The organism is Mesorhizobium sp. B3-1-8, from assembly GCF_006439495.1.
Lineage (GTDB): Bacteria > Pseudomonadota > Alphaproteobacteria > Rhizobiales > Rhizobiaceae > Mesorhizobium.
Genome location: NZ_VFTK01000021.1, coordinates 56,226 through 113,896 on the forward strand (window position 1 = coordinate 56,226; position 57,671 = coordinate 113,896).

Annotated in this window: 49 protein-coding genes (2 of these 49 cut by a window edge); 31 read left to right on the forward strand and 18 right to left on the reverse strand. The window is 64.6% G+C overall.

The genetic code is table 11. From position 1 onward, the window contains the following. From FJ424_RS20055 to FJ424_RS20080, 6 genes are all read right to left on the reverse strand, one after another. Positions 1-783 carry the 5' portion of an ABC transporter ATP-binding protein gene (locus FJ424_RS20055; protein ID WP_140644641.1) on the reverse strand. Its footprint begins 321 nt before the window's first position, so 783 of the gene's 1,104 nt are visible here — the first part of the coding sequence; it begins with the start codon at positions 781-783; the stop codon falls past the left edge of the window. Further along, positions 780-1,016 (reverse strand): hypothetical protein, encoded by a 237-nt coding sequence (locus tag FJ424_RS20060; RefSeq protein ID WP_140644642.1) that lies wholly within the window; start codon positions 1,014-1,016, stop codon positions 780-782. Before FJ424_RS20060 ends, FJ424_RS20055 begins: the two co-directional genes overlap by 4 nt. Beyond that, entirely contained in the window at positions 1,013-1,972 is a 960-nt protein-coding gene (locus tag FJ424_RS20065) for a carbohydrate ABC transporter permease (protein ID WP_140644643.1), read from the reverse strand. The genes FJ424_RS20060 and FJ424_RS20065 overlap by 4 nt, the downstream gene beginning before the upstream one ends. 3 nt (positions 1,973-1,975) lie before the next feature. After that, positions 1,976-2,881 (reverse strand): sugar ABC transporter permease, encoded by a 906-nt coding sequence (locus tag FJ424_RS20070; protein ID WP_140644644.1) that lies wholly within the window; start codon positions 2,879-2,881, stop codon positions 1,976-1,978. 69 nt (positions 2,882-2,950) lie between these two features. After that, positions 2,951-4,267, reverse strand: coding sequence for an ABC transporter substrate-binding protein (locus tag FJ424_RS20075; protein WP_140644645.1), 1,317 nt, complete (start codon positions 4,265-4,267; stop codon positions 2,951-2,953). Between the two features lie 354 nt (positions 4,268-4,621). Next, on the reverse strand, positions 4,622-5,305 hold the full coding sequence (locus FJ424_RS20080; RefSeq protein ID WP_140654393.1) for a TetR/AcrR family transcriptional regulator: 684 nt from the start codon (positions 5,303-5,305) through the stop codon (positions 4,622-4,624). Between the two features lie 153 nt (positions 5,306-5,458). Between FJ424_RS20080 and FJ424_RS20085 the strand changes: the two genes are divergently transcribed. From FJ424_RS20085 to FJ424_RS20095, 3 genes are read left to right on the forward strand one after another with little or no spacing between them, the layout of a single operon-like run. Beyond that, positions 5,459-6,655 carry a Tm-1-like ATP-binding domain-containing protein gene (locus FJ424_RS20085; RefSeq protein ID WP_140654391.1) on the forward strand — a complete coding sequence of 399 codons (1,197 nt, stop codon included), beginning with the start codon at positions 5,459-5,461 and terminating at the stop codon, positions 6,653-6,655. 12 nt (positions 6,656-6,667) lie between these two features. Next, positions 6,668-7,570 (forward strand): phosphoenolpyruvate hydrolase family protein, encoded by a 903-nt coding sequence (locus FJ424_RS20090; RefSeq protein ID WP_246677307.1) that lies wholly within the window; start codon positions 6,668-6,670, stop codon positions 7,568-7,570. Positions 7,571-7,574: 4 nt separating this feature from the next. After that, positions 7,575-7,991 (forward strand): cupin domain-containing protein, encoded by a 417-nt coding sequence (locus FJ424_RS20095; protein WP_140644648.1) that lies wholly within the window; start codon positions 7,575-7,577, stop codon positions 7,989-7,991. 73 nt (positions 7,992-8,064) lie between these two features. Here FJ424_RS20095 and FJ424_RS20100 read toward each other — a convergent pair whose 3' ends face one another. Next, a complete protein-coding gene (locus FJ424_RS20100) occupies positions 8,065-9,255 on the reverse strand; it encodes a Xaa-Pro peptidase family protein (protein ID WP_140654389.1) in 1,191 nt (396 codons plus the stop codon). A 332-nt stretch (positions 9,256-9,587) separates the two neighbouring features. On the opposite strand from FJ424_RS20100, the gene FJ424_RS20105 reads away from it, so the two are divergent. The 6 genes from FJ424_RS20105 to FJ424_RS20135 all read left to right on the forward strand — a co-directional run bounded on the left by FJ424_RS20105 (position 9,588) and on the right by FJ424_RS20135 (position 15,574). Beyond that, the gene (locus tag FJ424_RS20105; RefSeq protein WP_140654387.1) at positions 9,588-11,198 is read left to right on the forward strand and encodes an ABC transporter substrate-binding protein; all 1,611 of its coding nucleotides are present in this window, start codon (positions 9,588-9,590) and stop codon (positions 11,196-11,198) included. A gap of 273 nt (positions 11,199-11,471) precedes the next feature. Next, complete coding sequence (locus FJ424_RS20115; protein ID WP_140654385.1) at positions 11,472-12,458, forward strand: ABC transporter permease; 987 nt, start codon at positions 11,472-11,474, stop codon at positions 12,456-12,458. Then, positions 12,455-13,285 (forward strand): ABC transporter permease, encoded by an 831-nt coding sequence (locus FJ424_RS20120; RefSeq protein ID WP_140654384.1) that lies wholly within the window; start codon positions 12,455-12,457, stop codon positions 13,283-13,285. Before FJ424_RS20115 ends, FJ424_RS20120 begins: the two co-directional genes overlap by 4 nt. After that, positions 13,282-14,289, forward strand: coding sequence for an ABC transporter ATP-binding protein (locus FJ424_RS20125; RefSeq protein WP_181182054.1), 1,008 nt, complete (start codon positions 13,282-13,284; stop codon positions 14,287-14,289). Before FJ424_RS20120 ends, FJ424_RS20125 begins: the two co-directional genes overlap by 4 nt. Beyond that, complete coding sequence (locus FJ424_RS20130) at positions 14,286-15,071, forward strand: ATP-binding cassette domain-containing protein (RefSeq protein WP_140654382.1); 786 nt, start codon at positions 14,286-14,288, stop codon at positions 15,069-15,071. The genes FJ424_RS20125 and FJ424_RS20130 overlap by 4 nt, the downstream gene beginning before the upstream one ends. Continuing rightward, positions 15,068-15,574: an L-2-amino-thiazoline-4-carboxylic acid hydrolase gene (locus FJ424_RS20135; RefSeq protein ID WP_140654380.1), complete on the forward strand. Its 507-nt coding sequence runs from the start codon at positions 15,068-15,070 to the stop codon at positions 15,572-15,574. The genes FJ424_RS20130 and FJ424_RS20135 overlap by 4 nt, the downstream gene beginning before the upstream one ends. A 111-nt stretch (positions 15,575-15,685) precedes the next feature. Here the strand turns inward: FJ424_RS20135 and FJ424_RS20140 are convergent, their stop codons facing one another. The 8 genes from FJ424_RS20140 to FJ424_RS20175 form a co-directional block, all read right to left on the reverse strand. Then, entirely contained in the window at positions 15,686-16,474 is a 789-nt protein-coding gene (locus FJ424_RS20140; protein ID WP_226892118.1) for a DeoR/GlpR family DNA-binding transcription regulator, read from the reverse strand. A gap of 65 nt (positions 16,475-16,539) precedes the next feature. Beyond that, the gene (locus FJ424_RS20145; RefSeq protein ID WP_140654378.1) at positions 16,540-17,838 is read right to left on the reverse strand and encodes an FAD-binding oxidoreductase; all 1,299 of its coding nucleotides are present in this window, start codon (positions 17,836-17,838) and stop codon (positions 16,540-16,542) included. A gap of 2 nt (positions 17,839-17,840) precedes the next feature. Continuing rightward, positions 17,841-19,211 carry a glutamine synthetase family protein gene (locus FJ424_RS20150; RefSeq protein ID WP_140654376.1) on the reverse strand — a complete coding sequence of 457 codons (1,371 nt, stop codon included), beginning with the start codon at positions 19,209-19,211 and terminating at the stop codon, positions 17,841-17,843. A gap of 384 nt (positions 19,212-19,595) precedes the next feature. After that, on the reverse strand, positions 19,596-20,357 hold the full coding sequence (locus FJ424_RS20155) for a glucose 1-dehydrogenase (protein WP_140654375.1): 762 nt from the start codon (positions 20,355-20,357) through the stop codon (positions 19,596-19,598). An 11-nt stretch (positions 20,358-20,368) separates the two neighbouring features. Continuing rightward, complete coding sequence (locus tag FJ424_RS20160) at positions 20,369-21,181, reverse strand: ABC transporter permease (RefSeq protein ID WP_140654373.1); 813 nt, start codon at positions 21,179-21,181, stop codon at positions 20,369-20,371. Beyond that, positions 21,181-22,074: an ABC transporter permease gene (locus FJ424_RS20165; protein ID WP_181182053.1), complete on the reverse strand. Its 894-nt coding sequence runs from the start codon at positions 22,072-22,074 to the stop codon at positions 21,181-21,183. Before FJ424_RS20165 ends, FJ424_RS20160 begins: the two co-directional genes overlap by 1 nt. A 47-nt stretch (positions 22,075-22,121) precedes the next feature. Next, complete coding sequence (locus FJ424_RS20170) at positions 22,122-23,285, reverse strand: spermidine/putrescine ABC transporter substrate-binding protein (protein WP_140654369.1); 1,164 nt, start codon at positions 23,283-23,285, stop codon at positions 22,122-22,124. Then, complete coding sequence (locus FJ424_RS20175) at positions 23,266-24,402, reverse strand: ABC transporter ATP-binding protein (RefSeq protein WP_140654367.1); 1,137 nt, start codon at positions 24,400-24,402, stop codon at positions 23,266-23,268. The genes FJ424_RS20170 and FJ424_RS20175 overlap by 20 nt, the downstream gene beginning before the upstream one ends. 118 nt (positions 24,403-24,520) lie before the next feature. Here FJ424_RS20175 and FJ424_RS20180 point away from each other — a divergent pair, with 118 nt between their 5' ends. From FJ424_RS20180 to FJ424_RS20190, 3 genes are all read left to right on the forward strand, one after another. Next, a complete protein-coding gene (locus FJ424_RS20180) occupies positions 24,521-25,333 on the forward strand; it encodes a LuxR C-terminal-related transcriptional regulator (RefSeq protein WP_226892117.1) in 813 nt (270 codons plus the stop codon). A 129-nt stretch (positions 25,334-25,462) separates the two neighbouring features. Next, complete coding sequence (locus FJ424_RS20185) at positions 25,463-26,161, forward strand: GntR family transcriptional regulator (RefSeq protein ID WP_140654363.1); 699 nt, start codon at positions 25,463-25,465, stop codon at positions 26,159-26,161. Positions 26,162-26,389: 228 nt separating this feature from the next. Then, entirely contained in the window at positions 26,390-27,745 is a 1,356-nt protein-coding gene (locus FJ424_RS20190) for a glutamine synthetase family protein (protein WP_140654361.1), read from the forward strand. Positions 27,746-27,926: 181 nt separating this feature from the next. On the opposite strand, the gene FJ424_RS20195 is transcribed toward FJ424_RS20190, so the two are convergent. Both FJ424_RS20195 and FJ424_RS20200 read right to left on the reverse strand, forming a co-directional pair. Then, positions 27,927-29,144, reverse strand: a complete 1,218-nt coding sequence (locus FJ424_RS20195) for an FAD-dependent oxidoreductase (RefSeq protein WP_140654359.1) — start codon at positions 29,142-29,144, stop codon at positions 27,927-27,929. 8 nt (positions 29,145-29,152) lie between these two features. Then, positions 29,153-29,917 carry an aldolase/citrate lyase family protein gene (locus FJ424_RS20200; RefSeq protein WP_140654357.1) on the reverse strand — a complete coding sequence of 255 codons (765 nt, stop codon included), beginning with the start codon at positions 29,915-29,917 and terminating at the stop codon, positions 29,153-29,155. A 110-nt stretch (positions 29,918-30,027) separates the two neighbouring features. On the opposite strand from FJ424_RS20200, the gene FJ424_RS20205 reads away from it, so the two are divergent. The 18 genes from FJ424_RS20205 (at position 30,028) to FJ424_RS20290 (ending at position 49,834) form a co-directional block, all read left to right on the forward strand. After that, positions 30,028-30,918: a 2-hydroxy-3-oxopropionate reductase gene (locus FJ424_RS20205; protein ID WP_140654355.1), complete on the forward strand. Its 891-nt coding sequence runs from the start codon at positions 30,028-30,030 to the stop codon at positions 30,916-30,918. Beyond that, complete coding sequence (locus FJ424_RS20210; protein ID WP_246672376.1) at positions 30,918-31,733, forward strand: shikimate dehydrogenase; 816 nt, start codon at positions 30,918-30,920, stop codon at positions 31,731-31,733. Before FJ424_RS20205 ends, FJ424_RS20210 begins: the two co-directional genes overlap by 1 nt. Further along, positions 31,726-32,532, forward strand: coding sequence for an SDR family oxidoreductase (locus tag FJ424_RS20215; protein WP_140644668.1), 807 nt, complete (start codon positions 31,726-31,728; stop codon positions 32,530-32,532). The genes FJ424_RS20210 and FJ424_RS20215 overlap by 8 nt, the downstream gene beginning before the upstream one ends. A 10-nt stretch (positions 32,533-32,542) precedes the next feature. After that, the gene (locus tag FJ424_RS20220) at positions 32,543-32,890 is read left to right on the forward strand and encodes a RidA family protein (RefSeq protein WP_140644669.1); all 348 of its coding nucleotides are present in this window, start codon (positions 32,543-32,545) and stop codon (positions 32,888-32,890) included. 151 nt (positions 32,891-33,041) lie between these two features. Next, entirely contained in the window at positions 33,042-33,830 is a 789-nt protein-coding gene (locus FJ424_RS20225) for a FadR/GntR family transcriptional regulator (protein ID WP_140654353.1), read from the forward strand. 295 nt (positions 33,831-34,125) lie between these two features. Continuing rightward, positions 34,126-34,836, forward strand: a complete 711-nt coding sequence (locus FJ424_RS20230) for an SDR family oxidoreductase (protein WP_140654351.1) — start codon at positions 34,126-34,128, stop codon at positions 34,834-34,836. 11 nt (positions 34,837-34,847) lie between these two features. Beyond that, entirely contained in the window at positions 34,848-35,597 is a 750-nt protein-coding gene (locus tag FJ424_RS20235) for an SDR family oxidoreductase (RefSeq protein WP_140654349.1), read from the forward strand. 77 nt (positions 35,598-35,674) lie between these two features. Continuing rightward, positions 35,675-36,622: a LysR substrate-binding domain-containing protein gene (locus FJ424_RS20240; RefSeq protein ID WP_140654347.1), complete on the forward strand. Its 948-nt coding sequence runs from the start codon at positions 35,675-35,677 to the stop codon at positions 36,620-36,622. Between the two features lie 88 nt (positions 36,623-36,710). Then, positions 36,711-37,745: an amino acid ABC transporter substrate-binding protein gene (locus FJ424_RS20245; protein WP_140654345.1), complete on the forward strand. Its 1,035-nt coding sequence runs from the start codon at positions 36,711-36,713 to the stop codon at positions 37,743-37,745. Positions 37,746-37,847: 102 nt separating this feature from the next. Continuing rightward, positions 37,848-39,011 carry an ABC transporter permease subunit gene (locus tag FJ424_RS20250; protein WP_140654343.1) on the forward strand — a complete coding sequence of 388 codons (1,164 nt, stop codon included), beginning with the start codon at positions 37,848-37,850 and terminating at the stop codon, positions 39,009-39,011. Positions 39,012-39,014: 3 nt separating this feature from the next. Beyond that, the gene (locus tag FJ424_RS20255; protein ID WP_140654341.1) at positions 39,015-40,094 is read left to right on the forward strand and encodes an amino acid ABC transporter permease; all 1,080 of its coding nucleotides are present in this window, start codon (positions 39,015-39,017) and stop codon (positions 40,092-40,094) included. 13 nt (positions 40,095-40,107) lie between these two features. Further along, a complete protein-coding gene (locus FJ424_RS20260) occupies positions 40,108-40,863 on the forward strand; it encodes an amino acid ABC transporter ATP-binding protein (protein ID WP_140654339.1) in 756 nt (251 codons plus the stop codon). 52 nt (positions 40,864-40,915) lie between these two features. After that, positions 40,916-42,319, forward strand: coding sequence for an FAD-binding oxidoreductase (locus tag FJ424_RS20265; protein ID WP_140654337.1), 1,404 nt, complete (start codon positions 40,916-40,918; stop codon positions 42,317-42,319). Positions 42,320-42,439: 120 nt separating this feature from the next. Continuing rightward, entirely contained in the window at positions 42,440-44,110 is a 1,671-nt protein-coding gene (locus tag FJ424_RS20270) for a thiamine pyrophosphate-binding protein (RefSeq protein ID WP_140654335.1), read from the forward strand. Beyond that, positions 44,107-46,203, forward strand: coding sequence for a hydantoinase/oxoprolinase family protein (locus FJ424_RS20275; RefSeq protein WP_140654333.1), 2,097 nt, complete (start codon positions 44,107-44,109; stop codon positions 46,201-46,203). Before FJ424_RS20270 ends, FJ424_RS20275 begins: the two co-directional genes overlap by 4 nt. Next, positions 46,200-47,819, forward strand: coding sequence for a hydantoinase B/oxoprolinase family protein (locus FJ424_RS20280; protein ID WP_140654331.1), 1,620 nt, complete (start codon positions 46,200-46,202; stop codon positions 47,817-47,819). Before FJ424_RS20275 ends, FJ424_RS20280 begins: the two co-directional genes overlap by 4 nt. Beyond that, on the forward strand, positions 47,816-49,018 hold the full coding sequence (locus FJ424_RS20285; protein WP_140654329.1) for a pyridoxal phosphate-dependent aminotransferase: 1,203 nt from the start codon (positions 47,816-47,818) through the stop codon (positions 49,016-49,018). Before FJ424_RS20280 ends, FJ424_RS20285 begins: the two co-directional genes overlap by 4 nt. A gap of 3 nt (positions 49,019-49,021) precedes the next feature. Continuing rightward, positions 49,022-49,834, forward strand: coding sequence for an NAD(P)-dependent oxidoreductase (locus tag FJ424_RS20290; protein ID WP_140654327.1), 813 nt, complete (start codon positions 49,022-49,024; stop codon positions 49,832-49,834). A 671-nt stretch (positions 49,835-50,505) separates the two neighbouring features. On the opposite strand, the gene FJ424_RS20295 is transcribed toward FJ424_RS20290, so the two are convergent. Then, complete coding sequence (locus FJ424_RS20295; protein ID WP_246677308.1) at positions 50,506-51,042, reverse strand: invasion associated locus B family protein; 537 nt, start codon at positions 51,040-51,042, stop codon at positions 50,506-50,508. Positions 51,043-51,328: 286 nt separating this feature from the next. Between FJ424_RS20295 and FJ424_RS20300 the strand changes: the two genes are divergently transcribed. Further along, positions 51,329-57,671, forward strand: partial view of a hypothetical protein gene (locus FJ424_RS20300; protein WP_246677309.1) — the 5' portion only. Its footprint extends 5,090 nt past the window's final position; only the first 6,343 of its 11,433 coding nucleotides appear in the window; its start codon is at positions 51,329-51,331; the stop codon falls past the right edge of the window.

Below are 57,671 nucleotides of genomic sequence, written 5' to 3' on the forward strand. Positions count from 1 at the left end.
GGCCGCGCCGCCGACGGAGACGGAAGCAGCCGACGCATTCTCGGCGACCGTCGCCTCAGCCACGTTCATCACCGGGCTGCCGACGAACTGCGCGACGAACAGATTGGCCGGATGCGAATAGACCTCGTCCGGCGTGCCGACCTGCTGCAGCACGCCCTCATGCATGATGACGATGCGGTCGGCGAGGCTCATCGCCTCGATCTGGTCGTGCGTGACATAGATGCTGGTCGAGCCTTGCTTGATATGCAGCCGCTTGATCTCGGCGCGCATTTCCTCGCGCAGCTTGGCATCGAGCGCGCCGATCGGCTCGTCCATCAGCATCGCCTTCGGGCGCCGCACCAGCGCCCGGCCGATGGCCACGCGCTGCATGTCGCCGCCCGACAGCGCCGAGGGCTTCTTGTTGAGAAGATCGCTGATCTGCAGCGTCTTGGCCACCGAGCGCACCTCGGTGTCGATCTCGCTCCTGCTCTTGCGCGTCGCGCGCAGCGGAAAGGCGATGTTCTCGTAGACGTTCATATGCGGATAGAGCGAGAACGACTGGAACACCATGGCGATGTCGCGGTCGGCAGCCTTGAGGTGCTGCACCGGTTTGCCGTCGATCAATATGTCGCCCTGGTCGATGGTCTCCAGCCCGGCAATGGCGCGCAGCGTCGTCGTCTTGCCGCAGCCCGACTGTCCGAGCAGCACGATGAACTCGTTGTCGTCGATCTTGAGGTTCAGGTCCTTGATGACCTGGACGGCGCCGAAGAATTTCTGGACGCCGCGAAGCTCGATCTGGGTCAATGCTGTGCCCCCGCGTTGCGCGCCTGCTGGTCGGCTCCGTGTCCCGTGCCGGCCTGCTCCTCGCGTGGGATCTTGGAGGTGACGTTGAAGCCGATCAGGCCGATCAGGATGATCGTCACGCCGTAGGTGTGGAGCGGCATGTTCCAGGGCTGGCAGAGCGCGACGATGCCCAGCACCATCAGGATCTGCGATCCAGGCTCCAGATACTTCTCGTTGATCGCGCGAAAGCTCATTTGCGGATCGCTCCGAAGGACATGCCGCGCAACAGATGGTTGCGGAGCAGGAAGGTGAAGATCGCGACCGGCAGCAGGAACAGGAACGTGCCGGCGGCGATCACCGTCCAGTCGGGCAGGCCGGAGCCGACCTGGCTCGGGATGAAGGGCGGCGCGGTCTGGGCGCGGCGGTTGGTCATGATCAGCGCGAAGGCATATTCGTTCCACGCCGTGATGAAGCAGAACACGGCGGTGGCGGCGATGCCGGTGGCGGCCTCCGGCAGCACGATCTTGAAGAAGGCTTCCATGCGCGTGTAGCCGTCGACGAGTGCCGCCTCCTCATATTCCTTCGGGATCTCGTCGATGAAGCCTTTCATCAGCCAGACCGAGAAGGACAGGTTGAAGGCGGTGTAGAGAATGATCAGCCCGAGATGGGAATCGTTCAGCCCCACGGCCCGGTACATCAGGAACATCGGGATCGCGACCACCACCGGCGGCAGCATGCGCGTCGACAAGATGAAGAAGAGCAGGTCCGCCTCTCCCTTCACCTTGAAGCGCGAGAAGCCGTAGGCGGTGAACGTGCCCATGCCGACTGCGAGCACGGTCGAGGTGATCGCCACGATCAGCGAGTTCAGGAAGCGGCTCGGATAGCCCGACCACTGCACCTCACCCTTGCCGTCGCGCACGATCTTTTCGCCGCCGTCGAAGACGACGCGCTCCCACCATGGGGCGGCCGCATATTCTTCCGGCGTCGGCGGATTGCGCATCTGGGACCGCTTGGTGAACAGCTTCACGAAGGGCGATATCTCCGGCTGGAAGATGACCGTCGGCGGGATGGTGGTGGCGAGGGCGCGCGGCTTGAATGCCGTCGAGGCGATCCAGTAGATTGGCGCCAGGAAAATGATCGTCACCAGCAGAACGATGACGATGGCGATGCGGTTGAAGGTGATTTCTGAAGAAGTGCGGACGGCGGCCATCTGTCAGCGCTCCTTCACTTTATTGAGGTATTTGACGTAGATGTTGGTGATCGCCAGCACCATGATCAGCACGATGTAGGCCATGGCGCAGGAGCGCCCCGTCTGCCATTCCTGGAAAGCCATCTTGTAGAGCCGGATCGAGATAAGTTCGGCCGTCGGCTGGCTGGTCAGGATGTAGGCGAGATCGAAGGTTTTGAACGCTTCCATGGTGCGGAAAATGACCGCGATCATCAGGATCGGCGCGACCAGCGGCAGGGTGATGCGGAAGAAGGTGTAGAACGGGCCGGCGCGGTCGATCGCCGCGGCCTCGTAGAGATGTTTCGGCACCGCCGAGAGGCCGGCCAGCGACAGCAGCATGACGAAGGGCGACCACATCCAGATATCGGTCAAGGCGACCGCATAGAGCGCCATCTTCGGGTCTGCCAGCCACTCGAAATTGCCGAGCCCGAGCGCATAGTTGATGACGCCCCATGAAGGGTCGTAAAGCAGTTTCCAGAACAGGCCGACGACGGCCATCGAAAGCATCATCGGCAGTAACAGCAGCGTAGTGATAAGGCCCTTGAGCGGAATATCCCGGTTGAGCAGCATCGCCACGCCAAAGCCGACAAGCAGTTGTCCGACGACCGAGACAATCACATATTTCGCGGTGATGGCGAAGTTCGACCAGACATAGGGGTCGTTGAGCAGATCGCGATAGTTCTGCAGCCCGACGAAATTAGCCGGCGCGTTGGTCGACGCGCGGAAATCGGTGAAGGAATAGCCGAGCGAATAGATCAACGGAAAGATGTTGAAGACGATCAGGAACAGGATCGTCGGGATGATGAAGAGATTGCGGATCGAAATGTCGCTGAGGCCGCGCGCTGCGGCCCGCGAGGACCTGTCCAGCGTAGTGATCATCGTGCTCGCCAAAACCCTGCTCCGGATTCTCAAAAAGCAAACGGAGGAGGCATGAGAAGCCTCCTCCGTGAGGCATGTCGGTTACTTCACGCGGCCGTATTTCTTGAAGGTCGCGTTCCAGTCGGCGGCAAGCGCGTCCAGCGTTTCCTTGGCGGTGCCCGAGCCGCCGATCATGTAGGGATAGACGCGCTGGTTGAGCTGCTGCAGCAGTTCGGCATATTCCGGCACAGCCCAGAAGTCCTTCACCTTGAACATGGTCTCGTAGAAGGCCTTGTTATACGGCGTTGCACTCTGGAATTCCGGCGATTTCAGCACCGCGGCGCTGCAGGTATAGCCGCCGAGAGCCGCCCATTTCTTCTGGGTGTCGTCCTTGATGAACCATTCCAGGAACTTCATCGCCTCGTCCTGCTTCTGCGAATAGGAGACGATGGAGATGCCCTGGCCGCCGAGAGCCGCGAACTGGTCGCCATTCGGTCCCGGAGGATTGGCGAAGAAACCGGTGTTCTTGGCGTTCGGATTTGACGACTCGTTGATCAGCGAGGGGAAGAAGGCGAAGTAGTTCATGCTCATCGCCGCGAGGTTCTCGGTGATCGCCTGGTTGTCCTCGACGAAGAACGACTTGGCCCAGCCCGGAGGCGTGAACTTGTAGAGTTCCTTGTAGGCATCCAGTGCCGCGACGGCCTTGTCGGAGTTGACGATACCGTCGACCTTGTACGTGGAGTAGTCGCCGAGCTCGCCGCCGTAGGAGAACAGGGCGTTCTCGAAGCCCATCGCCATCGCGTCATAGGAATTGTCGGTGTAGATGGCGATGCCGTATTTCTTCTGGTCCGGCCGGTAGAAGAATTCAGCGATGTCGCGCAGCGCCTTGAAATCCTTCGGCACGTCGAGGTCGTAGCCATACTTGGCCTTGAAGGCTTCCTTTTCCTTCGGGTCCTCGAACCAGTCCTTGCGGTAGGACCAGCCGACGGCGTCGCCCTCGAGCGGGATTGCCCAGTACTTGCCGCTGTTGCCGGGATATTCAGCGTAGTATTTGACCGTCGCCGGCGCCATGACTTCTTTGAGGTTGTACTTGTTGAAGAAGTCGGTCAGGTCGACATAGTGGCCGCCGGTCGAGCCCGCGCCGAGCCACTGCGAGTCGCCCACCACGAGGTCATAGGCGTCGCCATGGGCGTTGAACTCGGTGAAAGCCTTGGTCTGGAAGTCGGACCACGGCGTGGTTTCAACCGTGATCTTGACGCCGGTTTCCTTCTCATACTCGTTGCCGAGTTCCTGCAGGTAGTTGGCCGGATCCCATTCCGCCCAGAAGATGGTGAGCGACTTTTCCTGCGCGTGCACGGATGTCCCGCAGGCAAGCGCCAGGCCGACACCAGCAAGCACGCTGGTCACTAACTTGCGCATAGTTTTCCTCCCTTGTGCGCATTCTACCGTCTCATGCGGGCTGGCAGCGAAAGCCGGCCCTGGTAGTTCCTCCTGTGATGGCGCCCCTCCGGTTCCAGGCCTCGTCGCCCTGCCGGAAATGGATCGCAGCCTTCACTTTTTGATCCGCTTTATCTGTCTTGATCTGGTATTACCAATTCCGGCTTGGCGTCAAGCGCTTTCTTAAGTGGCCAGCAGTAGCCGAAAAAGCGAAACATTACGATATCCGCCTGTTTTCCTTTGCTTTTCCTACTCCTTGATATGCAGAGCCCTTGCCACAGGCTGCCCATCACAATTAGCATTCCAAACTGTCCCCTTAATCTGGTCGAACCAGATTTAGGCCGTTGTTGCCTTGGACATCGCCGATTTCGCCTCCGATTCCATCATCGCGGCACGCACCAGCGCGCCCGCCGCCCATTGCGCGACCGACATCATCTCGGCGCTGTCCAGCCCCCATATATCCTTCAACACCGTGACCACCTCGACGCCGAACACCAGCGACAGCGCCTGGGCAAGGCGCTTGAGCTGGCGCGGCTTCAAGCGCCCCTTGAGCGGCGCGATCGCATCCTTCAGCAAGTCGACGCGATGGCCGCGCTTTAAGGCCGGTTCCGATCCGAGCGTGCCCGCCTCGCGCCGTGCCCATTGATCGAGGGACAGTTTCAGCGCCGCCTTGAAGGTCGCCTCGAAGGCTTCGATGCGCGGCATCGCGGTGGCGAAGAGATCCGCCACGCGCCGCTCGGCATCGTCGGACGCCGACTTCCAGGTCAGGATCGGGCCGAGCCCTTCGTCGACCACGGCCTGCACCAGCGCCGCCTGGCTCGGGAAATAACGGTAGGCGGTCGCGCGCGACACCTCCGCCGCCTCCGCGACCTCGCTGACCGACGGGGTCATGCCGGACTGCATCAGCCTCGTCGCCGTCTCCAGCATCAGTCGCCTTGTGCGGGCGCGCGGCCCCTTCTCGATGGCCGGCGCCTGGGCGGCATCATCGTTGGCGGCGGCTTGTTGACGTGAGACATCCATATCAATACGATACGCGCGTCTCAAAAATTTGCAATGGCAACGCCAGGCGATATGGGGTCCCACCAGCGACGAGGCTTGTGCCGAGGAGCTTAAGGGTGGGGCAAAAAAAGGCGGACGGCGATGCCGGACATGCCGGATGACGGGGAACCACCGATGGGGCGCATCTATGTGGTCGGCACCGCCGACACCAAGGGTGAGGAACTCGCCTTCCTGGCCGATGCCGTCGCCAAGGCCGGCGGCGCGGTCATGCGTGTCGATATCGGCACGCGCGGCGCGACTGTCCCGGTCGACATCCCCGCAAGCGAGGTCGCCGCGCATCATGCCAAGGGAGCCGGCGCGGTTCTCGGCCTCGATGACCGCGGCGGCGCCGTCGCCGGCATGGGCGCCGCCTTCGTCAATTTCATCCGGTCGCGCAACGACATCGCCGGCATCATCGGCATCGGCGGCGGCGGCGGCACGTCGATCGTCACCGCCGGCATGCGCGCGCTGCCGCTCGGCCTGCCGAAGCTCATGGTTTCGACGCTGGCCTCCGGCGATACCGCGCCTTACGTCGACGTCTCCGACATCGTCATGATGCCGTCGGTGACCGACATGGCGGGACTGAACAGGCTCTCCCGCACGGTACTGCACAATGCCGCCCAGGCTATCGCCGGCATGGCCGCGAAGCCCGCCCCGGCCGCCGCCGGCAAGCCGGCGCTGGGGCTCACCATGTTCGGCGTCACCACGCCCTGTGTGACCGCGATCGTCGACCGATTGCGCGCCGACTATGACTGCATGGTCTTCCACGCCACCGGCACCGGCGGCCGCTCGATGGAGAAGCTCGCCGACAGCGGTCTGCTGGCCGGCGTCCTCGATATCACCACGACCGAAGTCTGTGACTTCCTGTTCGGCGGCGTGCTGCCCGCGACCGAGGATCGCTTCGGCGCGATTGCCCGCGCGAAGCTGCCCTATGTCGGCTCGGTCGGCGCCCTCGACATGGTGAATTTCTGGGCGCCGGCCACGATCCCCGATCGTTATCGCGGACGCTTGTTCTACGAGCACAACCCCAACGTCACGCTGATGCGCACCACGGCCGAGGAATGCCGCAGGATCGGTGAATGGATCGGCGGCCGCCTCGCCCGGTGCGGCGGCCCGGTCCGTTTCCTGATCCCGGAAAACGGCGTGTCGGCGCTGGATATGGAAGGCGGCGCCTTCTTCGATCCGGACGCCGACGCGGCACTGTTCGACGCCATCGAGCGCACGATCGAGCCGACCACGGACCGCACCGTGACGCGCCTGCCGCTGCACATCAACGACCCCGCATTCGCCAAGGCCGCCGCCGAGGCGTTCCTCGACATCGCCAAAAACTGAGAGACGACAAGCATGGCCGCCATTCCCCGCAAAACGATCCTGGAAAAATTCCGCAACATGATCGCCGATGGCGTGCCGATCGTCGGAGGCGGCGCCGGCACCGGCCTGTCGGCCAAGGCCGAGGAAGCCGGCGGCATCGACCTTATCATCATCTACAATTCCGGTCGCTACCGCATGGCCGGGCGCGGCTCGGCCGCCGGCCTGCTTGCCTATGGTAACGCCAACGAGATCGTCAAGGAGATGGCCTATGAAGTGCTGCCGGTGGTGAAGAAGACGCCGGTGCTGGCCGGAGTCAACGGCACTGACCCCTTCGTCATCATGCCGCTGCTTTTGGCCGAACTGAAGACGATGGGTTTTTCCGGCGTGCAGAATTTTCCGACCGTAGGCCTGTTCGACGGCACCATGCGCCAAAGCTTCGAGGAGACCGGCATGGGCTTCGGCCTCGAGGTCGACATGATCGCCGAGGCGCACAAGCTCGATCTCCTGACCACGCCCTACGTCTTCAATCCGGACGAAGCGCGCGCCATGACGCGAGCCGGCGCCGACATCGTCGTCGCCCATATGGGCGTCACGACCGGCGGCTCGATCGGCGCCACCTCGGCGAAAACGCTCGACGCCTGCGTCAAGGAGATCGACGCCATCGCCGACGCCGCGCGCTCGGTGCGCAAGGACGTCATCCTGCTTTGCCATGGTGGGCCGATCTCGATGCCCGACGACGCGCGCTATATCCTCGAGCGCTGCGGGGGGCTGCACGGCTTCTATGGCGCAAGCTCGATGGAGCGGCTGCCGGCCGAGGCAGCAATCGCCAGGCAGACGGCGGACTTCAAGGCGGTCGCGCTGGGGCATCGGACCCAAAAGTGGAAGCCGGTTTTGGGGAAATCCGATGCCCCGACAAAAACGAAAAGGAAGGGATGAGGCAATGGCCGACAAGAGCAAGGTGTTCGTCTACCCGAAGGATGTCAGCGCCTTCGGCTTCGACTGGGGCAAGCTGTCGCTGACCGTGGCGCCGGAAGTGAACGGCGCCGCTCGCTTTTCCGGCGGCGTCGTCGACCTGCCGCCGGGCAAGGGCCACACCCGCCACAACCATCCGGGCGCCGAAGAGATCATCTTCGTCATCTCCGGCAATGGCGAGCAGATGGTCGAGGACGAGAACGGCAATCCGGTGGTGGCGAAAGTCGGCCCCGGCTGCACCATCTACGTGCCGGAAAGCCGCTTCCACTCGACACTCAACACCGGCGACCAGCCGATGCAGCTTTTCGTCGTCTATTCGCCCGCGGGGCCCGAGCTGGCGCTGCGCGACCTGCCTGATTTCAGGCTGCTGCCGGCGGGGGAGTGACGAACTTTCCTTCTCCCCGTTCCACGGGGAGAAGGTGCCCGAAGGGCGGATGAGGGGCAGCGCCGATCTTTGGCTACGAAGCCCCGCCCCGGTTCCATCCGCGCCCGCGGTCGCCGAACATCACATAACCGCTGTCGGTCACCGCAACCGTATCCTCCAGCTTGATGAAGCCGCGCGACGGATGGAGCATGGTGGTCTCGACCGACAGCACCATGTTCCTTTCCAGCGGCTTCGCCGCATAGGTGCCTTCATAAGCGACCGGATGGTTGGTCATCAGGAACGGCGCCTCATGGGTGATCAGCCCCATGCCGTGGGCGAAGAAATCCGTGTAGGTCGCGACCTTGGAGGCCTTCAGCACGCTCTCCGCATGCGCGATCATGTCGCCGCCCAGTATACCCGCCTTGACCTTGGAAAAGGCCGCCTGCTGCACCGCTTCGACTTCGGTCAGAAGATCCTCAAGCTCGGCATCCGGCTCGCCGAGCACACCCATGCGGCACAGGTCGCCGATATAGCCGTGATAGTTGCCGCCGGAATCGATCGACATCACCTCGCCTTTCTTCCACGCTTGGCTGGACGCGGCGCGGTTGTGGCTGGAGCCCAGCGTCAGCAGGCAATATTCGAAATGCGCGCCGCGATTGGTCTCCTCGCGCCTGAGCTGCTCGATGATGTCGGTCTTGCTCGTGCCTTCCCGCGCCCAGGCAATCGTTGCCAGCATGGAATCGGTGATCAGCTCGGAGGCGATGCGCAGTTGCTCCAGCTCCGCCTCGGTCTTGATGGCGCGCATGCGTTCCAGCATGTCGGTCGCATCGACCAGCTTGGCATCCGGCAACGCCTTGCGGATCAGCATATAAGCGTCGGAGGGCAGGAAACCCGGTTCGATGCCGATGCGGGCCGCCGACCTGCCGATCTGGCGCAGATGCTCCACCGCCAGATTGGCGGCATCGAGCGTGCCCCAGCAGGCCGCGTGCAAGGTCGGAGTCCAAAACGGATGGTTCTGGTGCTCGCCGCCCTCCATCTTGTTGCCGATATAGGCCGCATGTTCCGGCCCGCCCTTCTCGTAGAGGACGATCGGCAAATAGCGGCTGTGGCCGATCGCATCCATCGCCGCGAAGAAGATGAACTTGTAGCCGCCGAGCAGATATTGGGTGTTGTGCTTGGAGGTGGCGAAGAGCACGTCGATGCCGGCCTCGTCCATCAGCCGGTCCACCCGCGCCTGGTCGAACGGAACGCTGCTGACCTCGGCTTTGCCCGGAGCGATGTTCATCTGCCTCTCCCTGTTTTTCATCGGCCGCAGGAGCGCCGAACGTCATGATTTATGGCTGTCAGCCAAATCTGCATCATTTTGACCACTCTGGTCCAGCCAGAATTGATCACTTTCGCGCTAAAGGCGGTTTCTGCTCGATCCCGATCCTGCTTCTCTACAATGTGGTCCTACCAAATAGAGCATGAGAGCCTCTTTCGGCCGGCTGGTCCAGCGGACGGAAATTTCAAAGCCAAGCCATGATGCGCCAAATCCGTCTCTGGCGAAACCTTTGCCAAGGGCCATAATCACCGGATTGCCGCGCCTGCCACGGCGTGAAGAGGGGAGTTTGAGCGATGTCCGAATTGACGATTTCACGCCGCGGCCTGCTGGCCGGCTCGGCGCTGCTTCTGGCCTCGACCGCATTGCCGACGATCGGCTTCGCGCAGACGCCAAAGAAGGGCGGCCGGCTGATCCTCGCCGCCGATTCCGAGCCGCGCAACCTCAATCCCGCGATCGTCGCCTCCAACGGTGTCTTCTTCATCTCGAGCAAGATCGTCGAGACGCTGGCCGAAGCCTCCTTCGACGGCAAGGACGGGCTCGAACCGCGCTTGGCGCTTTCCTGGGAAGGTGCCGCCGACGGCCTGTCGGTGACCTTCAAGTTGCGCGATGGCGTCAAATGGCATGACGGCAAGCCGTTCACCTCCGCCGACGTCGCCTTCTCGGCGCTGCAGATCTGGAAGCCGCTGCAAAATCTCGGCCGTACCGTGTTCAAGGACCTGGAGGCCGTGGACACGCCGGACGAGCTGACGGCGGTCTTCAAATTCGCCAAGCCGACGCCGTTCCAGCTGATCCGCAACGCGCTGCCGGCGCTGTCGAGCGTCGTGCCGAAGCACCTTTATGAGGTGGGCAAGATCGAGGACAATCCGGCCAACAACGCGCCGGTCGGCACCGGCCCGTTCAAGTTCGCCGAATACAAGGCCGGGCAATATTACCGTCTGGCCAGGAACGACGCCTATTGGGGCAAGGACGAACCCTATCTCGACGAGATCGTCTACCAGGTGCTCCCCGATCGCACCTCGGCCGCCGCTGCGCTCGAGGCGGAAGAGATCCAGCTTGCCGCCTTCTCCGCCGTGCCGCTCGCCGACCTCGACCGCATTTCCAAGGTGCCGGGTCTCAAGGTCATCACCAAGGGCTATGAGGGGCTGACCTACCAGCTCGTCGTCGAGATCAACCACCGTCGCAAGGAACTGGCCGACCTGAAAGTGCGGCAGGCGATCACGCATGCCATCGACAAGGATTTCGTCGTCAAGACGATCTTCCTCGGCTACGCCGCGACCGCCACCGGCCCGGTGCCGAAAAACGATCCGCAATTCTACACCGCCGACGTGCAGACCTATGCTTTCGACGTCGCCAAGGCCAATGCGCTGCTGGACGAGGCTGGCTACAGGCGCGCCGACGACGGCAAGCGCTTTGCGCTGAAGCTGCTGCCGGCGCCCTACTTCAACGAGACGAAGCAGTTCGGCGACTATCTGCGCCAGGCGCTCGCGGCAATCGGCATCGACGCCGAGATCGTCAACAACGACTCGGCGGCCCATATCAAGGCGGTCTACACCGACCATGCCTTCGACCTCGCCGTCGGCCCGCCGGTGTTCCGCGGCGACCCGGCGATTTCCACCACCATCCTGGTGCAGAGCGGCATTCCGGACGGCGTGCCCTTCTCCAACCAGGGCGGCTACAAGAATGCCGACCTCGACGCGCTGATCGCCAAGGCTTCGGAGACGCTCGATACGTCAGCCCGCACCGAGCTCTACAAGGAGTTCCAGAAGAAGGTGGCCGCCGATCTGCCACTGATCAACGTCGCCGAATGGAGCTTCATCTCTGTCGCGCGCGACACGGTCGGCAACATCGCCAACAACCCGCGCTGGGCGGTTTCGAACTGGGCGGACACTTATTTGGAATCGTGACACACTCGCGCGGATGAGAATTCGCGAGAGAATGGGAACTTGGGCAAAGACCGAGTTCCCGCCAACCCCCCTCTGTCCTGCCGGACATCTTCCCCGCAAGGGGGGAGATCAGCAGCTTGTCCGTCCCGCCAGTTCCGCAAAGTTGGAGATTGGCGAAGCCGTTGATGACAGCCAATCTCCCCCCTTGCGGGGGAGATGTCCGGCAGGACAGAGGGGGGTGCCTGGGCTCGGCATTTCTTATAGCGAGCCTTTCTCCAAACCTTCGAGACGCGCGTGACGCGCGCTCTCACGCTTCTCCGCCGCCGTCTCGTCGGCAGCGTCTTCGTGCTGCTGATCGTCGTCATCGGCAGCTTCCTGCTGCTCGAAGCCGCCCCCGGCGACGCGGTCGACGCCTATATCGTCTCGACCGGTGGCGATGCCGGCATGATCGAATTGCTGCGGCACCGCTGGGGCCTGGACCAGTCGGAACTGACGCGGCTAGCCAACTACCTCTGGGCGCTGCTGCATCTCGACCTTGGTCAGTCCGTCACCTTCTCGCGGCCGATCCGCGATGTCATCCTCGAGCGCCTGCCGACCACGCTGGTCTTGATGGGCAGCGCGACCGCGCTTTCCTTCGGTCTGGGCTCGGCGCTTGGCATCTATGCCGGTGCCCGGCCCGGCAGCTTTCGCGACCGCTTCCTGTCGATCGGCTCGCTGGCGCTCTATGCCGTGCCCGGCTTCTGGCTCGGTCTTGTGCTCATCGTCGTCTTCGCCGTCGACCTGCGCTGGCTGCCGATCGGCGGCATCGAGACCATCGCCTCCGGCAAGACCGGACTGGCGCGGGCCGCCGACATCGCCACCCATCTCGTGCTGCCGGTCTCGGCGCTCGGCTTCATCTATCTGGCGCTCTATCTGCGCATGATGCGCGCCGGCATGGCCGAGGCATGGCGGCAGGATTTCGTGCTTGCCGCTCGTGCGCGAGGCCTGTCGCGTCGCCGCATCGTGCTTGCCCATGTCGCCCGCAACGCATTGCTGCCCCTGGTCACCATGCTCGGCCTGCAATCGGCACAGATGCTCGGCGGCAGCGTCGTCATCGAAAGCGTCTTTGCCGTGCCGGGCCTCGGCCGCCTGGCGCAGGAAGCCGTCGCCGGGCGCGACACGCCGCTGCTGCTCGGCATCATCCTGGTCAGCGCCGTCCTCGTCATCGTCATCAATCTCCTGGTCGACCTCGCCTACGCTTTCCTCGATCCGCGCGTCGGCGCCGGCGAGGCGGGCGCATGAACCGGCTGCGTCGTTTCTTGCGCACGCCGGAAGCAATCGCCGGCGCAATCATCCTGGCCCTGCTCATCGTGATGGCGTTGGCGGCGCCGCTGCTGTTTCCCGGCGACCCGCAGGCGATCGCCGGGCAGGCGCTGCTGCCGCCGTTCCAGGACTGGTCGCTGCCGCTCGGCACCGACCGGCTCGGCCGCGACGTGCTGGCCGAGCTGTTCCATGGCGCCCGCACCTCGCTGGCGGTCGGCCTGGCGGCGGCCGCCGCGGCGCTCCTGATCGGCGCGGTGATCGGCACTTTGGCCGGCTTTGCCGGCGGCCTGATCGACGAAATGCTGATGCGCGTCACCGACGCCTTCCAGACCGTGCCGAGCTTCCTGCTGGCGCTCGCCTTCGTCAGCATTGTCGGCCCCTCGCTCGGCGTCGTCGTCGCGGCGATCGCGCTCGGCGCCTGGACCGGACCGGCGCGGGTGGCACGCGCGGAAGTCCTGTCGATCCGCGAGCGCGACTATGTCGCCGGCGCCCGCGTCATCGGCATGCATCCGCTCGAAATCGCCTTTCGCGAAGTGCTGCCCAATGCCCTGCCGCCGGTGCTGGCGCTGTCCTCGGTGATCGTCGCGGCAGCGATCCTCACCGAAGCGGCGCTCTCCTTCCTCGGCCTCGGCGACCCCAACCGCGTCACCTGGGGCGGCATGATCGCCGAGGGCCGCACGGTGCTGCGAACCGCGCCGTTTTTGTCGATCGTTCCCGGCGTGGCGCTCGTGCTGACGGTGCTCGGTGTCTACCTCGCCGGCGAAGGCGTGGTGGAAAGCACCGCCGTGCGCAGGAGCCTGTCGTGACCGCGCTGCTTTCGATACGCGATCTGGTGGTTGGTTACCGACGCGATGGTGTTGAGGTGGCAGCGTTGAAAGGCGTCAGCCTGGAGATCGCCGCCGGAGAGCGCCTGGCGATCATCGGCGAAAGCGGGTCCGGCAAGAGCACGCTGGCGCTGGCGATTGCGGGATTGCTGCCGAGGTCGGCCAAGATCGAAGGTTCGATTGAGTGGCAGAAACCTCGATCGTCCCGTTCCTTCGCGCCCCCCTCTGTCCTGCCGGACATCTCCCCCACAAGGGGGGAGGTCAGCAGTTCCGTCGCCGGCTCTCCTTTTGCAACGCCGGCCATTGGCGAAAGCAGACGCGACAGTTCAATCTCCCCCCTTGTGGGGGAGATGTCCGGCAGGACAGAGGGGGGCGCGACAGAACGCGACCTATCCACGATTGGCGAAAACCAGGCACCCCGCCTCGGCCGTGACATCGGCTTCGTCTTCCAGGACCCCTCCTCAAGCCTCGATCCGGTGATGCCGGTCGGCAGACAAATCGCCGAAGTCGCCCACTCCCACCTTAACCTGAACTGGCCGCAGGCCCTCGCAAAGGCCAAAACCCTCCTCGAACGCGTCCGTCTCCCCGATCCGGACTCGGCCCTCCACGCCTATCCCCACCAGCTCTCCGGCGGCCAGAAGCAGCGCGTTGCCATCGCCGCCGCCATCGCTGCCGGACCCAAGCTCTTGATCGCCGACGAAGCCACTAGCGCGCTCGATACCATCGTCCAGGCCGAGATTGTCGCCCTGATCCGCAGGCTGGTGGCCGAGGACGGCATGACGCTGCTTTTCATCAGCCACGACATGGCGCTCGCCGCCTCGCTTGCCGATCGTATCGCGGTACTGCGCCACGGCGAACCGATCGAGCTCGGCGAGACGGACCAGATCATCAACGCGCCGCGCCATGCCTATACACGGTCCCTGCTCGATGCCCATCTCGGCCTCGACGCCAAGCCTTTGCTCGGCCGGCAAGGCGCCTCGTCATGAGCGTGCTTGCCGTCTCCAGTCTCGCCAAGCGCTACCATCGTGGCGGCAGGCCTTTCGCGGCGGTCGACGACGTGTCCTTCAAGATCGAGGCGGCCGAAACGCTGGCGCTGGCAGGTCCCTCCGGCAGCGGCAAATCCACCATCGCGCGGCTGGTGCTGCGTCTGATCGAGCCCGATGCCGGCCGCATCGACTTCGAAGGCCTGGATTTCCTCGCGCTGTCGGGCGCCGCGCTGCGCGCGCGCCGCGCTCGCCTGCAAATGGTGTTCCAGGATCCGCTCGCCGCCTTCAATCCGCGCGCCATGGTGGCGCGCGTGCTGGACGATCCCTTGCGCGTTCACAACATCGCCTCGCGCGCGGAACGCCCGCGCCGGATCGCGGCGCTGCTCGAGCGCGTCGGCCTCGATTCAGGCCTTGCCCAACGCGCCATCCACGAGATTTCCGGCGGCCAGCGCCAGCGCGTGGCGATCGCCCGCGCCATCGCCACGCGGCCGTCGCTGATCGTGCTTGACGAGGCGGTGTCGGCGCTCGACGTATCGGTGCGCGGGCAGATCCTGGAACTGCTGCTCGACCTGCAAAGACAGGAACGGATCGCCTATCTGTTCATTTCCCATGACCTCGGCGTCATCCGTGCCGTGGCGCACCGCGTCATCATCCTCGATGCCGGCAGGGTCGCCGAGAGCGGCGATGCCCGCGCCGTCATCGCCAACCCGCAATCGGCGATCGGCAAGGCGCTGGTGGCGGCGACGCCGAAGCTTGTAAGAACCAATCAGGACTCACCATGACCGATCTCGAATCCGCCAGAGCCGAAAAGTTGTCGGGCGAGCTCGACTCCGCCTTCCGCAACCGCGCCGACCTCTACCGCCTTTTCCTCGACGAACTGACCGCCGAGCTCGGCGCCGAGAGGGCCGAGGCGGTGATGATCCGCAGCATCGAGAAGCGCGGCCGGGAGGTCGCGGCGGCGGCCTTCGCCGGCTTCGGCCCCAATGACGCGCCGGCGATCGGCGAAGCGTTTCTCGCCGTCAGCCCGGATGGCGGGCGCATGTATCCCACCGATGTCGAGCGAGGGCAGGACCACATTGCCTTCAAGGTGAAGCGCTGCCCGCTGAAGGATGCCTGGGTCGAGGCCGGCGTCGGCGAGGAGAAACTCGCCACGCTCTGCCGCATCGCCGGCGCCTTCGACCGCGGCCTGTTCGAGGCGACCGGCGTGCGCTTCGCCAATGTCACCTGGACACCGGGCCATGGCCCCGGCTGCTGCCACATCGCGCTGACCAATCGAGACGCTTAGCCACGAAATTAAAGCATGTCTCCCGAAAGTGGGAACCGGTTTCGGAACAAAGACATGCGTAAAATCAAAGCCCTAGGCGCACGGAGCGGATCTGAAAGATCGCGACGCGCTTTAGCTCTCGGCAAAGACGTGCAGCTCGCCGCCTGCCTCGTCGATCGCGGCGCGCAGTGCCGCCGTCGGCTCGCTGTCGGTGACGACGTCGGAAATCTCGCTCAGCGCGCAGACGCGTTCGAGGCCGCTGCGGCCGAACTTGTCGTTGGTGACGACCAGCATCGTCGACAACGATCGTCCTATCATCGCGCGCTTCACCGCCGCGGCGCCCGAAATCATGTCGCTCGGGCCTTCGGCATTCAGCGCCGAGGCGCCGATGATGGCGACGTCGGCATTGTAGCGGTGCACGAATTCGACCGTGTCCTCGCCGAGCACCGCGGCCTCGCGGCTGTCATAGGTGCCTGGGCAAAGGATGACGCGAAAGGTCGGATTGGCGCCGGCCACCGAGGCGGCGCCGACGGAGTTGGTGATGATCGTCAGATCCCTGCCGAGCTGCGACAGGCTGCGCGCGACCTCGTAGGTGGTCGATCCGCCATCGATCATCACGATGCGGCCTCGCTCGATCAGTCCGGCGGCGCCGCGTCCGACGCGAGCCCGCTCCTCGACCATGGTAAGGCCGCGTTCGGCGATCACCGGTTCCGACGTCACCAGCGAAATGGTGGCGCCGCCATAGGTGCGGTTGATGAGCCCCGCCTCGCCGAGCTCGATCAGGTCGCGGCGGATGGTTTCGCCGGCGACGCCGATCCGGCGCGCAAGCTTCGAGATGCGGATCGAGGCCGAGCGCCGCACCTCCGACAGGATCAGCTCATGTCGCTCTTTCTTCGTCAGCCGGCCCGGCTCGATATTCATCGCCCTTCCCTCTCAAGGCCCCCGGCGCGGAGACATTAGCCACGCCGGGGACAGGAAAGCCAGCGTCAGTGTCTGAGCCGATCGCGCATCGCATACCACAGCATGCCGAGCACATAGAGCGGACCGCGCAGCGCCGTGCCGCCCGGGAACGGCAGCGGCGTCAGCGTCGAGAACAGATCGAGCCGCGAGGCATCGCCCGTGATCGCTTCCGCCAGAAGCTTGCCCGACAGCGTCGACAGGATGACGCCCTTGCCGGAATAGCCATGCGCGAAATAGACCTCGCCATAATGCCCGACATGCGGCAGGCGCGACGTCGTCACCGACACCAGACCGCCCCAGGCATGATCGATGCGGCAGCCCTGGAGCTGCGGAAAGGTCTTTTCCATATGCGGCCGCACGAAGCCGGCGATGTCGGCCGGCGGCGACGGCGTGTAGCGCTCGCCACCGCCGAACAGCAGGCGGCCGTCCGCCGACATGCGGTAGTAGTTGACGACGAACAGCGTGTCCGAGACCGCGACATTCGCCGGGATGACATCGCGCTCGCCCAAAGGCTCGGTGGCGACGATATAGTTGCCGACCGGCATGATGCGGCTGTTGACGCGCGGCTCCAATCCCTTGAGCAGCGCATCGCCGGCCAGCACCACATGCCTGGCGCGGACCGAACCCTTGTCGGTGAGCACCCGGATCGACGGCTCCCGCTCCAGCCGGACGGCAACCGAGTTCTCGTGGATGACGACACCGGCGGCGGACGCGGCGCGGGCAAGCCCCAGCGTGTAGTTCAGCGGATGCATATGGCCGCCGAGCCTTTCGTAGACCGCGCCCTGATAGGGCGTATCCACCATCTGACGCGCCTGCGAAGCCGACAGGATCTCGACATCGGTGAACTTCATCACCTTGGCGAGGCATTCGGCCTCTTGCTCGAAGTCGCGCACATCCGAAGCGCTGACGGCGCCGACCAGATGGCCGGTCTGGCGCAGATCGCAGTCGATGCCGTGACGCTCGATGATGTCGAGCACCAGCCCGCGCGCCTCGAAGGCGAGGTCGAACAGCGCCTTTGCCCGTTCCGGCCCAAAGCTCTTGACCAGGCCCCTGGCGCCCTTGCGCAGGCCCGGGATCATCTGGCCGCCATTGCGACCCGAGGCGCCCCAGCCGATCTTGCCGCCTTCGAGCAGCACCACTTTAAGACCACGCTCGGCCGCATGCAGCGCCGCCGAAAGGCCGGTGCAGCCGCCGCCGACCACTACCAGATCGGCCTCGACATCGCCGGCAAGTGCGGGATGGTCGGGCGCCGGATGGGCGGTGGCGACATAATAGGACTTGCCGATATCGAGACCGGAATTGAAACCTGTCGAACGCGAAGCCATGGTCACACCTTGAGCAACAGATGGTCGCGTTCCCAGGACGTCACGACGCTCTGGAACAGGTCGAGCTCGACGCTCTTCACGCGCAGATAGGTCTGGAAGAAATCCTCGCCGAGCAGCGCCCGCACGGGCTCGCAGGCCGCGAAGCGGTCGAGCGCCTCCTCCATCGTCTTTGGCAGTGTGCTCTTGCTTTTATAGGCATTGCCAAAGGCCTCTTCCGAGCGCGTAAGCTTCTCCTCGATGCCGAGATAGCCGGCGATCAGCGAGCCGGCCATGGCAAGGTAGGGATTGGCGTCCGCCCCCGGCAGCCGGTTTTCGATCCGCCGCGCGGCGCGCCCGCCCATCGGCACGCGCAGACCGCAGGAGCGGTTGTCGTGCGACCATTCGATGTTGGCGGGAGCGCTGTGGTTCGGCCGGATGCGCCGGTAGGAGTTCACGTTGGGCGCGAACAGCGGCATGATTTCGGGGATGTATTTCTGCAGGCCGCCGATGAACTGCGCGAACATCCCGGTGTCCTCGCCGTCTTCGCCAGCGAACAAGGGCTCGCCCGCTTCGTCGACGATCGACATGTGCAGATGCATCGAGCTGCCGGCCTGCGCGGCGATCGGCTTGGCCATGAAGGTGGCGTGCATGCCATTCGCCTGCGCCGCCTGGCGCGCCAGGCGTTTGAACAACAGCACCTTGTCGGCAAGCACCAGCGGATCGCCATGCAGGAGATTGATCTCGAGCTGCGCCGTGCCGGATTCGTGGATCAGCGTGTCGAGCGGCAGACCTGTGACGGCGGCATGTTCGTAGATCCGTCGCGTCACTGCTTCGAACTCCTCCATCGCCTGCATGTCGTAAGGGTGCTGCACGCTTTCCGGCCGACCGTTGCGCCCGGTCGGCGCGGTGATCGGGCGATCCGGATCGGGGTTCGGCGCCGTGAGATAGAATTCGAGCTCCGGCGCCATCAGCGCGCGCCAGCCACGCCGGCGGTAAAGGTCGAGCACGGACCTCAGCACATGGCGCGGCGAGGCCATCCACGGCCGGTCGTCCATATGGAAGGTGTCGGCAAAGACATAGGCCTTTCCAGCGCTGCCGGGCGCGACGCACAGCGTGGAAGTGTCCGGCACCATGCGCATGTCGGGGTCCGAATAGGCAAAGCCCTCGTCGATGGAGCCGGAATAGCGGCCGTCGATGGCGACCAGGAAGGCGCTGCTCGGCAGATAGAGCGCGCGGTCCTCGAGCGACTTGAGGAATTTGGCGACCGGCAAGGTCTTGCCGCGCAGCACGCCGTTGACGTCGGGCACGAAGCATTCGACTTCGTTGATCGCGTGCGTCTTCAGCCAGCCTTGCGTGTCCGCGCCGGGGAATGAGGTGTTCAGATTGTCAGGCATTGGTCATGTCCGTACGAAGGAGATCGCTTCGGCGGGCATGTCCGTTCCGGGTAGGGCGTTATCTAAGCTGCGTTATCCGAGAACGGACGCCCGCCTGATGACCGGCCGAAAGGCCGGGTGCGGAGCGCCCTGTACACCTTCCGTCCAGCCGTCGCGGACGACATGCGAGCCGACCTTGGTCTCCTTCGCGCGCTGCAGGTTCTCGTGACGGCAGCAGCGCATGATCAGCGATACCCCGAGCGCGCAAACGAAATACCGCAGGCAAAAATCGGATGCCTTTCGCGGTATTGCTGTTTTGCAACTTGCATGACGGGTCTCACTAAAGGTGGAATTATGGTTTGACCGATCATCGTCGCCGGCGCAAGCCCGCTTTGCTGGACCAGATCAGCCGATGCTCTCGCCGCCATCGACGACCAGCGCCTGCCCGGTCATGAAAGACGAGCGGTCGGAGACGAGGAACAGGATCGCTTCGGCGATCTCCTCCGCGTTCGCCCAGCGCCCCATCGGGATCTTGGTGCGGACATAGTTTTCGATCGCGTCGCGGCCGCCCATCTGGGCGATGAACGGCTCGTTGAACGGCGTGTCGACCCAGCCCGGGCAGAGCGCGTTGATGCGCACATTGTGCCTGGCGTAGTCGAGCGACATCTGCCTGGTCATCGCCACCACGGCGTGCTTTGACGTGGCATAGGCGATCATCTCGCGGTCGTAGAAGACACCGGAATTGGACGCCGTGTTGAGGATGACGCCGCCACCTTGGGCAATCATCGCCGGCATGACGGTCTTCGCCGCCAGGAATTGTGCCCGCACATTGATGCGCCATGAGGCGTCCATGCCGTCGGTGCCGACTTCCGTCAGCGTGCCGCCGACCTGGATGCCGGCATGGCTGTGCAGGATATCGATCCGGCCATGCTTGCCGAGCGTTCCCCGGATGAGTTCTTCGACGGCCGTGTCGTTGCCGACATCGGTGGCGACAGCCTCGGCGCGGCCGCCGGCGTCGCGGATGCCGGAGGCGGTGGCTTCGCCCGCCGCCGGATCGCGGTCCGCGATCACCACGAGCGCCCCTTCCCTGGCCATGATCATCGCCCCGGCGCGCCCGATGCCCGACCCCGCGCCCGTCACCACGGCGATACGGTCTTTCAAGATCATGGATTGGTCTTTCAAGGCGATGGCTTTCGACGGCCAAGCTGCCATTGCGCAAGCAGTACGAGCAGGACGGATGCGCAGAGCACGATCGTCGCGATGGCGTTGATCTCCGGCGTCACGCCGCGCCGGATCGAGGCGAAGACATAGATCGGCAGCGTCGTCTGCGCGCCGGCGACGAAGAAGGCGATGATGAAGTCGTCGAAGGAGAAGGTGAAGGCGAGCAGGAAGCCGGCGATCACCGCCGGCATGATCTGCGGGAGCACGATCGATCGGAACGTCGTCAGCGGCGTGGCATAGAGATCGCTCGAGGCCTCGACCAGATTGCGGTCGAGGCTGCTGAGCCGCGTGCCGACGATCATCGTCACCAGCGCCATCGAGAACAATCCGTGCGCGGCGATGATCGAGCCGTAGCCGAGCGAGAGCCGCGGCGGCTGGTCGGTCGGCCACAGCGAAGCGAGGAACGGATTGAGGACGGCGAAGAGCTGCACCAGCGCCACCAGCGTCGAGATGCCGATGACGACGCCCGGAACGACGATCGCGGCGCCCAGCAGCGCGTCGAACAGCGCCCGCGTCCGCGCGCCGACGCGCTGCAGCCCGAGCGCCGCAGCCGTGCCGCAGAAGGCCGCGAGCAGCGCGCTCGTCGTGGCGATGAACAGGCTGTTCTTCAGCGCTTCGACCAGGAAGGGATTGGACAGCGCCTTGCCGTACCATTGCACCGAGAAGCCAGTGAACTCGCTGGCATGATGCCCGGCATTGAAGGAGAACAGCACGACCAGCGCGATCGGCAGATAGAGGAAGGCAAAGACGGCAAAGACGAAGGCACGCATTAGATCAGGTCCACCCGGCGTGCGCCCGAGAGCCGGGTCGAGATGCGATTGGCGACGATCAGCACCACGACCGAGACCAGCACCAGCGTGATGGCGATGGCCGATCCGAACGGCCAGTTGCGCGATTGCAGGAAGAGATCGACCAGCGCGTTGCCGATGAAAAACACCTTGCCGCCGCCGAGCAGCGTCGGGATCAGGTACTCACCGAGCAGCAGGATCATCACCAGCGAGAAGCCGGTCATGACGCCGGGCAGCGACAGCCTCAGCGTCACACCGAGGAAAGTCGACAGCGGTGTCGCACCCAGATCGGCGGAAGCCTCCAGCAGCCGGCGGTCGAGCCGCTCCAGGCTGACATAGATCGGCAGGATCATCAGCGGCAAATAGCCGTAGACGATGCCGAGCAGAACCGCGCCCGGCGTGTTGATCAGCCTCAGATCCTCGATGCCGACATAGGCGAGCAAAGCCGGGATGCCGCGCCCGCCAAGAATGTACATCCAGGCATAGGTGCGCATCAGAAGGCTGGTCCAGAACGGGATGACGATCAGCGCAAGCAGGATCAGCCGCCAGCGCTGCGGCGCGCGCAGCGCAAGGTAATAGGCGACCGGATAGGCGACGAGCAGGCAGGCAAGCGCGCCGGCCGGCGCCAGTACCATCGTGTTCCAGAAGGCGGTTGCCCGTGCCGGCAGGTTGGCGTATTGCGCGAAGGTCAGCGCGGCCTGGTAGCCGCCCTCCGGCGCCCGCTCGCCGACGCTGAAGATGGCGATGGCGACGAACGGCAGCACCAGGAAGACGACCAGCCACAGCGCCGCCGGAGCAAGCAGCAGCGCCGTCATGAGGTTTTTGCGAAAGAGACTGCCGCGCATCGATAAAGCCGGTTGGGAGCCGGCGGACATTCGTCCGCCGGTCGCATTGTCTGGTTCGGGTTTGTGGCCGTTCCCGCTCAAGCCGACTTGAAGCGCGCCATCAGCTCGGCGCGGCCCGGATCGGTGAGCGTTGCGGCGGCGCCGAACTCCAGTGGCTTCAACAGGTCGGCGGCCGGATAGAGGATGGGATTGTCCAGCACTTCCTTCGGCAGCAGCGCGTTGACGCGCGCGTCGGTCGAGGGCGCACCATTGGCCAGATGCTCCTTCACCGCGACCTTCGGGTTCATCAGGTAGTTGAGCAGCGCGTAGCCGGCCGGCTTGTTCGGCGCATCCTTCGGAATCGCGTAGAAATCGGTCCAGATCTCGCCGCCTTCCTTGCCGAGCACATAGGCGATTTCGGGGATGTCGCGATGGAGTTGCGCCCCGTCATTGGTCCAGCACATCGTCATCCAGGCATCGCCGGCGCGCATTCCCGGCTGATAGTCGCTCGATACCGCGAACAGGTGCGGCTTGACCTTGAGCAGCAGTTCCTCCGCCTTGGCGAGCTCGTCCTGCTTCAGCGAATTGAAGGAGTAGCCGTAATATTTCAGCGCATTGCCGATCGTGGTCAGCTGATAGTCGTGCACCATCGTGCGGCCGTCGCCTTCGGCCATCGCCGTGTCCCAGAATTCCTTCCAGCTCGACATCGGCTTGGTGAGCTTCTTGGTGTTCACGGCAAAACCGGTCGTGCCCCAGTTCTTCGGCACAGCGTAGGTCGTCCCGTCGATCGTGCCCTCGGCGGTGAAGCGTGCATCTTCCGACTTGCCATCGAAATTGCCGAGCTTGGCCATGTCGAGGGCTTCGATGATGCCGAGCTTCTTGTAGGTCGAGATGGTGTAGTTGGTCGGCACGAACAGGCTCCAGCCCGAGCCGCCGGCCTGCAGCTTGGCCAGCATCTCCTCATTGGAGCCGAAGACGTTGACCTCGACGGCGACGCCCGTATCGGCCTTGAAATTCTCGAAGGTCTGCGGGTCGTGGTAGTTCGGCCAGGTGGCGATCGACATGCGGTCGCCGAGGTTCTCAGCGGCAAAGGCTGGCGTCGGCATGATGCCGAGCTCGCGCGCCATCACCGCGGTCGCGACGCCGAGGCCGGTGAGGCCGAGGAAATCGCGCCGGCTGATCGAGCCGCGCTTCAGGCGCATCAACTGGTCGACGAATTTATCGGGGCTTATCGGCAGTCTGTCACGATAGGATTTCGGCATGTTGGTCTTCCCTCTGGTTGGTCCCGTTGTTCTTGGGTCCCGGAAACGCCAGCGGCGTTCCGGCGGCAAAGCCGATGGCGACGGGTTCGCCCGGCTTGAAGAGATTGCCCTGGCCGATCACGTGATCGGCCTTGGCGAGCAGCGATCCGATACCCTGGACCTCGATCGCGTATTCCGCCGTCGAACCCAGGAAGATGCGGTTGCGGACGATGCCTTTCAGGCTGCCGCCTCCGGGCGCTGAGAGGCTGAGCGATTCCGGCCGCAGGCTGACGGATACGGCCTCGCCGCGGCTGAGCGGCACCCGCTTGCGCGCCGAAATCACAGTGCCGTCGGCAAGCGTGACATCGACGAAATCGCCGGAGAGCCCGGCCACCTTGCCGCTGACGAGATTGGTCTTGCCGACGAAATCCGCCACGAACAGGTCGGCCGGCTCGTCATAGATTTCGCTTGGCTGTCCGATCTGGACGACGCGGCCGCCATTCATGACGCAGACGAAGTCGCTCATCGACAGCGCTTCCTCCTGGTCGTGGGTGACCAGCACGAAAGTGATGCCGATCTCGCGCTGCAGGTTCTGCAGCTCGATCTGCATGTCGGTGCGCAGCTTCTTGTCGAGCGCCGCCAGCGGCTCGTCGAGGAGCAGCACCGCCGGCTTGTTGACCAGGGCGCGGGCGAGCGCCACGCGCTGCTGCTGGCCGCCGGAAAGCTCGTGGATCTTGCGGCGTCCGTAGCCGGCGAGCTGCACCATGGCCAGCGCCTCGCCGGCCCTCGAGGAGATATCGCGCGACGACAGCCTGGGTCTCGCCTGGCGCAGCCCGTAGGAGATGTTCTCCTCGACATCGAGATGCGGGAACAGCGCATATTGCTGGAACACCATGTTGACCGGCCGCCGGTAGGGCGGCGTGCCGGCCATGTCGCGGCCGCGGATCAGCACCTGGCCTTCGCTCGGCTGCTCGAAGCCGCCGATCATGCGAAGGCAGGTCGTCTTGCCGCAGCCTGAGGGGCCGAGCAGCGCGACGAAGGCGGAAGGCGGGATGGCAAGGTCGATGCCGCTGACCGCGGTGACCGCGCCGTAGCGCTTGGTAACCGCGCGAAATTCGATATCGGGCACTGCAGTCAAGCCACGGGCTCCAGCGACAGCGTGAGGCAATGTCTTGACGCTAGCAGAGGCAATGCCGCCTAGTATATACCTCGCAGGTGGTATATTTAGCCGATTTTATCGTTTGGAGGGGTATGAGTTGGCCGCTTCCCGCAGTGACGACTACAACGCCTTGGCCACCGTCATCGCCGCGTCGCGCGAGACCGGCGGCGACCATTTCGGCAAGGCTATCGTCGGCTGGCTGCGCGGGCACGTCCGTTTCGACCACTGCGTGATCTTCGGCTATCGCGGCGCCGCGAGGCCGCCGCTCCTGTTCGAGACCTTCTCGCCGGCCGAAAGCCACATCTTCGTCGCGCTCTATCAGGAAGGACCCTATCTGCTCGACCCCTTCCATCACGCCGCCGTCGAGCGCAAGGAAGGCTTTTGGCGCATGCGCGAGCTTGCGCCCGACCGCTTCTATGCCAGCGAATATTACCGGTCCTATTACAGCCAGACCCGCCTTGCCGAGGAAGTCGGCTTCTTCGTGCCGCTGGCCGGCAAGGACGCGCTGGTGCTGTCGCTGATGCGGCTGCGCGCCACCGGGCCGTTCGGAACGGCGGATGCCAGGCTGCTGCGCGACATGGCGCCGGCGGTGATCGGCTTCTGCAGGCAGCACTGGCCGTCCCTGCCTGCCGAAGAGGTCTCGACCCAGCCCTCCGGCGAGACCATCGCAACGGCCAACGAACTCGATCGCGCGCATATCTGGAAGAGCCTGTCGCTGACCTCACGTGAAAAACAGGTCGTCGATCTGGTGCTTCAGGGCCATTCCACGGAATCGATCGCCAGGGCGCTCAGGATCGTGCCGGGGACCGTCAAGGTCCACCGCCGCAACATCTATCGCAAGCTCAAGATCAAGTCGCAGGCGGGTCTCTTCGCGCGCTTCGTCGAGATCATCGACGCGCGGATCGGATAGCAACGCCGGCCGCCCTTGCGGCGGTTCGCGTTGAGCGTCTATCGTGCGGCCGAAACGACCGGCCAGCTATCCCGGCGGCGGATCAGCTGACGAAACAGATCTCAGGACGGATGAAGTAACGCATCGCCAATGGCCGACAAATCGCAATTCGGACTGACCGCTGTCGATACCGTTCCCCTGCATGAGAAAGTCTATCTGGAGCTCGTGCGCGCCTTGATGTCGGGGCAACTCCAGCCTGGCCAGAAGCTGACCTCGCGCAAGCTCGCCAAGGAGCTCGGCACCAGCGACATGCCGGTGCGCAGCGCCTTCATGCGGCTGCAGGCGCTGAGAGCCCTGAGCCCGATGCCGAACGGCAGCGTCGAGGTACCGCTGATTTCGGCCGACCGCTTCCAGCAACTGACCGCCGTGCGCACGATCCTGGAAGGCACGGCCACCGAGCTCGCGACGAAACTCATCAACGGCAACAACCTGCGCGCGATCCGGCGCCACTGCGCCGAGCTTACGGAAGCCGCCCGCGGCGGCGGGATCGATAACTATCTGCGCAAGAACTATGACTTCAAATTCTCGATCTACCGCCATTGCGGCAACGAGCAGATGCTCTTCCTGATCGAGACGGTATGGATGCAGGTCGGCCCCTTCCTGCGAAACCTGCACGTCGGCTTCGAGGATGACCTGGCCGGCATTCTCGGCATCGACCACCACGAGGAGGTCGTGGCGGCGATCGAGGCCGGCGACGGCGAAAGGGCGCGCGCCGCGATCGTGCGCGATATCGCCGAGGGCGCGGCCCACATCCTCGGCCAGATGAAATTTCCGGAACTGCGCCACTGACGGGCAAGCCGGCCTCGAATCCGGCTTGGCTTTCGTCGATCGGCCCGCTATGTTGCGATCGCAGATCGCACAATTTGGACCCGAAATGCCGCCCGATATCCCAGCTAGTGACTTGAAAAAATGAAGGAAAACCACCCGGCAGCAGCCGTGTTGGCCTTCACGAACTCACAAGCTGAAAATTGGATATCGTAGCCGACAGGGCTACAGCACCTAGAAAAGGGCTGGAAATTGAGCGATGCGATTGCGGACGTTTTGAAGTGGCTGGACGGCAGGAAGGACATCCACAGCCTGCGGGCGGCGGTGTGCGACCTGAACGGCATCATGCGCGGCAAGCGCATTCCGGTCGAGCAGGCGCGCAAAGCGCTCGAAGGCAAGCTGCGCATGCCCTACTCGGCCATCGGGCTCGACATATGGGGCGAGGACATCGAAGGCAACGCCCAGGTGTTCTCGACCGGCGACGCCGACGGGCTTTGCCATTGGACGGGGCGCGGCATACTGCCCGTCAACTGGACCGCGCACCCGACGGCGCTGTTGCCGGTCTGGCTGGCGGACGACAGCGGCGCCCCCTACCTCGGCGATCCGCGCCGCGCGCTGGCACGCATCCTCGACCGCTACGCCGCCCTCGGCCTGACGCCCGTCACCGCGACCGAACTCGAATTCTACCTTGTCGATCCGACCTCGCAGCGGCCTGTCGGACCGGTTTCGCCGGTAACCGGGCGGCGTCTCGATTCCGACGCGGCGCTTTCGATCGACGAGGTCGACGATTTCGAAGCCTTCATCCACGATATCTACGAAGCCTGCCGCATGCAGGACATTCCAGTCGACACCGCGATCGCCGAGAACGGCGTCGGCCAGTTCGAGATCAATCTCAACCACGTGCCCGACGCCCTGCGCGCCGCGGACGACGCCGTGCTCTTCAAGCGCACCGTCAAGGGCATTGCCCGCAAACATGGCTTCGCCGCCTGCTTCATGGCCAAGCCCTATGGCGAACGCGCCGGAAACGGCTTCCATGTCCATTTCAGCGTCCTCGACAAGAACGGCCGCAACATCTTCGACGACGGCTCGGATCAGGGCTCCGACACCATGCGCCACGCGGTTGGCGGCCTGCTTGCCGCGATGGCTCAAAGCACGCTGGTGTTCGCGCCGCATTTCAATTCCTACCGCCGGCTGCGGCCGCGTTCCTATGCGCCGACCGCCGTCGCCTGGGGTTATGAAAACCGCATGGTGGCGATACGCATTCCGGGCGGCCCGTCGGCCGCGCGCCGCATCGAGCATCGTGTCTCCGGCGCCGACGCCAATCCCTATCTGGTGCTGGCGGCGATCCTCGGCGCGGCGTTGATCGGCATCGAGCGCCAGCTCTCGCCCGGCGAGCCGACCGGCGGCGAGGGCCAGGGGCTGACGCTCGCCAAGCTGCCGCCCGATTGGGCCTCGGCGATCGCCGCCTTCGAGACCGGTCCGCGTGTTGCGGAGATATTCCCGGACGTGCTGCGCGACGCCTTCATCGCCTGCAAGCGCCAGGAGCTGAACACTTTCGCGCTCAACGTCAGCGACTTCGAGATCGAGACCTATCTCGAAAGTGTTTGAGGTGCGTGGGTCACCGCCGCAATCCTGAAATACCGGGCCGGGCGCCTGGCCGCGCGGATTATCTGATGGCGTCCCGCTGTAACGACCTTGCATTGGCAGCGAACGCCTCGCTCAGGCATGCTGTAATTCGTTCCCTGTCTGTCTGCCCGTAGATTTGCGATATCCGGCAATCTGCATGATTCTAGATCACCGCTTCCTCGAGGAACGGTTCGTTGCGCGCGATCCTTTCATAGCAGAATGGCGAAAGGTCCAGCGTCTGGAACGCGCCGTGGATGATCAGCTCCGACACCGCACGGCCGACCGCCGGCGACTGCTGCAGCCCGTGCCCCGAAAAGCCGTTGGCGAACATGAAGTTCTTCACTTGCGGGTGGAAGCCGACAATGCCGTTGTGGTCGAGCATGTTGTATTCGTAATGGCCGGTCCAGCTCGTCTGCACCTTCAGCGCGTCGAAGGCCGGGATGCGGTGCCAGAGCGCCGGCCAGATATGGTCGTCGAACTCCTCGAAATGCATTTCGAAGTCGTCGTAGCTGGCCGGCCCGTCGCCCTGCGGCGTGTTGCCGGTGAGGAAAAGCTCGCCCTCCGGCCGCACGAATGTGCCTGAAAGGTCGATGACATTGGGCATGCGGCCCGGGATCGCATTGGCGCTGGCGAACACGAAGCTGTAGCGCTTGTAGGGCGCGACCGGAATGGACAGCCCGGCCATGGCGGCGACCTGCTGGGCTCGCGGACCTGCCGCGTTGACCAGCGTTCCGCAAGCGACCGTCTCGCCCGTCGAGAGCCGCACCGAGACGACCCGCCCGTCAACGACGTCCAGCGCCGTCACGGCATTGTCGATATATTCGACACCGCTGCCCCGAGCGGCGCGGCGAAAGCCGTTCAACATGCCCATGGAGTCGAACCAGCCCTCTTCGCGAGCGCCCCACGAACCGCCGCCGAGATCGTCGACATTCAGCCATGGAAAACGTTCCTTCAAGGCGCCCGGTTCGAGGAAGACGGTATGGGCGCCGAGGCTGCGCTGCAGTTCGACCCGTTCACGCGCCGCCTCCACACCCTCGGGCGAGCAGCAATAGAGATACCCGTGCTCCTTGAAGCCGAGATCGGGCGCCGGCTCGTTCGTGTAGAACGGGGCCATCCGCTCCTGGAAACCACGGATGATCTCGATGCCGAACTGGCTGATCTTCACATTGATCGGATTGGAATATTGCTGGCGGATCGCGCTGGTGGAAAGCGCGGTCGAGGAGAATTCGTAGCTTGAGTCGCGCTCGACCACGAGGATCGAAGCGCCGCTGCCCAGCGCCTGGCTCAGCCAATAGGCCGTCGACGAGCCGACGACCGCGCCGCCGACGATGACGATGTCATAGGCGTTGCGCGACGGTGCTTTGTAAGGGGGGATTGCCATGATTATTCCTACCGATTGAACGAGGCGACCAGGGCGTCCGAACCCCGCGCCAGCAGGCCGAGATCGGAACCGACCGCCACCATGGTGAAGCCGTCGGCGAGGTAGCGGTCCGCATCGGCCTTCACGGGAGCCAGGATGCCGCTGGCCTTGTCTGCCGAGGCGGCGGCCTTGCGTACCGACGATATCGCCTCCTGCACAGGCCCGGCGCCAGGATTGCCCATCGCGCCCATATTGGTGGAGAGGTCGCCCGGCCCGACGAACAGAACGTCCACACCGTCCACCGCCGCGATTTCGGCGGCGTTCGCCACACCGGCCTCGTCCTCGATCTGCACGGCAAGCAATTGCTGCTCGCGCGCCTTGGCGTGGTAGCCGGCGATGCGACCGAAAGCATTGGCGCGGTGGCCGACCGAGAAACCGCGGAAGCCGCCCGGCGCATAGGTCATCGCCGCGACGATTGCGCGCGCCTGCTCGGCCGTGCGCACATTCGGGATCATCAGGCTGCGGGCGCCGACATCCAGCGCCTGTTTCATCAGATTGGGATCGTCGGATGGCAGGCGCACCACGGCTTCGCAGGGAAACGCCGCCGCGACCTGCAGTTGCGCCATGATGCTGCGCAGGTCGTTCGGGCTGTGCTCGCCATCGATCAGCAGCCAGCCCGCCCCGGAGCCTGCGACGACTTCGGTGGTGAGCGCCGAAGCCAGGGAGCACCAGATGCCGATATGAGCCCGGCCGGCCTGTACAGCCGCCTTCAGCGAGTTGACGCGCTCCTGCATGTGCGATCGGTCTCCAGTCGTGAAGAAGGTGCATTGAAATTTGTATGATGTCCTATATCATATGCCTAGCTTGAGCTGCAAGGCGCTTCGGCGCCGCATGGGAGTTGCCTATGAAAATCGGCTTCATCGGACTTGGCGTCATGGGCGCGCCGATGGCTCGGCATCTCGCCGATGCCGGGCATGAGATCGTCACCGTCCTCAACCGCTCTCCCCTGCCGGAGGCCCTCGACGCATCGGTGGTTGCCTCTCCCGCCGAAGTGGCGCGGGCGTCCGAGTTCGTCATCGCCATGCTGCCCGACACGCCCGACGTCGAGCGCGTCCTGTTCGGGCAGAACGGCGTGCTGGAAGGAATTTCGGCCGGCAAGCTGATCATCGACATGAGCTCGATCAGTCCGATCGCCACGGCCGGCTTCGCCGCGAAGATAAGGCAGGCAGGCGCAGGCTATCTCGATGCGCCGGTCTCCGGCGGTGAGGTCGGCGCCAAGGCGGCCAGCCTCACCATCATGGTCGGCGGGCCGGCCGCCGAGTTCGAGCGGGCGCTGCCGATCTTCGAGAAGCTCGGCAAGAACATCACCTTGATCGGGCAAAACAACGGCGCCGGCCAGACCTGCAAGATCGCCAACCAGATCATAGTCGCGCTCAACATCGAGGCGGTCGCCGAGGCGCTGGTCTTCGCCAGCAAGGCCGGTTGCGATCCGGCCAAGGTGCGCGGCGCGCTGATGGGTGGCTTCGCCTCGTCACGGGTCCTGGAGGTGCATGGCGAACGCATGATCGCCCGCAGCTTCGCGCCGGGTTTTCGTATCCGGCTGCATCAGAAGGATCTCAATCTTGCGCTGGAAAGCGCCCGCACGCTCGGCGTTGCCTTGCCGAGCACCGCAACGGCACAACAGCTGATGAATGCCTGTTCGGCCCGGGCGGGCGGCGCGGAGGCCGACCATTCTTCACTCGTTCGAGCTCTCGAAATCCTCAGTCATCACGAACTCTCAAACGGAAAGGAATAATGATGCGCGGAACCGGCAAGGCCGATGTCTTCGTCATGCTGGCCCATCCCGTAGGCCATGCGAAAAGCCCCGGCATCTTCAACGATATCTTCGAGCAGAAGGGGCTCGACAGCCTGATGGTGCCGCTGAGTTGCCGCCCGGAGGATTTCGACACGTTCTGGGCCGGCATCACGGCGGCCGAGAACATCCGGGGCGTGATCATCTCGGTGCCGTACAAGGTTCCGGTCTTCCACAAATGCGCCGCCGCCCATGATCGCGCTTCGCGCGTGCAGAGCGCGAATTCCGTCCGGCGGCAGGCGGATGGCACCTGGTATGCCGACAATTTCGACGGCGTCGGCTTCGTCGAAGGACTGAAGGCCGGCGGACACCGGATCACCGGCAAGCGCATCCTCCAGGTCGGCGCCGGCGGCGCCGGCGCCTCGCTGACTTACTGCCTTGCCGAAGAAGGCGCGGCGGAAATCCGTCTGGCCGACATCGACAAGGAGCGCGCGCAAAAACTCGCTTTGCTGGTCGGCAAGGCTTTTCCCAACTGCCGCATCGAGGTCGGAGAACCTGATCCGTCCGGCATGGATATGGCGATCAACGCCACGCCGTCCGGGCTGAAGGCCAGCGATCCATTGCCGATGGACGTCAGCAAGCTGACGCCGCAGATGACGGTCGTCGACATCATCATGGAGCCAGCCGAAACGGCGCTGCTGAAGGCGGCGAAGGAGATCGGCTGCCGCATCCAGCCGGGACGCCCGATGATGGATTTCCAGGTCGAGGCCATGGCCGAATTCTTCGACATCGAGCGCAAGGATCGCCGCAATGGCTGACGCACCGACCGCCATCGTCATTGGCGGCACGTCCGGCATAGGCCGCGCGATCGCCGAGCGCTTCGCCGGGGACAGCTATCAGGTTGTCGTCGCCGGCCGCGATGCTGTCCGAGGCAAGGAAGCCGCCGACGCTTGCGAGAGCGCCGGCGCGCCAAGCGCCATTTTCGTGCAAACCGATGTCGCCGATCCCGCCTCGGTCGAAGGCTTGGCGCGAGACGTCAGCAATGCGTTCGGCACGCCGCATGTCGTTGTCAACTGCGCCGGTATCCTGCAGAGCGGCAAGCACGTCCTCGACCAGGATCTCGACGAAGACGAGCGGATGTGGCGCATCAACTATCGCGGCACGCTGCTCGGCTGCCAGGTGTTCGGCCGGATGATGTCGGCCGCCGGGCGCGGCGCGATCCTCAATGTCGGCTCGCTTGCCTCTTTCGCACCACTGTCGCTGCCGGCCTACACGCCGGGCAAGCATGCTGTCCTGGCGCTGACGCAAATGCTGGCCGCCGAGCTCGGCCCGCGTGGTGTTCGCGTCAATGCCGTGGCGCCCGGCTACACGCTGTCGGACGGGCTGAAGGCAAAGATCGCCAAGGGCGAGCGCAACCCGCAAGCCATCCAGGCTACGACTGCGCTGCGCCGCTTCGTCGAGCCGCGCGACGTCGCCGAGGCTGCCTTGTTTCTCTGCTCCGACCGCGCCGCATCGATCACCGGCGTCACGCTTCCGGTCGATGCCGGCTGGCTCGTGCAGGCGCCATACGCGCAGTACCTGCAAGGCAATCCCATCCGGCAGACGCCGGCAATCTGAGAGAGAACAAGTGAGCGACATTCAGCGCTTCGACTTCGACACCCGCATCCATCACGGCGTCATCCACAATAGGACGCTCTACCTCACCGGCCAGGTCGCTCGGCCCGGCCAATCGGCGGCCGACCAGATGCGCGAGGTGCTCGGCAAGATCGACGCGCTGCTTGCCAAGGCAGGCACGGACAAGACGCGCATCCTCCACGTCCAGATGTGGCTGGACGACGTGCGCGATTTCGACGAGGTCAACACGGTCTGGGATGCCTGGATGCCAAAGGAGCACGCGCCGGCGCGATCCTCCGGCGAAGGCCGGATGGCCAAGCCCGGCATGCTGGTCGAACTGATCGTCACCGCGGCGGTTTGAATGGTCCTGCCGGTTCGGGCATCATCCCGAATCTGGGTCGAGCGTTTCAGCTTTTCACGGAAACGCCGAACCGCTCTATCTCTTTGTTTCTACGCGATTCCGGACGGAAAACCGCTACACGCTTTTCCTGGAATTGCTCGAGGGGAGACTGATGACGAAGCGCAAGCCGCTGTCCACCGTCGTGGCGGAGAGCCTGTCCGAAAAGATCCGCTCCGGATCGCTGCTTCCCGGCGCTCAACTGCCGACGGAGGCGGAACTTTGCGCCGAATACGACGTCAGTCGCACCGTCGTGCGCGAGGCGGTGGCGCGGCTGCGCTCAGAGGGCATGGTTGTGCCGCAACAGGGGCGCGGCATGTTCGTCAGCGAAACGCCCGCGCCGCGCAATTTCTCGATTCCGGAGGAGGCGCTGCGGACATTGCCGGAGACCATCGCGTTGCTTGAGCTCAGATTGAGCGTCGAAGTGGAATCCGCCGGGCTCTGCGCGGAACGGCGGACCGACAAGGAGGCAAGCGACATCCGCGCCATGATGGATGAGATCGACGCCCGGCATGCGGACCCCGCCGCCGTCCAGATCCACTACGACTATGATTTCCACCTCGCCATCGCCAAGTCTGCGCGCAATGAATTCATCCATGGCTTCTTGAGCTATCTCGGGCCGATGATCGTGCCGCGATTCCAGCTCGGCTACGTGGTCGAGCCCGCGCTCAAGGACAGCTACTACGCGCGCATCCATAGCGAGCACAAAGCGATCGTCGATGCCATCGAAAGGCAGGACGCAAGCAAGGCCCGCCAGGCGATGCGCAAGCATCTGCAGAACAGCCTGGGACGTGTGCGCGCGCTGGCGAAAGCTTCAGGCATCGAGGCCACCGAAGCAGAACAGAAAGCCGCCGCCGCCTCGCTTTTCACCGACCTGAGAAAGCCCTTGCCGACAGCCGGATAGTTTGGCCGGCTTCGATGTCGTTCGCCCCCGCCGCCGCGCGCCAAGCCAGTCGTTCGCGAAAGCCGTGTTTTTTCTCGGTTTGCGGCCAATGGCCCGCTCCCGCGCGCTGAAAACGTTGTTTTCCTTGGGCTGTCTGCATTTTCCGCCGCACCGGAAGGTTGGAATATTCCGGTCGGCAGCAAGGCTTTCGAAAGTTTATCTTTCCTTTTTGCTGGTTTTCTTGGTTTCGCGGCGTCGGCCCGCGCCGCACACTGAAAACTAGGCAAATGGGGAAGCCGCAAATGGGGAAGCCCAAGTGACGACAGCCTTCATCACCGGAGCGACGAGCGGCATGGGACGGGCGATGGCGATCGCGCTGAGCGACGCCGGCTACGACGTCTATGCGGCCGGCCGCAGCCAGGCGGCGCTGAAAGACCTGCAGGCCGAGCGCCCGGGCATCGTGCCCATCGCCGTCGACGTCACCGATCGTGAGGCGCTGGAAGCGGTGCTGGCGGATCTCACCATCGATGTGCTGATCAACAATGCCGGCATCATGCCGCCGCTCGGCAATTTCGCCGACATGAAGATCGCCGACATCGACACCACGCTGGAGGTGAACCTCAGCGCGGCGATCCTGCTCACCCGCCTCGTCGTGCCGCAGATGCGCGAGCGGCAGTCGGGGCACATATTGTTCACCGGCTCCGTCGCGGGCCACGCCGCATTCTCCAACATTGCCGTCTATGCGGCCACCAAGGCTGCGATCTCCGGCTTTGCCGCCGCGCTGCGCGCCGACCTCTCCCCGTCCGGCGTGCGCGTCACCGAGATCGTCGCCGGCCGTGTCGAGACGCAGCTCTACCAGGACATCCTCGACGCCAAGGCGCGCGCCGCCATGTACGCCAGCAAGGTGGTGCAGCCCGACGACGTGGCCCGGATGGTCGTCGCGGTGCTCGCGCTGCCGGCATGGGCCGACGTCACCCGTTTCGACATCATGCCGACCTGGCCGACCTCGCCCAGCGGCACCAAGTAGGGAAAACTGCAATGAAGGATCTTTCCGTTCTGATCGTTGGTGGCGGCGCCGGCCTCGGCGCGCTCCTGGCCAAGATGGCTGTCGAGGCCGGGGCGGCAAAGATCGGCATCATCGACATCAACCAGCAGGCCGCGGAGGGCGCGCTCGAACCGGCGAAGGCTAAGGGCCTGCCGACCGCGGCGGCGACTGGCGACATCCAGGTCGGTCCGCAATGCCACGCCGCCTTCGACGCCATCGTGGCCAAGCTCGGGCGCGTCGACACGCTGATCAACTGCGCCGCCATCTATCCGCGTCGGCCGCTGCTCGAGATCACCGACGCCGAGTGGGACGCCTCAAACGGCATCAACATCAAGGGCACCTACCATATGATGGTGGCGGCAGTCCGCCATATGCAGGCGCAAGAGCCGAAGGATCATGTGCGCGGGCGGATCGTGAACCTGACCTCGGTCGACGCCTTCAAGGCGCATCCGCAGAACGCCCACTATGCTGCAACGAAGGCAGCCGTCGTCAGCCTGACGCGGTCCTTCGCGCACTATGCCGCCAAGGACGGCATCCTGGTGAACTCCGTGGCGCCGGCCGGCATGGCCACCGAGAAGGCCAAGGCACTCGGCTTCCTCGAGGAACTGGCCAAGGCAAGTCCGCTCGGCCGTGGCGCCGAGCCCACCGAGATCGCCGAATGGGTACTGATGACCGGCGGCCCGAAGAACACCTACATGACCGGAGAAAACGTAATCGTTTCAGGCGGTTACATCTACGCATAGCGTCCCGGCGGCCTGGCGCCGCTGGACATATGGCAGTGCATGATCGACGGAGCTCGAACGAAGGAGGCGGAATTACCATGACCGGCAAGCTTCGCCTTCCTTCGCTGAATGCGCTTCGCGTCTTCCACGCCGTCGCGCAGCACAAGAGCTTCCGGCAGGCGGCCGACGAGCTCCTGGTCACGCCGCAGGCGGTCGGGCAGCAGATCAAGCTGCTGGAAGACACGCTTCAGGTGACGCTGTTCGAGCGCAGGGGCCGGTCCATCGAATTGACCGAGTCGGCGATCCTGCTCTCGCACTACGTCAAGGCGGGCTTCGACGAGTTCTCCGAAGGCGTGCGCCGCGTCACCAAGTCGAACTACCGCGACCGCATCAACCTCAATGCGAGCCCGTATTTCGCGACGCATTACCTGCTGCCAAGGCTTTCGCTGTTCCGCGAGATGCTGCCGGGAGCGGACCTGCGCCTGACCACGATGGTCGACCTGCCCGACTTCGGCCGCGACGATATCGATATGACGGTACAGTGGGGCTACGGCAACTGGCCCGACTACGAGGTCACGCTGCTGGTGCCTGACCCGAAGATTATCTGCTGCACGCCGGCGATCGGCGAGAAGATCAAGTCGGCGCACGACCTGACGCGTTTCACGCTGCTCGACACGGTCAAGTCGAAGCGCCTGTGGCCGGACATATTGCGGCACCTCGGCGTGGAGCTGACCGACGGCGACCGCAGCATCAGCTTCGACGACGCGGCGACGATGCGCCGTGCGACCTTGCAGGGCATCGGCGTCGGCCTCGTCTCCGTCATCGACGCCGAGGAGGATTTTCGCTCTGGCGCGCTGGTCGCGCCGATCGGCCGCGACGCCATCGCCGATATGAAGCCGGAAGAAGTCCCGGGCTTCTACCTCGTCGTCCCGCGTGGGCATCTGCGTGTGAAGGCTGTGGCCGCGCTCCATCGATGGCTAGCCCAGGAGGATTGGCGCAGCGACCTCAAGATCTCCTTGCCGAAACCGACCCCGCTTTCCGACTGACAAGCGGCTTAGAGACCGAGCTCCGAAAGGCATCCTACGGGCTCCAACAACAAGAAACGGAACAACCTCAACAGTGGAGACAATCAAAATGAAAATGATCAAATGGGGGGCCGCCGCTATGGCCCTGGGCCTCGTTCATCTGGCCGCACCCGCTGAAGCCGCCGGCGGCAAGACGCTCGAAACCGTCAAGGCGCGCGGCGTGCTCAACTGCACCGGCCATGACGGCTCCTATCTCGGCTTTGCCGAGGTGGACGATAAGGGCAACTGGAAGGGCATGGACATCGACCTCTGCAAGGCGGTGGCCACGGCCGTGTTCGGCGATCCGGCGAAGCTGAAGATCGTTCCGATCAGCTGGGCGCAGCGCTGGCCGTCGCTCCAGTCGGGCGACGTCGACATCATCATCAAGGCCTCGGGCGGCACGCTCAGCCGCGACACCGAGCTCGGCCTGCAATTCTCCATGTCCTATTACCTCGGAACCACCAAGGTGATGGCGCATAAGGAGCTGAACCTGAAGTCGCTCAAGGACGCCAATGGTGGCACGATCTGCATCCCCGCCGGCACCTCGCAGGAGCAGCAGGTCGCCGCCTACGCCCAGAAGCTCGGCATCAAGCTCGAGCCGGTGCTGATCGAAAAGACCGAAGAGCTGGAACAAGCCTATTTCTCCGGCCGCTGCGATCTCTATGCGCAGTGGGGTCCGACGCTGGCCATCGCCCGCATCGCCAAGAGCAAGGTCGAAGATCATGTGATCCTGCCCGACGTGCTCGCGGTCGAGCCCGAGGTGATGATCATGCGCCAAGGCGACGACAACTGGGTGGACATCGCCAACTGGACGCTGAGCACCCTGATCTTCGCCGAGCAGGAAGGCATCACCTCCAAGAATGTCGACGAGATCAAGGCCAAGCCGACCTCGCCGCAGGTGGCGAAATTCCTCGGCGTCACGCCGGGCATGGGCAAGGGTCTCGGGCTTTCCGACGACTGGGCCTACAACGTCATCAAGAAGGTCGGCAATTACGGCGAGATCTTCGATCGCGATCTCGGCAAGGATTCGCCCTACAAGATGGATCGCGAGCTGACCAACCTGTGGAACAATGGCGGCGTCCTGTTCCCGCTGGTGATCGATTGATCCCCTTGGTGATCGACTGATCCGCGTCTGAAGTTATCCTGCTCTGGGCTCCGCTTGGCTTGCGCCGGGCGGAGCCGGCAGCAATTCGAGAAAGATAGGTCGATGGTCAGCCTGCTGAGAAATCAGAAGGTCCGCAACGCGCTGTTGCAGGTTCTCTATGTCGGCGCGCTTACGGCGCTTGTGCTCGCCGGCGTGGTCATCGCCCGGCGCAACCTTGCCGAGCAAGGGATCACCTCCGGCTTCGACTTCCTCTACAAGTCAACGGGCTGGGACGTGAACTTCTCGCTGCTGCCCGCCACGGCCAACGATCCCTATTGGTGGTTCTTCCTCATCGGCATCATCAACACGCTGTTCCTCGGCACCGTCGGGCTGATGCTGGCGACGCTGGTCGGAACGATCGTCGGCCTGGCACGAACGTCCTCGAACGAATTGGCGCGGCTGCTTGGCCGCACCTATGTCGATATTTTCCGCAACATCCCGCTGATCCTCCAGGTCTTCTTCTGGTACGCCGTCATCACGCACCTGCCGACGCCGCGCGCTGCGCATGAGGCATTCGGCATGCTGCTGACCAGCCGCGGCCTCTACTTGCCGATCCCCAATGTCGGGGCCATCGCGTTTGCGGCGGCGATACTTGCCGTTATCGCGGCAATCGCGCTTCCCGTCTGGCTGGGCAGGACGTCGCGCCTTGGCCAACCATTCGGCGAGCGGCTCGGCATTCAACTGGCTGCGGCGGCGGCGGCGCTGGCCACCGCCGCCGTCATCCTGGCGCTCGGTCGCTTGCCGGACCTGCCACTTCTCGACTTCCCCGCCTTGCAAGGCCTGAATCTCAAGGGAGGCCTGCGTATTCCGCCGGAGTTTTCCGCGCTGGCGATCGCCATCGCCATCTATGGCGGTTCCTACATCGCCGAGATCGTGCGCGGCGGCTTCAAGGCGGTAGGCAAAGGCCAGATGGAAGCGGCGCTTTCGCTGGGCTTGAGCCCGTGGCGCGTGTTCACGCTTGTGCGGTTGCCGCTGGCGCTGCGCGCCATGCTGCCGATCCTCGCCAACCAGTATGTCTGGCTGATGAAGGCGACGACCATGGGCATCGCCGTCGGCTTCACCGATTTCTTCATGATCGTGGCACTGACCATCAACCATTCCGGCCAGACGCTGGAAACCATCGGCATCCTGATGGCAGGTTTCCTCGCCATCAACCTCACCCTTGCCGCCATCTTCAACCGCATCAACAAAGCCATTGCCCTGAAGGGCAATCAACTGAGGGCGTGAGAGATGGAGATGGTCGTTGTCGCTCCCCCTGCCCCGGGGAAGGTCGAAGACCTGAAGCGCCGCTTCTTCGCGACGCCGCTCCAGGCGCTGCTATCGCTGATGTCGCTGGCGATCATGGCGTTCGTCGTCTGGAAGCTGCTCAGCTGGGCAGTCTTCTCGGCCGTATTCACGACCAGCGGCGGACCCGAGGCCTGCCAGGCGGCGGCCGGCGCCTGCTGGTCTGTCATCGCGGCAAGGTGGCGCATTATCTTCTTCGGCCTCTATCCCTTCGAGGAGCAGTGGCGCTCGGCGCTGGCCTGTGTGGCCGTCGTGGTGATGACGGTGCTGAGCTGCATCCCGGCCTTCTGGATGGGCCGCCGCATCGCGCTCGTCTGGGGAGCAGGCACGGCCCTCTATTATGTGCTGATGAAGGGCGGCGTGCTTGGACTGCCCTATGTCGGCGAGGAAGCCTGGGGCGGCCTGGCGCTGACCCTCTTCATCTTCGTCACCACCTGTCTGATCGGCTTCCCGCTGGCGATCTGCCTGGCTCTGCTGCGGCGCTCGGAACTTCCCTGGATATCGCGGACCACCGCCCTCATCATCGACGGGGTCCGATCGCTGCCGCTGATCTCGATCCTGTTCACCTTCGCCATCGTCCTGCCCTTCGCGCTGCCGCAATGGCTGGTGGGCGACAAGCTCTATCGGGTCATCCTCGGCTCCGCCCTGTTCTTCTCGGCCTACCAGGCCGAGATCGTGCGGGGCGGCATGCAAGGCGTGCCGGCGGGACAGGAAGAAGCCGCCATGGCTCTCGGCATGAGCTACTGGCAGCGTATCGGCCGCATCCTTCTGCCGCAGGCTATGCGCAACGCGCTGCCGGCGACGATCAACCAGTTCGTGATCTCGTTCAAGGAAACCTCGCTGGTGGTCATCGTCGGCTTCTTCGAGATCCTGGCCTCCGGCAACGCCGCCTACGGCACCGGCGAATGGCGCTTCGCCTATGTCGAGGTTTACGCCTTCATCGCCTTCATCTACTTCGTCTTCGTCTTCAGCCTGTCCCGCTACGGCGCCTTCCTCGAGCGCCGCATGTCGGTCGGTGAACGGTGAGGAGGTGGTAGACATGAATCCGGGCAAAGCTTCCGGACCGGCGGTCCGCATCGAAAACCTCGACAAACACTATGGGACATTCGATGCGCTGCGGAAGGTGAACCTGTCCGTCGGGCGGGGCGAAAGGATCGTCGTCTGCGGTCCTTCCGGCTCCGGCAAGTCCACCATGATTCGCTGCATCAACCGGCTCGAGCAGCACGATGGCGGCCGCATCACCGTGCTCGGCACCGAGATCAACGACGATGTCGCCAACATCGACGGGATCAGGCGCGAAGTCGGCATGGTGTTCCAGCACTTCAACCTGTTCCCGCATATGACGGTGCTGGAGAACTGCATGATCGCGCCGATGATCGTGCGCAAGCTGCCGCGCACGGAAGCGGAGGCGACTGCCCGGCGCTATCTTGAGAAGGTCCGCATCCCCGAGCAGGCGATGAAGTTTCCCGGCCAGCTCTCCGGCGGCCAGCAGCAGCGTGTGGCGATTGCGCGGGCGCTTTGCATGCAGCCGCAGATCATGCTTTTCGACGAGCCGACCTCGGCGCTCGATCCGGAAATGATATCGGAGGTGCTGGACGTGATGGTGACGCTCGCCTCCGACGGCATGACGATGATCTGCGTCACGCATGAGATGGGCTTTGCGCGGCGTGTCGCCGACCGGGTGGTCTTCATGGACGGCGGAGAGATCGTCGAGGAGGCGCCGCCGGAGGAGTTCTTCACCTCTTGCCGGAACGAGCGCACGCGACAATTCCTGTCGCAGGTCCTGGGTCATTGAGCCGTACGGCCTTACTGTCTATACGCGGCTCATCCACATCTCAGGTACCCAGATGGCTGATCTCGTTATCGCATTGCAGGCAATCCTCGGGCCGAAAGGCTGGCTTTCCGGTGGTGATGCCGAACCCTACCACCGCGATTGGCTCAACCGCTATGGCGTAGCGCCTCTTGGGATTGCCAGGCCTGCCAGCACCGCGGAGGTGGCGGCAGTCGTAAACATATGCAGGGAGGCAGGCGTGGCGGTGATCCCGCAAGGCGGGAACACCGGCCTGTGCGGCGGCGCCGTCGCCGATCGGGCGAACGCGGCGATCGTCTCGCTTTCACGCATGACGGCGATCGGCGAACCGGACCCGGAGAGCGGATCGATCATCGTCGACGCGGGCGTCGTGCTTGCCGCGCTGCATGAGGCGCTGGAACCGCATGGCCTGATGTTTCCGATGCATCTCGGGGCCGAAGGCAGCGCCAGGATCGGCGGCCTGATCGGCACCAATGCCGGCGGCAGCCAGGCGTTTCGCTTCGGCATGATGCAGGATCTGGTGCTCGGCCTCGAGGTCGTGATGCCGGACGGCACGGTGTGGGACGGTCTTCGCGCCGTGCAGAAGGACAATGCCGGCTATCAGCTGCGCAAGCTGTTCTGCGGTTCGGAAGGCACGCTCGGCATCGTGACGCGCGCCGTGCTTCGGCTCTATCCCACGCCAAAGCAGCAGGCGAGCGCGCTCTTGGTGATGTCCGATTTCGCCGCCGCCGTGTCCTTCGGCGCCTTCCTGCGCGGCGAGGCCGGAGAATTCCTGGCCGGCCTCGAGTTCTTCTCGGACGTCGGCCTGACGCTCGCGCTCAAGCATCTGCCGGATCTTGCCTATCAGCTGGAGACGAGGGGCGACGTCTATCTGCTCGTCGAAGTGGCGTCGGGCTCGACGCGCGTCCCCCTCGACGAGATCCTGGCTTCGGCGCTGGAATGGGGCATGGAGCAAGGCCTGGTCGTGGATGGCGCGCTGGCCAATTCGGGCGCGCAACGGGCGCAGTTCTGGCGCTTGCGCGAGGAGCAGCCGGAGGGCCAGCGGCTGGAGGGCGAGCAGCTCAAGCACGACATCTCCGTGCCGCCGCGCGCGATCGCGCGCTTCATCGAGGCCGGCGCGAAACTATGCCACGACATTCTTCCCGGCGTGCGGATCAACCCGTTCGGCCATCTCGGCGACGGCAACATCCACTACAATCTGTCGCCGCCGGAAGGCCGCGCCGATTTCGACGGCAAGGCTGGGGCATTCGCCGAGGCGCTGGCTGCCTTAGCCACCGACATGGGCGGCAGCTTTGCCGCCGAGCATGGGCTCGGCCGCGCCAAGATCGCCATGGCCGACCGTAACCGCGGCTCCACCGAGCGTAGCCTCATGGCGCGGCTCAAGCGCGCATTCGATCCGCAGGCTACGATGAACCCCGGTGTTCTGGTTCGGATTCCATAGCAAAGAAAAACTTTCGTATGGATCGCATTTCTTGATTTCGCGCCGGCCCGCCGCAGTGCAGGTATAGTTGCAAGGGCAGGCCCGGTCCGCTTGCCGCCAGCTTTAAGAGGATGTCGAAGCATGGTCCGCAATGGCGGTCGCCTTCTTGTCGAGTGCCTCATTGCCTTGGGTGCCATCAAGAGCTTTGGCGTTCCCGGCGAGAGCTATCTGGCCGTCCTCGACGCGCTGCACGATACCCATGGCAAGCTCGACTACGTGCTTTGCCGCAACGAAGGCGGCGCGGCCTTCATGGCTTCCGCCTATGGCAAGCTGACGGGCACACCGGGCATCTGCTTCGTGACGCGTGGCCCGGGCGTGACCAATGCCAGCATCGGCGTCCACACCGCCATGCAGGACTCCTCGCCCATGATCCTCTTCGTCGGCCAGGTCGGCACCGACATGAAAGGCCGCGAAGCCTTCCAGGAGATCGATTACCGGGCGGTCTACGGGACCGTCGCAAAATGGGCGGTCGAGATCGACGACGTTGCGCGACTTCCCGAGATCGTAGCGCGCGCCTGGACCACCGCCTTGACCGGCCGGCCCGGCCCCGTCGTCGTCGCGCTGCCCGAAGACATGCTGGCGACCATGACCGAGGCCGCGCCGCTCAGCGGCCCTGCTTCGATTTTCGAAGCCGCTCCGTCGCGGGATGCCGTCGCGGCGGCGCTTGAGATGCTGGCTGCGGCAGAGAAGCCGGTGCTGCTCATGGGTGGCGCCAACTGGACGACCGATGGACGCGCCGCGCTCCAGGCCTTCGCCGAGGCTTCAGACATCCCTGTGGTTGCCGCCTTCCGCTACCAGGACCAGTTCGACAACCATTCGCCGGTATTCGTCGGCGAAGCCGGCGTCGGCATGGTGGCGCATGTCAAGACGCTGATCCGCGATGCGGACGTGATTCTGGCCGTCAATGTCCGCTTCGGCGAGATGACGACGGACGGCTACACGCTGCTCGACGTTCCGGTGCCGCGCCAGAAGCTGATCCATGCGCACGGCTCCGACCGCGAGATCGGCAAGATCTATGTGCCCGCGATCGGTATCCACGCCGGCCCGAATGCTTTCGCCAGGGCCCTGTCCCCGGTGAAGGGTGGCTGGGCCGACTGGCGGGCGGCGGCGCGCAAGGCCTATGAAGGCGCCTTCGCGGCACCCGTACAGCCCGGCCCGGTCGACATGGTCGCGGTCAGCGCCTGGCTGCGCGAGACCTTGCCGGCCGACGTCATCCTCACCAACGGCGCCGGCAATTTCACCGTATGGCCGAACAAGTTCTTCAAGTTCGGACCGCAGGCGCGGCTGCTCGCGCCGCAATCCGGCGCCATGGGCTACGGCCTGCCGGCGGCAGTCGCCGCGAAGGTCGCCTATCCGGACCGCACTGTCGTCTGCTTTGCCGGCGACGGCGACTTTCAGATGAATTGCCAGGAGCTCGGCACCGCCATGCAGGCCGGCGCGCAGCCGATCGTGCTCATCATCAACAACGGCATTTACGGTACGATCCGCGCGCATCAGGAACGCAACTATCCGGCCCGCGTCTCCGGCACCTCGCTGGAAAACCCGGACTTCGTGGCACTGGCAAAGGCCTATGGTTTTCACGCCGAGCGCGTCGAATCGACCGGGGATTTCGCCGCCGCCTTCGACCGGGCGCTCGCCTCGACAACGGGCGCCGTCCTCGACATCGCCATCTCGCCCGAAGCGCTCACGCCCCGGCAAACCCTTTCCCAGATGCGCGACGCCGCGCTCGCTTCGCAGAAGGCCAAGGCATGACCTCCAGATCAGACGACATCCGTCTCGGCGCCGACATTGGCGGCACCTTCACCGACATCGCGCTCGATGTCAGGGGAACGATGTTTTCGACCAAGGTGCTGACCAATTATGCGGCGCCCGAGCAGGCGATCCTCGACGGTATCGACGTGGTGATCCGCGATGCCGGAATTTCTGCAGCCGAGATCGGCATCATCATCCACGGCACGACGCTCGCCACCAATGCGCTGATCGAGCGGCGCGGCGCCAGGACAGCGCTGATCACGACCGAAGGTTTTCGCGATGTGATCGAGATGCGGACGGAGAACCGCTTCGAGCAGTATGATCTGAACCTGCAACTGCCGACGCCGCTGATCTCGCGCGAGGACCGCTTCACGGTCAGGGGCCGCATCGGCGCCGAGGGACAGGAGCTGCAGCCGCTCGACGAAGCCGCGCTCGAGGAGATCGCCGACCGGATCGCTGCCGGCAATTTCGGCTCGGTGGCGATCGGCTTCATCCACGCCTACGCCAACCCCGACCACGAGCGTCGCGCCCGCGAGATCCTCTCCAGGAAACTCACCATTCCGATTTCGATCAGCGCCGAGGTCTCGCCCCAGATGCGCGAGTTCGAGCGCTTCAACACGGTCTGCGCCAACGCCTATGTGCGGCCGCAGATGGCTGACTACCTCGCCCGCCTGCAGACGCGGCTGAAGGACATGGGCGCCGACTGCCCGGTCTTCATGATCCATTCGGGCGGCGGCCTGATCTCGGTCGAGACTGCTTCGGAATTCCCGGTTCGCCTGGTCGAATCCGGCCCTGCGGGAGGCGCCATTTTCGCTGCCGACATCGCCCGACGCTTCGGGCTCGAAAAGGTCGTCTCCTATGACATGGGCGGCACCACCGCCAAGATCTGCCTGATCGAGGATTTTGCGCCGCGCACGGCGCGGACCTTCGAAGTAGCCCGCACCTACCGCTTTTCGAAGGGCTCGGGCATGCCGATCTCCATCCCGGTGATCGAGATGATCGAGATCGGCGCCGGCGGCGGCTCGATCGCGTGGGTCGACGCCATGGGCCGCATCCAGACCGGACCGGAAAGCGCCGGCTCTGAACCCGGCCCCGCCTGCTACGGCCGCGGCGGCAAGCGTCCGGCGATCACCGACGCCGACCTCGTGCTCGGCAAGCTGGACCCCGACAATTTTGCCGGCGGCGCGATCAAGCTCGACACTGCCGCGTCCGAGCAGGCGATCCTGCGCGATGTCGGCGAGCGCCTGTCGCTGAATGCCATCGCGACCGCCTTCGGCATCTGCGAGGTGGTGGACGAGAACATGGCGAATGCCGCCCGCGTCCACGCGGTCGAAAACGGCAAGAACATCTCCGACAATCTGATGATCGCGTTCGGCGGTGCCGCCCCGCTTCACGCCGCAAGGCTTTGCGAAAAGCTCGGCATCGACCAATGCATCGTGCCGCGCGGCGCCGGCGTCGGGTCGGCGATCGGCTTCCTCAAGGCGCCGTTCGGCTACGAAGCCTTGGCGTCGAAGCTGACGCGCCTGTCGCGCTTCAAGCCGGCCGAAGTCAACGCACTCCTCGCCGACCTCAAAGCCTCCGCCGAGGGTTTCGTGCGCACCGGCGCCAGCGGAAAAATCGTCTGCGAGATCACCGCCTTCATGCGCTATGCCGGCCAGGGCTGGGAAATCCCCGTGCCGCTGGCGGACGAACCGTTCGGCGACGATGCCGTGGCCAGACTCAAGCAACTGTTCGAGGCGAATTACCAGCGCTTCTTCGGCCGCGCCATCGAAGGCCTCGACGGTTTGGAGATCGAGATCGTCACCTGGTCGGTCAAGGCGACGGACGTTCGGCCCCCAGGCGCAAGACATGAGCTCATCATCGGCAAGAAGACCAGCGAGCCGACAACGGCGCGCGCGGTGTTCGATCCGGTCAGCGGCGCGCCGCGCAGCTATGGCATTGTCGAGCGTGACACGCTCTGCGCCGGCGATCGCGTCGCCGGTCCGGCAGTCATCGTGGAGCGCGAGACGTCCACCGTCGTCACCACCAGCTTCGACGCCGTCATCCAGAGCGAAGGCGCGATACTCCTGATCCGCAAAGGCAGCCAGGCATGAGCGATATTGGCGAAATCCGCATGCAGGTCATGTGGAACCGGTTGATCTCGGTGGTCGAGGAGCAGGCGCTCACTTTGCTGCGCACTGCCTTCTCGACCTCCGTGCGCGAATCCGGCGACCTGTCGGCCGGCGTGTTCGATCCGCGCGGCCAGATGCTGGCGCAGGCGGTGACCGGCACGCCCGGCCACGTCAACACCATGGCCGAGGCGGTGCTGCATTTCATGCACGCAATCCCGCGCGAGGAGATGTTCGAAGGCGACACCTATGTCACCAACGACCCTTGGCTCGGCACCGGCCACCTGCACGACATCACCATGGTGTCGCCGTCCTTCCTCAACGGCGAGCTCGTGGCCTTCTTCGCCTGCACCGCGCATGTCGTCGATGTCGGCGGCCGCGGCTTCGGCGCCGACGGCAAGTCGGTCTATGAGGAAGGCATCCAAATCCCGATCATGAAGTTCGCGGAAAAGGGCAAAGTCAATCTCGATCTCGTCCGCATCCTGCGCGCCAATGTCCGCGAGCCCAATCAGGTCGTCGGCGATTTCTATTCCTTGGCCGCCTGCAACGAGGTCGGCCACCGGCGCCTGGTCGACATGATGAAGGAGATCGGCCTGGCGTCGCTCGACGGGCTCGGCGACTTCATCTTCTCGCGCACCCGCGACGCGATGCTCGAACGCATCGAGGCGCTGCCGAAGGGAAGCTGGTCGAACGAGCTGGTGACCGACGGCTACGACGAGCCGGTCAAGCTTGCAGCCACGGTCTCGGTCCGCGACGACCATGTCGAGGTCGATTTCACCGGCACCGATCCGATGAGCCGCTGGGGCATCAACTGCCCGATCATCTACAGCAAGGCCTATGCCTGCTATGCGCTGAAATGCATGGTGGCGCCCGACATTCCCAACAATGCCGCCTCGCTGGCCTTCTTCACCGTATCCTCGCCTGTCAACATCCTCAACGCGGTGCGGCCGGCGCCGGTGGCGCTCAGGCATATTTTCGGCCACATGGTTCCCGATCTGGTGCTCGGCGCCTTTTCCAAGGCATTGCCCGGAAAAATCCTCGCCGAAGGCGCCGGCGCGCTCTGGAACATCCATATTTCGGCGCGCCCAGTTTCAGGCGCGTCCGGCCGACGCGCCGAGGTGCTGATGTTCAACTCCGGCGGTATGGGCGCCCGCCCCGAGCTTGACGGCTTGTCGGCCACGGCCTTCCCGTCCGGCGTGCACACCATGCCGATCGAGGCGACCGAACATACCGGGCCGATCGTCATCTGGCGCAAGGAGCTGCGGCCCAACTCCGGCGGCGACGGCGAATTCCGCGGCGGCCTTGGACAGGTCATCGAGATCGCAGCGACCGACGGCCACGAGTTCGACTTTTCGGCCATGTTCGACCGCGTCAATCATCCGGCCCACGGCCGCAACGGCGGCAAGCCGGGCGTCGCTGGCGTGGTCAAGCTGGACGATGGCACCAGGATGCGTCCCAAGGGCTGGCAGCATGTGCCGGCAGGGCGCCGGCTGATCCTCGAACTGCCGGGCGGCGGCGGCTATGGCGATCCGGCCAGGCGCGACGCGGCCGCGCGGGCCAATGACCGATCCAAGGGCTACATCACGGAGAACGACCGATGAGCTATGTTGCCTCGCGCCTGTCGGCGGTGAAGCCTTCGGCTTCGATGGCGGCCTCGCAGGCCGCCAAGGCGCTGCGCGCCAAGGGCGTCGACGTGATCGATCTCGGCCTGGGCGAGCCCGATTTTCCGACACCGCATCATATCATCGATGCCGCTCATTTCGCCGCCAAGGCCGGCCAGACGCTCTATACGGCCGCTGCCGGCACGGTCGAAGTGCGCGAAGCCATAGCCGGCAAATTCCGCCGCGAGAACGGGCTGGATTACACCGCCGATGATATCGTCGTCGCCAACGGCGCCAAGCAGATCATCTTCAACGCGCTGATGGCGACACTGGAAACCGGCGACGAGGCGATTCTGCCGGCGCCCTACTTCGTTTCCTACCCCGAGATGGTGAAGCTGCTCGGCGGTGCGCCAGTCGTCGTCGAATGCCCGGAGATCAGCGGCTTCCGGCTGACGCCGGCGCTCTTGGAAAAGGCGATCACGCCGAGAACGAAGTGGCTCTTCCTCAACATGCCGGGCAACCCGTCCGGCGCGGTTTATTCGCAATCCGATCTGAAGGCGCTGGGCGCGGTGCTGGCGAAGCATCCGCAGGTGCTCATCCTTTCCGACGAGATCTACGAGCACATCCTGTTCGACGGACGCGAGTTCGTTTCCTTCGGCAAGGCCTGCCCCGAGCTCAAGGAGCGCATGCTGATCGTCAACGGCGTTTCGAAATCCTACGCGATGACCGGCTGGCGCGTCGGCTACGCGGCCGGGCCGACGCCGCTTCTCAAGGCGATGTTGACCATCCAGAGCCAGTCCTGCACCTCGGTTTGCTCGATCGCGCAGGCAGCGACGGTCGCCGCGCTCAACGGCCCGCAGGACGAGGTCGCCCGCTTCCGCCAGGCGTTCGAGGCGCGCCGCGACCTGGTCGTCGACGGCATCCGCAAGATCAACGGCCTGACGTTGTCGCCGCCGGAAGGCGCTTTCTACGCCTATATCGGCTGCGCCAGCCTGATCGGCCGCAAGACGCCCAAGGGGGTCGTGCTGGAGGACGACGCGGCCGTCTCGAATTATCTTCTCAACGAAGGCCGGGTGGCGTCGGTGCCTGGTGTCGCCTATGGACTGTCCCCCTACTTCCGCATCTCGACCGCGACCAGCCAAGAGGTGCTGACCGAGGCGATCGCGCGGATCAACGCCGCCGTCGCGCAAGTGGAGTAAGTGATGCCGCATTACGAACGTATCCTGATCACCGGCGCCGCCGGCCGGCTCGGCGCGCAGCTGCGCAAGGGGCTGGTGCCGTTGGCCAAGACGATCCGCCTGGCGGGGCGCGAACCCTTCGGCGACCTTGCGCCGCACGAGGAGGAAGCGGTCTTCGACCTCGCCGACATGGAAGCGACGATCGCGGCGACCAAGGATTGCGACGCGATCGTGCATTTCGGCGGCGCGCCGCTCGAATGCGAATGGCAGACCATCCTCGATTCCAGCATCCGCGGCTCCTACCACATCTATGAAGGCGCCCGGAAACACGGGGTGAAGCGCGTCATCTACGCTTCGTCGGTGCATGCCATCGGCTATCACGAGATCGAGGCGCATATCGGCGTCGACGCGCCGGTGCGCCCCGACAGCCTCTATGGGGTGTCGAAGAATTTCGTCGAGAGCCTCAGCCGGCTCTATTGGGACAAGTTCGGCATCGAGACGGTGTGCCTGCGCATCTTCTCGTCCTTCCCCGAGCCCGTCGACCGCCGCATGCTGTGGTCATATCTTTCCTTCGCCGACTGCGTGCGCCTGGTCGAAGCGTCGCTGACCGCGCCACGCGTCGGCCACACGATCTCCTTCGGAATTTCCAACAACAAGCTGAAGATGGTCGACAACAGCGGCGCGGACCACCTTGGGTTCATCCCGCAGGACAGTGCCGAGCCATTTCGCGCCGCGGTCGAGGCCAAAGCCCCTGTTCCCGATCCGAACAAGCCGTCGGTGAAATATCTCGGCGGCTGGTTCTGCGAGCTTGGCCATCCCGACGACAAGCACGCCTGACGATCCCGTCTGAGCGGAACTGCGCCACGAAAGCAAAACGCCGGCAACTCGTTGAGTTGCCGGCGTTTTGCAATCGAAGCTGGTAGCGAGGCCAGGATTTGGCTTCTCTGTCCCGGGGGGGGTCGGCTTTGCCCTTATTGCAGGCCCCTGAGAGTTCAAATCGACCGGCCCTCACAGCCGAATAACAAAACGGCCCGCGTTGAGCGGGCCGTTTTGAGTTTGGTTGCGGGGACTGGATTCAAGCGCGCCGGCGATCCTTAAGGAAGATCCTTTCAGCAAACGAATTCCGTGACAGCGCTGTATGGCAACCTGCCCAGAGCGCGCCCCCCATAGTGAGTTCACGAGGTAGCGGTCCTCTGCTATCATAAGTATCCGCGCCTGGCTCCGCACCGTTGTCCCGCGACTCCCATTAACTCAATCCGATTGCCAAACGGATCGGACACGTACGTCCGGTAAAAACCATCAATCGGCTCGTCGTCTTTGCACGCAAACCCCGCCGTGTTGAGACGCGCGCGAAGCTTTGGAGCTCGTCAACCACAAACGCCGGGTGCACCTTCTTGGCAGGGCAAAAGGCGGCCTCCACACCAGATGCACACGGGCGCGGCCAGCCTCGAACCAGCAGCCGCCCCCCGGCCGGCTTCGAGCTCGCAACCGGGCAATTTTGCGCCGCCTTACTTGGTCGCTTCGAGCTTGTCGACCGCCGCGCCGAACCCCTTGAGCGAAACCGGAATGATCACCGGTTTGCGCGTTACCGATTCCATGCCGACGTTCAACGTCGCTCCGGATCGCATCGCCTTGAGCAGATCCGGCGCCAGCGGCGTCGCGGCATAGGCGCCGTTCTGGTCACTGGTCTGGATAGCGATCGTGACCTTCTTGCCGCTGTCGATCTGGTAGGAAGTTCCCGATGGCAGGAACAGGCCATGCGGCAGGGCCAAAAGCATGGCAAAGCCTGGGGTACCCTGCTGGCGGCGCACCGTCACAGTCAGAACCCGCTGGCCGGTCTTCGCTTCGGTGAGATTCTGCGAAACTTGGCATTGCAGTTCGGTGCCCGTTGATCCCGACGAGCAATTGACCACCCAGGGATTGGCGTCCGCGGGTTTCGTCTCTGCCGGCTTGGTATCTTCGGCCATGGCAAGGCCGGTCGCCAGCAAAAGCGCGCCGAGGCCGACGGGCAGGTATCTTTGCCTTCCAAGTACATTAAATCTCACTAATATACTCCAATTGTCACATCTCTCGGTTTATAGCCGGCTTAATCGAGTTCGAGTCGTTGGACGCAAAGTCAATGTTGCCCTACTGCAACAGGACTCTAATTTCTGTGTTAATACCGTATCGCAACCGTGAATTGCCGTGCAATACTATGCAATACATTAGCTATCCGCTATCCCAGTGGAAGAGCATGGCGGCAGCCGGGACGGGTAGATGCGCTCGCGCACAGGGCTGATTGAACGTCGGGGGAAGACCGCTGAGCGCCAAATGCGGCGACGCGGCGGAGCATTGGCTGCATCCCGCCGCTCAGGCATTTTGCTGCGCACCTCCGCGCTGACCACTGTCGCTCTCGCATTGTCGGGCCTGGCCGCGCATGCCGACGATGCCGGGCTATGGCAGCCGCAGGTCCGTGCCATCATCGGCGCCAACAGCAACAGTGGCTATTCGGCGCTCGAAGGCTTCCTGCCGATCAAGCAGAACCTCGAATCGGTCCTCTTCCTCGACGTCCGCTCGAAATATGATTTCGACAACGGCTTCGGCCAGGATGTCGGCCTCGGCGTGCGCCGCATCGTCAATCCGGATCTGATGGTCGGCGGCTACGCCTATCTCAACATCCAGAACGACGACAGCCACCAGTTCGTCGCCACCACGCTCGGCCTCGAGGCGATCACCTCGAAATATGACGCGCATGTCAATGTCTACCTGCCGATCAGCAAGGACCGCGGCTCGACCGGTATCGATTCGACGCTGTCGCTCGTCGGCAACCAGCTGCTCGAACAGATTTCGACGATCGACCATCGCACCTATGCGGCCTGGGGCATCGAGGGCGAGGTCGGCGTCCAGGCGCCGATCGACCTGCCGGAAAACCAGTCGCTGCGCTTCGACGTCGGCGCCTACCATTTCGCCGACCCCAACGGCGACGACCATTCGATCACCGGGGCCAAGGCGGGGATCGAGTACACCTTCGGCGATGTCGTCGGCAAAGGCACGTCGCTGACCTTCACCGGCGAGGTGCGCAACGATAACCGCGACGACACCCAGTTCGCCGGCAGCGTCCGGCTGACGGTGCCGTTCAACGTGTCGGGCAAGGGCAGTTCCGTCGATGACGATCCCGATCTCGTCTCCACGGTCAGCCCGGGCCTGCGCAAGCGTCTCAATGAGCGCGTGCGCGGCGACATCGGCGTCAGGCTGGAGAACCAGGACAGGGTCAACGGCACGACGACGCGGGTGGCCATCAACGCTGCCACCAATGCGGCCTTCGACAATTTCTTCTTCGCCGACGGCGGCAATTCGCTCGGCCTCGGCACCATCGGCGATCCGACCACGCTGGATGATGCCGTCACCAAGGCCGGCGGCAACGGCTTCATCGTCGCGCTCGGCGGCAGCGGCAACATCACCACCGGCGGTGTCAATCTCACGGCCGGCCAGACCGTCATTGGCGGCGGCGGCAGCGTCCAGGCGAAGCTCGCCGACGGCAGCGTCGGCACATACAATTTCGGCGGCAGCAACGGCACCATCCAAGGCACCAACGCCGCCAGCCCCGTGATCACTCTGGCCAGCAACAACTCGCTGAGCAACATCACCATCACCGGCGGCGGCGACGGCATCTTCGGCAACAATGCCGCAGGCACGAAGCTGACCGATGTCACCGTCAGCGGCGCCGGCGGCAACGGCGCCGACTTCACCGGTAATTCCACCAGCGTCAGCGCGTCCAATTTCACCGCGACCGGCAACGGCCTCGACGGCCTGCACATCGAGGATAACGGCACCTACAACCTCACCGGCACGACGACGCTCAACGGCAATTCCGATGACGGCCTCGATATAACCGGACAGGGCACCTACACCTTCGCCACCGTCAATGCCCAGAACAACACCGACCGCGGCATAACGGTGCAGGGCACGTCGAGCGGCGGCAGCTTCACCACCACCGGCGGCACGATCTCCGGCAATGGCGGCACCGCCGTCTTCATCGATCCGATCACCGCCCATGTCGTGCTTGATTCCATCACCCAGAGCGGCGGCGTGTCGGGCGTCATCCTCGACCAGGTGTCGGGCAGCTTCACCGTCAATGGCGCGACGAATATTTCGAACACCACCGGCCCGGCCGTCGCGATCACCAACTCGCCGGCATCAATCCGCTTCGGTGACATCGCCATCACCAATCCCGGCGCCGACGGCATGTCGTTCAGCGGCGTCAACGCCGCTGTGGTCGCCGGCAACATCGTCATTTCCGGGCTCGGAGCCGGCACCGGCCTGGACTTCTCCGGAAGCCAGACCAATTTCACCGCGCAGTCGCTCAATCTTACCGGTACCGGCGCGGCCGGCTCCGCCGGCATCGACCTCACCTCGCCCAGCGCCGGCGGTGCGGTCATCACCATCACCAATGGCGGTACCATCGCCAATGTCGACACCGGCGTTCGCCTCGGCATTGCCGGTACGCCGGCCGATTCGGCTAATGCCAATTTCACCTTCGGCGGCGGTTCGATCGCCGGCATCACCGCCTCGCTCGACGCGCGCGGCCTCAATCAGACGCTCGGCACCTATGCCTTCGGTTCGACCACCTTCAGCGGGCCGCAGCTTTTCGACACGCAGAATGTGATCTTTGTCGGCGCTGCCGCGACAGGAACAGGCGACGGCTCCTCGCTTCTCGATCTGGCCTCGATCGCGACGGCCGATGCCAACACCGACGGCACCGCCATCTTCGTGCTGGTCAACGACGCCAGCAACACGCCGATCGATGCCGCCGGCGGCTTCACGCTGAGCGCCGGCCAGACGCTCGCTTCCTTCGGCAATGGCCGCAGCTTCTCGCTCGGCGGCGTCCCGATCAACGTCACCGGCGACAATGTCCAGCACGACCAGGTTGTCTCGGATGTCAACGGCGCCGCGACGCTTACCAGCACCGGCGCCGACGACGTTGTAACGCTGGCCAACAACAGCTCGCTGCTCGATTTCAATATTTCGGGTGGCAGCGCCAATGGCATCCATGGCAGCGGCGTCACCGGCGTTACGCTGACCGGCATGTCGGTCAGCGGCGCCGGCCTTGCCGGTGTGCTGTTCGACGGCACCGGTAGCGCCACTGCCACCGACCTGATCTCGACCGGCAATACTGGTGCGGGCCTGTCCCTGCAGGGGGCCGGCACCTACAATTTCAACGGCACCACGACGCTAAACAGCAACGGCGCCGATGGCTTGTCGATCACCGGCGATGGAACCTATAATTTCCAGACGCTCAATTCGCAGAACAATGCCGGCAGCGGCGTCGATGCAAGCTCCACCGGCACCGGCAAACTGACGACGACCGGCGGGACGATTTCCGGCAATCCCGGCCAAGGGTTCAGTGCCTCGCAGATCGGGCTGGACGTCACGCTGACCAGCCTCACCCATACTGCCGGCGGCACCGGGATAGCTCTCTCGAACGTTACCGGCAGCTTCGATATCACCGGCACGACGACGATCTCTGGCGTGCCGAACGGGATTGTCATTCAGAACAGTTCGGCAACGGTGGGCTTCGGCGGAAAGGTCACCGTCACCGCCCTCACTGGCTCGGGCATCATTCTCGATACCACTTCCGGCGCCGTCACTTTCGGCGACGTCGCCATCGACCAGCCAGGCCAGAACGCGATCGATGTTTTCGGCACCAACGGCACGATCGCCTTCGGCAACATAGACATCACCAACCTCCCGACCGGCAAGACCGGCCTAGATCTGTCCGGCAGTTCCTCGACCTTCACCGCCACGACGCTCGACATCGCGGGCGCCGGCACCTCGACCGGCATCGACCTCTCCGGCACCACCGGCGGCTCTGTCACCATCGGCAGCGGGATCATAACGGCCGGCACCGGCGTGCAGATGGGCACGCATGGTGCTGCCGGCACCACCGCCAACACCACCTTCTCCTTCGGTGCCGCCGGTGGCGCCTCGATCACCGGCACGGTCGCCTCGCTCGACATGCGCGGCCTGATGGCCGGCAGCGGCACCTATGCCTTCAACGGCACGGCGCTCGTCGGGCCGCAACTGTTCGATGCTGCCAACATCATCTTCGTCGGCGCGGCCGACACCGGCACCGGCAGCGGCGCGGACGTCAGCGATCTTATCAACGCGGCTGCCGCCGACGACCTGACCACCGACGCGAACACAGTCTTCGTGCTCATCAACGACGGCACTGGAAACATCAACACCGATGCGGACGGCTTCACGCTTGCCGATGGTCAGCAGCTCGTCTCGTTCGCGAATAGCAACACGGTCTCTCTCGGCGGGCCACCGGCCAATGTCACCGGCACCAATGTCGTTGCCTCCGGCACACAGGCCGATCCGTTCGGCAATGGCGCCGCCACGCTCAACAATTCGGCCGGCGGCACCATCGACCTCGCCAATGGCAACCGCGTCGCCGATCTCAGCATCAGCAACTCCGGCTCCGGCTCGGCGATCAACGGATCGGATGTAAACGCGGCAACCATCACTGGCGTGACGATCACCAGCGCCGTCACCGGCATCGATCTGACCGGCGCATCGGGCGCTATCAACGTCACCAACACCACGATGGGCGGCGTCAGCGGCACCGGCCTCCTGGCTAGCAATTTCAGCGGCACCGGCACCTTCAACAATTTTGACATCACCGGCGCCGGAACCGGCGTCAGCGTCACCGGCGGTTCCATCGGCACGCTCACCTTCGACAATGCGAGCTCGATCGCCGGCACGTCCGGCGTGGCCTTCAACATCGACACGGCAACTGCCGCCCTCACCTACAACGGCACGATCAACCAGACGAGCGCGGCAAGCGCGGTCAAGATCAACGCCATGACCGGCGGCGGTGCCACCTTCGGCGGCAAGATCACAGCCAGCACCGGCGCGGCCAACGCCATCGATCTCACCGGCAATGCCGGCGGCACGATCAATTTCAACGGCGGGCTCGACCTCACCACCGACGGCGGCTTCGCCTTCAGCGCCATCAATGGCGGCACGCTCAACGTCACCGGCACCAACACCATCGCCACGGGCGGCGGCGTCACCGAAAAGGGTATCCAGCTCGGCGGCGCCAGCGGCCTCACCATCGGCGCCGGCGGGGTGACCTTCGACAGCGTCACCGTCGACGGCTCCGGCGGTACTGTGCCGACCGGTATCGTCATCGAGAACACCAACGGTGGCAACGTCACCTTTGGCGGCGTCGACATCAGTCGCGTCAGTGGCGACGCCATCCGCCTCACCAATGTCGCCAGCGGCACCTATACCTTCAACGGCACGACCACGATCGCAACCGTCGTCGGCAATGGCCCGGGTTTCGTCGTTCAGGGCGGCGCTGCCACCGTCAACGTCGGCAACCTCTTCACCACCGGCGTTTCCGACGACGACGTCAACCTGACCAACAACACCGGCACCATCTCGATCGGCGGCACCATCACCAATTCCGGCACCGGCAACGGCGTCGTGGTGTCCGGCGGCAGCGCGGCGATCACCGTTTCGGCCAACATTTCCAGCTCGGCAAGCGCGCCGGGCACGGCGATCAAGGTCGACGGCACCACCGGCGGCTCTGTCGCGTTCACGGGTAACGTCACCTCGACCGGCACCGGCAATATCTTCGCCATCGGCACGACGACGGCGCCGACGGGCGGGGCGATCGCCTTCGGCCTCGGCAAGACGCTGACGGCAACCGGCGGCGGCGGCGCGGTGATCGGCGGGCTTGCCGGCAACGCCACATTCAACGACATGGCGCTGTTGTCGATCACCAATGCAACCGGCAACGGCCTTTCGGTCTCGAACGTGGCAAGCGGCGCCAACCTGGGCTTCGGCAGCGTCACAATCTCGGGCGCGGGCGGCAACGGTATCGAGATCGCCAACAATGACGGCCTGGTGATGTTCTCGGGCGGCACCACTGTGACGATGGGCTCGGCCGCCAACACGGCCGGCATCGATTTCACCGGCACCAATGCCAACGTCACCTTCGGCGCCACGACGGTCAGCAACATCGGCGCCAACCAGACCGGCATCGATTTCAGCGGCTCGTCCACTGCGGCCGATTTCAGCCTCGCCGCCACCATCACAGGCCTCGGCGACCTCACCTCGCGCGGCATCGATCTGTCCTCGACGACCGGCAACAAGGTCATCACCTTCTCCCAAGGGTCCTCGATCGCCAATGTCGGCATCGGCGTCGACCTTTCGTCCGGTCAGACCACCGCCACCTCGGCCAACGCTACTTTCACCTTCGGCGACGGCGATTCGACCGATGGGCTGGAATCCTCGATCGCCGCGGCGACCAACGGCTACACCGTCAACGCGGTCGGCCTCGATCCGACTCTAGGCGATTACGATTTCGACGACGTGTTCTTCACCGGCAGCGCCAATCTGGCCTCGGCGCCTGGCGCGGTCACGCTGGTTTCGCAGTCGGGCGGCTTCATCAACGCCGGCACGACCGGCAACCTTAGCATGGGCGTCGGCACCATTTCGCTTGCCGCCGCCGATGCGCTGACCGGCGCCCAGAACTTCGCCTTCGTCGGTCCGATCGATGTCGGCACCAGCGCCTTTACGCTCGATTCGGGCCAGACGATCACCGGCTTCGGCAATGGCAACGTCGTCTCGATCGGCACCGTCCAGCCGGTGAACGTCCATGGCAGCCTCGGGGCCACCGGCGGCA

What these genes read in the sequence shown, in the direction of transcription:
- FJ424_RS20185 (WP_140654363.1), top strand. Translation starts at nt 25,463, where the DNA reads ATGGCCGACAAATCGCAATTCGGACTGACCGCTGTCGATACCGTTCCC.
- FJ424_RS20130 (WP_140654382.1), top strand. Translation starts at nt 14,286, where the DNA reads ATGAGCGTGCTTGCCGTCTCCAGTCTCGCCAAGCGCTACCATCGTGGC.
- FJ424_RS20285 (WP_140654329.1), top strand. Translation starts at nt 47,816, where the DNA reads ATGAGCTATGTTGCCTCGCGCCTGTCGGCGGTGAAGCCTTCGGCTTCG.
- FJ424_RS20270 (WP_140654335.1), top strand. Translation starts at nt 42,440, where the DNA reads ATGGTCCGCAATGGCGGTCGCCTTCTTGTCGAGTGCCTCATTGCCTTG.
- FJ424_RS20160 (WP_140654373.1), bottom strand. Translation starts at nt 21,181, where the DNA reads ATGCGTGCCTTCGTCTTTGCCGTCTTTGCCTTCCTCTATCTGCCGATC.
- FJ424_RS20200 (WP_140654357.1), bottom strand. Translation starts at nt 29,917, where the DNA reads ATGCAGGAGCGCGTCAACTCGCTGAAGGCGGCTGTACAGGCCGGCCGG.
- FJ424_RS20095 (WP_140644648.1), top strand. Translation starts at nt 7,575, where the DNA reads ATGGCCGACAAGAGCAAGGTGTTCGTCTACCCGAAGGATGTCAGCGCC.
- FJ424_RS20140 (WP_226892118.1), bottom strand. Translation starts at nt 16,474, where the DNA reads ATGAATATCGAGCCGGGCCGGCTGACGAAGAAAGAGCGACATGAGCTG.
- FJ424_RS20250 (WP_140654343.1), top strand. Translation starts at nt 37,848, where the DNA reads ATGGTCAGCCTGCTGAGAAATCAGAAGGTCCGCAACGCGCTGTTGCAG.
- FJ424_RS20155 (WP_140654375.1), bottom strand. Translation starts at nt 20,357, where the DNA reads ATGATCTTGAAAGACCGTATCGCCGTGGTGACGGGCGCGGGGTCGGGC.
- FJ424_RS20280 (WP_140654331.1), top strand. Translation starts at nt 46,200, where the DNA reads ATGAGCGATATTGGCGAAATCCGCATGCAGGTCATGTGGAACCGGTTG.
- FJ424_RS20085 (WP_140654391.1), top strand. Translation starts at nt 5,459, where the DNA reads ATGGGGCGCATCTATGTGGTCGGCACCGCCGACACCAAGGGTGAGGAA.
- FJ424_RS20255 (WP_140654341.1), top strand. Translation starts at nt 39,015, where the DNA reads ATGGAGATGGTCGTTGTCGCTCCCCCTGCCCCGGGGAAGGTCGAAGAC.
- FJ424_RS20165 (WP_181182053.1), bottom strand. Translation starts at nt 22,074, where the DNA reads ATGTCCGCCGGCTCCCAACCGGCTTTATCGATGCGCGGCAGTCTCTTT.
- FJ424_RS20260 (WP_140654339.1), top strand. Translation starts at nt 40,108, where the DNA reads ATGAATCCGGGCAAAGCTTCCGGACCGGCGGTCCGCATCGAAAACCTC.
- FJ424_RS20215 (WP_140644668.1), top strand. Translation starts at nt 31,726, where the DNA reads ATGGCTGACGCACCGACCGCCATCGTCATTGGCGGCACGTCCGGCATA.
- FJ424_RS20120 (WP_140654384.1), top strand. Translation starts at nt 12,455, where the DNA reads ATGAACCGGCTGCGTCGTTTCTTGCGCACGCCGGAAGCAATCGCCGGC.
- FJ424_RS20240 (WP_140654347.1), top strand. Translation starts at nt 35,675, where the DNA reads ATGACCGGCAAGCTTCGCCTTCCTTCGCTGAATGCGCTTCGCGTCTTC.
- FJ424_RS20245 (WP_140654345.1), top strand. Translation starts at nt 36,711, where the DNA reads ATGAAAATGATCAAATGGGGGGCCGCCGCTATGGCCCTGGGCCTCGTT.
- FJ424_RS20150 (WP_140654376.1), bottom strand. Translation starts at nt 19,211, where the DNA reads ATGCCTGACAATCTGAACACCTCATTCCCCGGCGCGGACACGCAAGGC.
- FJ424_RS20265 (WP_140654337.1), top strand. Translation starts at nt 40,916, where the DNA reads ATGGCTGATCTCGTTATCGCATTGCAGGCAATCCTCGGGCCGAAAGGC.
- FJ424_RS20205 (WP_140654355.1), top strand. Translation starts at nt 30,028, where the DNA reads ATGAAAATCGGCTTCATCGGACTTGGCGTCATGGGCGCGCCGATGGCT.
- FJ424_RS20195 (WP_140654359.1), bottom strand. Translation starts at nt 29,144, where the DNA reads ATGGCAATCCCCCCTTACAAAGCACCGTCGCGCAACGCCTATGACATC.
- FJ424_RS20065 (WP_140644643.1), bottom strand. Translation starts at nt 1,972, where the DNA reads ATGGCCGCCGTCCGCACTTCTTCAGAAATCACCTTCAACCGCATCGCC.
- FJ424_RS20060 (WP_140644642.1), bottom strand. Translation starts at nt 1,016, where the DNA reads ATGAGCTTTCGCGCGATCAACGAGAAGTATCTGGAGCCTGGATCGCAG.
- FJ424_RS20135 (WP_140654380.1), top strand. Translation starts at nt 15,068, where the DNA reads ATGACCGATCTCGAATCCGCCAGAGCCGAAAAGTTGTCGGGCGAGCTC.
- FJ424_RS20105 (WP_140654387.1), top strand. Translation starts at nt 9,588, where the DNA reads ATGTCCGAATTGACGATTTCACGCCGCGGCCTGCTGGCCGGCTCGGCG.
- FJ424_RS20235 (WP_140654349.1), top strand. Translation starts at nt 34,848, where the DNA reads ATGAAGGATCTTTCCGTTCTGATCGTTGGTGGCGGCGCCGGCCTCGGC.
- FJ424_RS20090 (WP_246677307.1), top strand. Translation starts at nt 6,668, where the DNA reads ATGGCCGCCATTCCCCGCAAAACGATCCTGGAAAAATTCCGCAACATG.
- FJ424_RS20100 (WP_140654389.1), bottom strand. Translation starts at nt 9,255, where the DNA reads ATGAACATCGCTCCGGGCAAAGCCGAGGTCAGCAGCGTTCCGTTCGAC.
- FJ424_RS20170 (WP_140654369.1), bottom strand. Translation starts at nt 23,285, where the DNA reads ATGCCGAAATCCTATCGTGACAGACTGCCGATAAGCCCCGATAAATTC.
- FJ424_RS20290 (WP_140654327.1), top strand. Translation starts at nt 49,022, where the DNA reads ATGCCGCATTACGAACGTATCCTGATCACCGGCGCCGCCGGCCGGCTC.
- FJ424_RS20075 (WP_140644645.1), bottom strand. Translation starts at nt 4,267, where the DNA reads ATGCGCAAGTTAGTGACCAGCGTGCTTGCTGGTGTCGGCCTGGCGCTT.
- FJ424_RS20275 (WP_140654333.1), top strand. Translation starts at nt 44,107, where the DNA reads ATGACCTCCAGATCAGACGACATCCGTCTCGGCGCCGACATTGGCGGC.
- FJ424_RS20145 (WP_140654378.1), bottom strand. Translation starts at nt 17,838, where the DNA reads ATGGCTTCGCGTTCGACAGGTTTCAATTCCGGTCTCGATATCGGCAAG.
- FJ424_RS20210 (WP_246672376.1), top strand. Translation starts at nt 30,918, where the DNA reads ATGATGCGCGGAACCGGCAAGGCCGATGTCTTCGTCATGCTGGCCCAT.
- FJ424_RS20080 (WP_140654393.1), bottom strand. Translation starts at nt 5,305, where the DNA reads ATGGATGTCTCACGTCAACAAGCCGCCGCCAACGATGATGCCGCCCAG.
- FJ424_RS20225 (WP_140654353.1), top strand. Translation starts at nt 33,042, where the DNA reads ATGACGAAGCGCAAGCCGCTGTCCACCGTCGTGGCGGAGAGCCTGTCC.